A 57,671-nucleotide genomic window follows, 5' to 3' on the forward strand; every position below is an offset into this window, starting at 1 on the left:
TCCAACAGTGATGCGACCTGTTGTGTGCTTATCATCTGGTTTTCTAAATAGGCGCACCGCAAAATAGAGAAGGACTAAAGGAGCTAATAGACCGATTCGCCCAAATGCCCCGTAGAAGAAGGAGTACAAATTTCGTCCGACATAGTTATCTGCCTTAAACCATGTTCCTGCAAAGGCTGAGAGAGAGAAGAGGAGAACAAGAAGGGCTGCGCCATCTCTATGGTGCTCAGGATCGAGATCTCGAGCTCCACGTGCAACAAAGCGGATGGATGAACCTAGAGTTTTAGCTAGAAGGCGCCAGAGAGTTGTGAGGGCAGAACCAATTACCTTAAGAAAAGACTTCTTAGTTGTGCGTTTCTTCTTGGTAGCCACACCTTCAATCTTAGGTGGAGGGTATTTTTCAAGCCCGTAGGCGCGCCGACTTAGACCTCAACGACAACGGGAACGATCATCGGACGGCGGCGGTGTTTTTGACCGACCCAACTACCGATAGTTCTACGAACTACTTGTGAAAGTTGATGAGTTCCATTTACTCCATCTGCAACTGCAGCTGTTAGCGCCTTCTCGATTTGTCCTCGAACCTCATCAAAGAGCGCTTCATCTTCATTAAATCCTCGAGCATGAATATCAGGGCCAGCAACAATCTTTCCAGTCTGCGATTCAATAACAACAATGACTGAGATAAATCCTTCTTCTCCCAGAATGCGACGGTCTTTCAGTGATGACTCTGTAATGTCACCAATACTGTGGCCATCGACATAGACAAATCCGCATGGAACAGAGCCAACAACTTCTGCCTCATGGTTAATAAGATCTACAACAATTCCATTTTCGATGATGAATGCATTCTCACGTGGCACACCTGCCTGTATTGCAATCTCAGCATTGGCCTTGAGGTGGCGCCATTCACCATGGACAGGAAGCACATACTTAGGCTTTACGATGTTGTAGCAATAGAGAAGTTCGCCAGCTGCAGCATGACCTGAAACGTGCACCATGGCATTAGCTTTATGGACCACCTTGGCACCAAAGCGTGTGAGTTCGTTGATCACTCTAAAGACAGAGTTCTCATTCCCAGGAATGAGGGAGGAAGCAAGAATCACAGTGTCACCATCGCCCACACGAATCTGATGATCACCATTTGCCATACGTGAGAGTGCAGCCATAGGTTCACCTTGTGAACCAGTACAGATAAGTACTACGCGATCATCATAATTATCGAGCTCTCGTGCATCAAAGAGAATCCCTGATGGCACATTGAGATAGCCCATATCTTGTGCAATCTTCATATTCCGAATCATGGAGCGGCCAATAAATGCCACCCTGCGATCATGTAGAGCCGCGGTATCAATGACTTGCTGAACGCGGTGCACATGAGAAGAGAACGATGCAACGATGACGCGTCGTTTAGTTGATGCAATCACTCTATTGAGCGCTGGCATGATTTCGCGCTCAGAGGGAGTAAATCCAGGAACATCAGCATTCGTTGAATCAACGAGGAAGAGATCCACGCCTTCTTCACCCAAGCGTGCAAAGGTGCGAAGGTCTGTGATGCGACCATCTAGTGGCAACTGATCCATCTTGAAATCACCGGTGTGTAGAACTGTTCCAGCCTTGGTATGAACTGCCACAGCAAGTGCATCAGGGATGGAGTGATTGACTGCAATGAATTCGAGTTCAAAGGGGCCAACATCTTCGCGATTGCCTTCGCGGACTTCATGGGTAAGAGGCGAGATGCGGTGCTCTTTACATTTTGCTGCAATCAAAGCAATAGTCAGCGCTGATCCATAGACAGGAATATCCCCACGTTCGCGCAAGAGATAAGGAACTGCGCCGATATGGTCTTCGTGGCCATGTGTAAGAAATAGTCCAACAACATCATCAAGGCGATCACGGATATAACTAAAGTCAGGAAGGATCAGATCAATTCCTGGTTGATTATCTTCAGGAAAGAGAACACCGCAATCGATAATAAGTAGCTTGCCATTGGTCTCATAGACAGTCATATTGCGACCGATTTCAGAGATTCCACCGAGTGCAACTATGCGCAGTCCCCCATTAGCAAGCTTGCCTGGAGTACCGAGGTTGGGATGGGGATGTTGTGTCATAAAGAGAGTGCGTTAATTCTTTAGCGTGACGCCACCGGCAGTGAGATCTTTACGTAATTGTTCGATCTGTGCTTCGGTTGCATCAACGAGTGGCAGACGTGTTGTTCCTCCGGGTAGCCCCATGAGAGACATCGCTGCCTTGGTCAAAATTGCACCTTGTGTGCGGAATGTGCCGGTGAATACTGGCAAGAGTTGCTGATGAATCTCAAGTGCTTTAGTTGCATCTCCTGCAAACCAAGCATCGAGCATCGCTTTGAGTTGAAGTCCCACTGTGTGGCCACAGACAGAGACAAAGCCCACTGCGCCTACTGAGAGGAAAGGCAAGTTCAAGATGTCATCACCTGAATACACAGGAATACCGCAGCGCTTAATGACCCATGAGGTTGCAGCGATATTTCCCTTTGCATCTTTGAGGGCAACGATGTTCTTTACTGATTCAAAGAGTTTGACGATGGTGTCAGATTCAATTTCAACGCCTGTGCGGCCTGGAATGTCATACATCATGATCGGCAAGTCAGTTACAGCAGCAACTGCGCGAAAGTGCGCCTCAATTCCCGCTTGCGGTGGTTTGTTGTAATACGGAGTAACGACGAGAAGCCCATCTGCACCAGCATCTTGTGAACGCTTTGCTTGCTCCACTGTGTAAGCAGTTTCATTATCGCCAGCACCTGAGAGAACCTGAATCTTTGACCCAACAACTTTCTTCACAACCTTGATGATCTCAAGCTTCTCAGAAGACTTTGTCGTTGGTGCTTCACCTGTTGTGCCATTGACTGCAATACCGTCATGGCCAGTATCAACGAGATGTTGTGCAAGTTTTTCAACGCCAGCCCAGTCAATTGCCCCATCCTTATCGAAGGGGGTCACCATTGCGGTGAGAAGTCGACCGAAAGGCGCTTGCGTACTCATTTGGTCATCTTATCGCTTAAGGCGCGATACGACCAGATTTTTCAAATGCCCCGTATGTAAGAGGCATTAATTTCGCGAATTCGGCTTCCATTTTTTCAGCCACCATCTCAATTTCACGTTGTGGATAGCTAGGAAAATGTGAACCCTCGCGCGCTGTGCGAAGTGATAGGAAATTCATCAATGCGCGCGCATTCATAGTCACATACATAGAAGAGTAGGTAGCAACAGGAAGCACTGCGCGAGCTACTTCACGAGCAACGCCTGCCTCAAGCATCTTCTGATAAGAATCGTAGGCAACGAGGTATGCCTCTTTCATCGCAGCTACTGTGATATCAAATTGCTCTTTCGTTCCATCAACAAATGTATATGCACCGGTTTTGCCAACTTGAATCAATTTACGTTCCTTGGAGGGAATGTAAAAGACTGGCTTGAGTTCGCGATAGCGACCAGATTCTTCGTTATAGGAAGCGATGCGATGGCGCATAAATTCGCGGAATACAAAGATCGGAGCTGAGATAAAGAATGTCATCGAGGTGTGTTCGAACGGTGAGCCATGGCGTTCGCGTGCGAGGTAATTAATCAACCCAGCAGAACGAGCCGGATCCTCACCAATCTCATCCATCGATTGCTCGCCGGCAGTTGATACGCGAGCGGCCCAAATGACATCAGCATCGCTAGCGCTAGCTTTGATGAGTTCGACGGATACATCGTCTCTAAATATTACGGTCTCAGACATGTGCGCACCTTATCTTTCAACCCCCCTCCACCCTTCGGATATCTAGGGCACAATAACCGCGTGTCCAAAGTGAACCGCGCCACCGCAACGCAAAGTCTGAGCGTCTCCTTCACAGTCGGCCTCTATGGAACCGCTTTTGGAGCAGCTTCTATCGCAGCTGGATTCTCAATTCTTCAAACATGCCTGCTCTCACTCCTCACCTTTTCAGGGGCCTCGCAATTTGCGATCGTTGGCGTCATGGGCGCTGGTGGAAGTGCGATTTCAGGAATTGCGACCGCTTCCTTACTCGGTATTCGAAACGGTCTCTATGGATTGCGCATGGCGCCACTTCTTAAAGTCCGTGGAGTAAAGCGCGTCATCGCAGCACAAGTAACCATCGATGAATCAACAGGTGTTGCCATCGGCCAAGAAGATCTAGGTATCAATGCAATGAAGCAGGGCTTTTGGTTAACGGGCTTTGGAGTCTATATATTCTGGAATTTCTTCACATTGCTGGGAGCTCTCGGTGCGCAAGCGATGGGTAATCCTTCTGCATGGGGCCTTGATGCCGCAGTTCCTGCTGCATTTCTTGGACTCGTTTGGCCTCGACTTACAGGAAGATATGAGCGCACACTCGCGGCATCTGCCGTCACTCTGGCAATTGTCTTAAGCCCCATCATTTCTGCGGGTCTTCCGATTATTGCCACAGCATTACTTGCAGTTGCATTCGGTTGGAAGGTGCGCTCATGAACGCGTTGTGGATAGGAGTTCTGGGAACGAGCGCTATCGCATTTACCCTTAAATATCTCGGGCACTCAATTCCCGAAAAGTATTTGACCAACCCTCGCATGCTGAGAATTAACACGCTGATTCCTATTGCACTCTTAAGCGCACTTGTCGGAGTGCAGACAATTACTGAAAAAGGTAAGTGGGTCATTGATCAACGTCTTGCAGGAGTTGCAGTAGCACTGATTGCACTGAGCCTGAAAGCACCGTACTTCGTAGTGGTTATCTCTGCAGCCATTACATCGGCTGCGCTTTATAGACTTTAGATTATCCCAAGGGATGTGAGCTTTGCCTTCAAGTCATTATCTGAAGGTTCAGTCATATGAGTTCCATCAGAGAAGACGAGTACGGGAATTGATTTCGCTCCCCCATTGATCTCTTGCACTTTGGCAGCAGCTGATGGATCGGCTTCTACATCAATGTGATTGACCTGAACATCAAGCTCTTCAAGAAGACGCTTTGAGCGACGGCAATCTCCGCACCAATCAGCGCCATACATTGTGATATCTGCGTGTGCCATTTCAATCTCCCTACATAAAGTTTTCAAGGCCGAATGTCAGCCCTGGATGTGTAATTACCTGACGAACGCCAAGAAGTACTCCTGGCATAAAACCTACTCTGTCGATGGAGTCATGACGAATTGAAAGTGTTTCACCAATTCCGCCGAGCAATACTTCTTGGTGAGCAACAAGTCCACGCACACGAACTGAGTGCACCGGAATATCTCCCACAGTTGCACCACGTGCACCATCAAGTGATGACGTTGTCGCATCAGGCATGGGTGCTAGCCCTGCCTCTTTACGAGCTTTAGACATGAGATCTGCTGTACGCGCTGCTGTTCCTGATGGTGCATCGACCTTATTAGGGTGGTGCAGCTCAATAATTTCTGCAGATTCGAAGTACTTTGCAGCCTTTGTTGCAAACTCCATCATCAAGACAGCACCGATGGCAAAGTTAGGCGCAATCAGAACGCCTGACTTAGATGAGGCTAAGAGACTCTTAATCTTTGCAATACGCGCATCATCGAATCCAGTAGTTCCGATGACTGCATTTATGTTCTTTGAAATCAAGAATTCAAGGTTAGCCATCACTGAATCTGGAGTGGTGAAATCAACGACTACCTGTGCTCCGTTTGAAACTAGAGCGTCAAGTGAATCACCGAGATCGAGCGCTGCTACGAGTTCAAGGTCAGAGGCTTCATTAACAGCCTTAACAACTTCAGAACCCATGCGGCCACGTGCACCGAGTACTCCTACTTTGATCATTTTTGAAGCACCTTCTCAAATTTAGATTCGTTCTTAAATGGACCGACAAGAGCAAGGGTAGGCGTTTTGACCAAGAACTCGCTGGCAATTTCATGAATGTCTTGGGCGCTCACGCGAGAGATAGCTTTGAGAATGTCATCAAAATCCATAACTTGGCCATAAACGATTTCATTCTTGCCGATGCGGCTCATCCGTGAGCCCGTATCTTCCTGGCTTAAGACCAGAGAGCCACGGACTGCGCCCTTTGCGCGCTCAATCTCTTCATGTGTCATTCCATTATCGGCAACATCAGATAAGACGCTTCGGATAATTTCGACAACTTCAATAGCCTTTGTTGGATTACACCCTGCATAGAAACCAAGAACGCCAGAGCCTGCAAATTGCTGAGCATAGGCATAGACAGAGTAAGCAAGGCCGCGCTTCTCACGGATCTCTTGGAATAGACGCGATGACATTCCGCCACCGAGAGCTGCAGAGAGAACGCCCATTGCAAAGCGACGATCATCTGCTCGAGCAACGCCTTCCATGCCATAGAACATATGAGCTTGTTCGCTCTTCTTATACATCAATCCAACTGATTGCTGCTTCGTATTCTTAATAGGAATATTGGGACGGATCACAGGAGCTGCCATCACATCAAGGAAGTTATCCCTTGAGAGAGCTTGCTCAACCATTGCAACGACACGCTTATGTTTGATATTTCCGGCAACTGCCACGACAAGGTCCTGCGGAAGATACTTCTTCTTATAGTAATTAAAGACAGTATTACGAGACATTCCCTTGATGGAATTAACGGTTCCAAGAATCGGGCGACCGATCTGGGTATCTCCATAATAGGTATCGCTAAAGAGATCATGGACGAGATCGCTCGGATCATCATCACGCATTGCGATCTCTTCTAGAACTACCTTGCGCTCTGCATCGACATCGAGTGCAGTCACAATGGATGAAGTAATGAGATCGCTGACAACCTCAATTGCCATTGGAAGATCTGTGTCGATTACGCGTGCATAGAAGCAGGTGTATTCCTTGGAGGTAAATGCATTCATTTCGCCGCCAACAGATTCGATAGAAGATGAGATATCTAGCGCTGTGCGGCTTGTCGTTCCTTTGAAGAGAAGGTGCTCTAAAAAGTGAGAAGCACCAGCAGTTGCCGGTGCTTCATCACGTGAACCTACATTGACCCAGATTCCCACAGCAGCGCTGCGCACTGACGGAACTTCTTCCGTAACAATGCGCAGGCCACTTGAGTGAACTGAGCGTTTGACTGACATCTACTTATTCAGCAGCTGGAGTCGTTCCATCTTCGAGAACTGGAACCAATGAGAGCTTGCCCTTTGGATCAATCTCGCCGATTTCAACCTGAATCTTGTCGCCAACCTTCATGACTTCTTCAAGGTTTTCAATGCGCTTTCCACCATGCATCTTGCGAATCTGAGATACGTGGAGCAAGCCATCTTTACCTGGCATCAATGAAACAAATGCACCGAATGTTGCAAGCTTTACGACGGTTCCGAGGTAACGCTCTCCCACTTCTGGCATCTGTGGATTAGCAATGGCATTGATCTGTGCGCGAGCAGCTTCTGCTGAAGGCCCATCGGTTGCACCGATATAGATAGTTCCATCATCTTCAATAGAGATATCTGCGCCAGTTTCATCTTGAATCTGGTTGATGATCTTGCCCTTAGGCCCGATTACTGCACCAATCTGATCTACAGGAATCTTTACAGAGATGATGCGAGGAGCGTATTGGCTCATCTCATCCGGTGTATCGATTGCTTCGTTCATGACATCGAGAATCGCAAGACGCGCTTCCTTTGCCTGGTGAAGTGCGCCAGCAAGAACAGATGCAGGGATTCCATCGAGCTTTGTGTCCAGCTGTAGAGCTGTAACGAAGTCCTTTGTTCCTGCGACCTTAAAGTCCATATCTCCAAATGCATCTTCTGCACCGAGGATATCTGTAAGAGCTACGTACTCAATCTTTCCATCGACAGTATCTGAGATCAGACCCATTGCAATACCTGCAACAGGAGCCTTAAGTGGCACGCCTGCTTGAAGCATTGACAGCGTTGATGCACAGACAGATCCCATAGATGTTGATCCATTGGAACCAAGTGCTTCAGAGACCTGACGGATTGCGTAAGGGAACTCCTCACGTGTTGGAAGTACTGGAATCAAAGCACGCTCAGCAAGTGCACCGTGGCCGATTTCGCGGCGCTTAGGTGTACCAACACGACCTGTTTCACCAGTTGAATATGGTGGGAAGTTGTAGTTGTGCATGTAACGCTTTGATTTATCAGGGCTCATAGTGTCGAGCTGCTGCTCCATTTTGAGCATATTCAGAGTTGTTACTCCAAGAATCTGAGTCTCACCGCGTTCGAAGATTGCTGAACCGTGAACGCGAGGAATCACTTCAACTTCAGCTGAGAGCGCACGGATATCGCGAAGACCGCGACCATCAATACGGATCTTGTCGCGAAGTACGCGCTGACGAACAAGCTTCTTTGTCAGTGAGCGAAACGCTGCAGGAACTTCCTTCTCGCGGCCTTCAAATGCTGCTGAGACAGATTCCTTAGTTGCAGCTGAGATCTCATCGATCTTTGTTTCGCGCTCTTGCTTACCTGAGATCGTAAGTGCCTTTGCAAGGTCATCCTTGGCAGCCTTTTCAACTGCAGCAAATACATCATCTTGGTAATCAAGGAACACTGGGAATTCAGCTGTTGGCTTTGCAGCAACTGCTGCAAGCTTTGACTGTGCTTCACAGAGAATACGAATAAATGGCTTTGCTGCGTCCAGTCCCTGCGCAACGATCTCTTCAGTAGGCGCCTTAGCGCCTTCTGCAATAAGACCAATTGTGCGAGTTGTTGCTTCCGCTTCCACCATCATGATTGCTACATCGTCAGCTGTGACGCGACCTGCAACGACCATATCGAAAACAGCGTTCTCGACCTGTGAATGGTTAGGGAATGCAACCCACTGCCCTTCGATAAGTGCAACACGCACTCCACCGATAGGACCTGAGAATGGCAAACCTGCAAGCTGTGTAGACATTGACGCTGCATTGATAGCAATGACGTCATACATGTGGTCTGGATCGAGTGCCATAACTGTCACAACGATCTGAACTTCATTACGAAGTCCCTTAATAAATGATGGACGCAATGGGCGGTCGATCAAACGGCAGGTAAGAATTGCCTCTTCTGATGGACGACCTTCACGACGGAAGAATGAACCAGGAATCTTGCCAATGGCATACATCTTCTCTTCAACATCCACTGTAAGTGGGAAGAAGTCGAATTGATCCTTAGGTGTCTTTGATGCTGTTGTTGCTGAGAAGATCATTGTCTGATCATCGAGATACACAGCTGCAGCTCCTGCTGCTTGCTTTGCGAGACGTCCTGTTTCGAACTTAATCTCGCGCTTTCCGAACTTTCCGTTATCGATAACGGCTACTGCTGTCTTAACGTCTTGACCCTCCATGGGTCCTCCTTTGTTTCAAATTCCAAGGCACGTAGATTGCACCTTAGAGCGGTAACTACACGCGAGGCGAAACAAATGAATCTTCGATCGAAGTTCACAGATGCAAACATCTGGAAACCACTACCGAGGACCATTGTCCCCCGGCGTGTAATTAATTCTTAATTAGCGGCGAATACCGAGCTTCTCGATAATTGCGCGATAACGATTGATATCTGTCTTCGCGAGGTACTGAAGGATGCGACGACGCTGACCTACGAGCAACAAGAGACCACGACGGTTGTGGTGGTCATGCGGGTTGGTCTTGAGGTGAGTTGTAATGTCTTCGATACGACGGGACAAAAGAGCGACCTGAGCTTCAGGGCTTCCTGTATCAGTAGCTGATGATCCGTACTTCGCAATGATTTCTTTCTTTACTTCTGGTGTTAATGACATATCTGTATTTCCTTTTCATGTTAAGTACATCAGTACTGTTCAAGAGGCTTCCCGGTTTGAATCACGGGAAATCACTTTCTCGTTGGACAGAGGGAAGTTTACCTGTGGGCTATGGATAAGTGAAATTGAGGCTGGAATACGCCTATTTCTCCGTTAATTCTCGGGCCTGATCGCAATCTTTCTTCATCTGCTCAAGAAGTGGTTCAAGACCATCGAATTTCAGAGTCGGACGTAAATACCAACCAAATTCAATCGATGCGTTCTTGTCATAGAGCTCAAGACCTTCTTGATCGAGTGCATACGCCTCAACTTGACGACCACGAGCACCTTCAAATGTTGGATTCGTACCAATTGAAATTGCAGCTGGCCAGAAATTAATGCCAACCGTCAACCAACCTGCATACACGCCATCTGCTGGAATTGTCTGCCCATCAATATTTCCTAGGTTTGCAGTGGGATATCCAATTTCACGCCCACGCTTTTCACCATGAACAACTACTCCATCAAGGCGATGGGGGCGAGATAAAAGCTCACGCGCCTTCTCAACATTTCCTTCAATCACCAGTTTGCGAATACGTGAAGATGAGATGACTTCAGTATCTGCCTTAAGTTCCTGCACATCAACTGTGAAGTTGTGTGTGAGTCCAGATTTGATCAAGGTATCAACGCTTCCAGCAGCTTTATGTCCGTAGGTGAAGTTCTTTCCCACAATCACGGTGCTTGCATGAAGCTGATTGACCAACACAGTCTCTACGAAATCCTCCGGTGACATCGCAGCAAACTTCTCATTGAACTTCATGACAGCTACTTGATCTGCGTGATGAATCTTGAGTAACTCAACGCGATCTGCCAAGGTGGTAAGCATTGTGGGCGCTTTATCGGGTGCAAAGACAGTTGTTGGATGAGGATCAAAGGTAAGTGCCACAATCGAACGTCCATCAGCAATCTCTTTGGCGTGATTGAGCAGAAGTTGATGGCCCTTATGGACGCCATCAAAGACGCCTATGACTACGACGCTGCTCTGGCTCATACTCGAATCTTGCCTTACCTAGTTCGCCGCTGCAAAGACAGCAATCGGCTTAGCCTTGCCGCCTTCATCTTTCAGAAGTGCAATCAGATGATTATCCGGAGACATTGCAGCGTTAATGACTGTATTTCCATTTTCAGATAGTGGGCGACCAAATGAGAGTTCTTTGACTTCATCAACTGATAGCTCACGGGGCGTGAAAGTCACACGAGCAACATCGGAAAGGCCCAGCGCCGTGAATTTCTGCGCTTTCAGATCTTCAAAGCTCACAGCATCTTTCTCGCTAAAGCCAGCAACGCGCGTGCGGCGCAGAGCGCTGAGGTGTCCCCCAACGCCAAGACCATCACCTAAGTCGCGAGCAATGGCGCGAATAAATGTGCCGGCAGAACATGTAACTCCGATATCTACTTCAGTAGTTGCAGCAAGGTGGCGAATAGCAAGAATATCGAGTTGAGAAATAGTCACACTGCGAGCTTCGAGTTCAAATGTCTCACCTGCTCGAACGCGATCATATGCACGCTCTCCCCCGACTTTAACGGCAGAGACTGATGAAGGGCGTTGTGCAATCGTTCCAATCATCGCTTTAAGAATCTTTTCAATATCGGCATCTACAACCTTTGAGGCATCGGTACTGGTAAGTACTTCGCCCTCTTTATCATCTGTGACAGTAGATGCGCCAAGAACAATGGTTGCAACATAGGACTTGTCACCATCGGTGATGTATTGCAAAAGACGAGTTCCATTACCGAATCCCAGTACAAGAATGCCTGTGGCCATTGGATCAAGAGTGCCCGCGTGACCTACTTTGCGTGTGCCCAATGCTTTGCGTCCCACCGCAACAACATCGTGGCTCGTCATTCCGCCCGCTTTATCGACAACAAGGAAGCCATCAACCATGAGAAATTACTTACTCTTCGATTTTAATACGTGGGACCTTATAAGCATCTTCAACAACTGGCTTTGCATTCTCGCGCGCCTTTGCAACCTCTGCATCGAGTTGGTGAACTCGCTCAAGGAGAGTGTCTAGTGCTTTGGCAGATTCTGGAAGACCATCAAGGATAAATTCAAGAGAAGGCGTAATGCGAGTTCCCAAATCTTTGCCCACAGCGCTACGAATAACACCTTTAGCTGACTCAAGTGCTGCTGCAGTTGCAGCACGCTCTTCTTCGTTACCGAGAACGGTATAGAAGATAGAGGCGTTCTGGAGATCTCCAGTCACACGCGCATCGGTAACAGTGACAAAGCCAAGACGCGGATCTTTAATCTTTGTCTCAAGCAGCTGTGCCACTACTACCTTGATGCGGTCTGCAACCTTGTGGCTGCGATGTGAATTTCCCATTGTTAAGCGCGCTTCTTCTCACGCATCTCGAAGACCTGAATGATGTCTCCAACCTGAAGGTCTGCACCCTTACCGACGCCGATACCGCACTCAAAGCCTTCTTTGACTTCAGTGGCGTCATCCTTAAATCGCTTGAGAGATTCGATTGTGACCTCTTCTGCAATGACTGCTCCATCACGCATAACGCGTGCCTTTGCATTACGTCGAATGATTCCTTCGGTAACGATGGAACCGGCAATGGTTCCAACCTTAGAAGATTTGAAGAGATCGCGAACTTCTGCGCTACCCAATACAACTTCTTCGTATTCTGGCTTGAGCAGACCCTTAAGGGAGAGCTCAATCTCCTCGATAGCGTTATAGATAACAGAGTAGAAGCGAACTTCAACACCTTCTTGATCAGCGAAGATTGCTGTCTGTGGTTCAGGCTTAACGTTAAAGCCGATCACAACTGCAGTAGATGCTGATGCAAGAGTGATATCGCTCTTGGTAATTGCGCCTACGCCGCGGTGGATAACACGAAGATCAACTTCTGCTCCAACATCGAGTTGCATAAGTGCATCTTCGAGGGCTTCCACAGAACCTGAAACGTCACCCTTGAGGATGAGGTTAAGAGTTGAGACCTTGGACTGCTCCATAAAGTCTTCAAGTGAAACCTTCTTACGAGCCTTAGCAAGCTGAGCATTACGTTCTGCTGCCTGACGCTTCTCAGCGATCTGACGTGCGGTGCGGTCATCTTCTGCAACGAGGAACGTGTCTCCAGCGTTTGGAACAGAGGTGAATCCGAGAACCTGCACAGGACGTGATGGACCTGCAACATCAACATTTTCACCGTGTTCATCGAGCATCGCACGAACGCGACCAAATGAACCACCGGCGACAATTGCATCTCCGACCTTCAAAGTTCCGCGTTGAACAAGAACTGTTGCAACAGGGCCACGACCACGATCGAGGTGAGCTTCAATAGCAACACCACGAGCATCATCGGCAGCGATTGCGCGAAGATCAATTGCAGCATCTGCTGTGAGGAGAATGGATTCGATAAGTGCATCGACTCCTTCGCCCTTCTTTGCAGAGACGTTTACGAAGATTGTGTCTCCGCCGTACTCTTCTGCGATCAAGTTGTATTCGGTCAATTGCTGGCGGACCTTATCTGGGTTCGCCCCTTCCTTATCAATCTTGTTGACTGCAACAACGATTGGAACATCAGCTGCTTGAGCGTGGTTAAGCGCTTCAATTGTCTGAGGCATGATGCCGTCATCTGCTGCAACAACGAGCACAGCAATATCTGTGACCTTTGCACCGCGAGCACGCATCGCCGTAAAGGCTTCGTGGCCCGGTGTATCGATAAAGGTGATTGCGCGGTTAACGCCATCATGATCATGGTGAATTTGGTAAGCACCGATGTGCTGAGTAATTCCACCCGCTTCGCCCTTAATGACTTCAGTCTTACGAATTGCATCAAGAAGAGATGTCTTACCGTGATCAACGTGACCCATGACAGTTACTACTGGTGGGCGCGCAACGAGATCATCAGGGTTCATATCTTCTAGCTCTTGAGCCAGATCGATATCGAAGTCCTGCAAGAGCTCACGATCTTCATCTTCAGGAGAGACAATCTCGATCTGATACTTAAGCTGTGCTCCTAGAATTTCAAATGTATCTGCATCCACAGATTGTGTTGCAGTAACCATTTCACCAAGGTGGAATAGCGCTGAAACTAACGCTGCTGGATCTGCGCCAATCTTCTCGGCGAAGTCTGCAAGCGATGATCCACGACGCATACGAATCTTTGTCTTGCCATCGCCGTGAGGAATAACTGCGCCACCAAGTTGTGGTGCCTGCATATTGTCGAACTCTTCGCGCAGCGCCTTACGAGACTTCTGCTTACGCTTTGAAGATTTACTTGCATTCTTTCCAAACGCTCCTGCAGTACCGCCACGACCTGGACCGCGATTAGGACCGCCGCCGCCTGGACGTTGTGGACCACCTGCTGCACCACCTGGTGCACCACCAGTTGCACCTTGTGAACGATATGGACCTGATGATGTTGGTGCTCCACCTGTTCGTGGTGGGTAATTACCTGTTCCTGTTCCAGCACCTGCAGGACGCGCTGCACCTGGACGCGCTGCAAAACCTGGACGCACAGAACCTGGACGCGCTCCTGCCATTCCTGGACGAGGTGCTCCCGTTCCTTGTGGTCGTTGTGGTGGGCGAGGAACTGCGCCACCTGTTGAGAAAGGATTATTTCCAGGACGTGGTGGGCGCGGAACCGCACTGCCTGTTGAGAAAGGATTATTTCCTGGACGAGGCGCCGCTGGAGTTGTTGGTGTTGTTGGTGCAGGAGTTGCAGCTGCTTCACTTGCTGCAGCCTTCGCCTCTTCATGTGCAACCTTTTCAGCATCGCGTGATGCCTTCAGCGCTGCAAGATCGACACCAAGTTCGGCGGCAAGTTCTGCAGCTAACTCTGGGTTTACTTCGGCAGTCTTCTTTGAGGCAGCGGTCTTCTTTGCAGCTGCCTTCTTAACTGGCTTCGCATCGGAAACTGGCTTTGCATCTGGATAGAGCGCAACTAACTTGCGGACTACAGGTGCTTCAACAGTTGATGAAGCTGATCGGACGAATTCGCCCATTTCTTGGAGCTTTGCAAGGACTTCCTTGCTCTCCATACCGAGTTGTTTTGCCAACTCATGTACGCGGACCTTTGACACATTTCTCCTGTCTTGGCCCGCATAAATACTTGTGGGATGCGAGCCCTAGTTGTTCGACCTCATGATGTAAACGAGCTCATTTGAGTTTCATATCTTTCGCATCCATTTCGTTAATAACGCGGCGCTTGCGTGCCTGCGTAATGTGCCTAGTCTAGCGAATCAGGGTGGAATTCCCTATTTCATGCGGGGGTTATGCCGTTGGTAGCGGGGTATCAGGATGGATATCGATACGCCAGCCTGTAAGGCGAGCTGCAAGACGAGCATTCTGCCCATCTTTACCGATAGCTAATGAGAGTTGGTAATCAGGGACAATTACCTTTGCTGAGCGCGATAGTTCATCAACGATTGTCACGCTACTGACTTTGGCCGGAGCCAGAGCATGTGCAACATATTTGGCTGGATCTTCATCGTAATCGACGATGTCAATCTTCTCTCCATTGAGTTCATCCATCACAGCGCGAGAGCGTGCACCGAGTGGTCCAATGAGAGAACCCTTGGGTGAAACACCAGCACGATGTGATTTCACAGCAATCTTCGTGCGATGGCCAGCCTCTCGTGAGACGCCCATAATTTCAACAATTCCATCTTTAACTTCAGGAACTTCCAGAGCAAAGAGTTGCTTCACAAGGCCCGGGTGGCTGCGAGATAACATAATCTCTGGACCTTTTAACCCTTGCTTTACTTCAACAACGAAACATTTAATGCGTTCACCGTGTGTATAGACCTCACCTGGAACTTGTTCTTGAGGCGGAATCTTTCCTTCAATACGACCAAGGTTGACGTGAATCATCTTTGGATCGCGACCTTGCTGAATAATTCCTGAAATCACATCTCCAACAGATGCCGTGAACTCACCAACGATTTCAGCATCATTAGTAGCACGCATCTGCGTCTTGATGGTTTGGCGCGCAGTCGATGTTGCCATGCGGTCAAAACCTTCAACTTCAAGAACATCTTCACTCACACGCTCGCCTAGTTCATTAAAGGTCGGAACATAGATTGCAATATCGCCTGTCTCACGATCGAGTTGAACGCGCGCATAACGATTAGCTTCAGGAGTCTCTGCATAAGAGGTCAGAATCGCTGCTTCAATCATTTGAATCAACTGTTCAAGGGGCATGCCCTTTGCATCGGTCAGAAGTACCAGTGCTGGAATATCGACGCCCATTACTTGTCGCCTTCTTTGCGATTAAATTCAATTTCAACTTGTGCGCGCTTAATATCGGCCAAAGAGATAACTACTTCTTTCACATCCTTCTTCTCAGTCACAGATAGAGTCAGGTCGCTATCGGTATTGGAAAGAATTCGACCTGTGATGACAACGCCATCGGTCTTGGTCACCTTAAGAAGACGGTCAACATTCTTAGCAAAGTGGCGAGGAATTGTGAGCGGGCGATCGATTCCAGGAGATGTCACTTCCAGGGTAAATGGAGTCTCCCCCATAAAAGTTGCCTCATCGAGAAGTTCTGAGACGAGCTTTGAAGCCACGGTAACTTGATCAAGATTAAGTGCGCTCTCGCCATCGACGATGACTGTGACGATGCGGTGCTGTCCTGGAGAAACAAGATTGACATCTTCAAGAAAATATCCAGCTTTCTGTAGCGCTGGAGTGATGTATTCAGAAATCTGGTCTTTAAGTGCCATCTTCGTGCCGTCCTATTCGATTGTTATTCAATTGTTTTTTTGGTGCCGTGCAGAGACAAATTTACTCTAAATAGAGCGAGTATCCAAGTCGCAGAATGAGAAGGCCTGTAACAATCAGATAGAAGATTCGGATAAAGGATGAGCCCTTCTTAATCGCCATATGCGAACCCATATATCCACCTGCAAGATTTGCCACTGCAAGAACAAGCCCAAGCTTCCACATCACACCAATGGTCAGTCCAACAACGATGATGGAAGCTAGATTCGTTGTTGCATTAACGACCTTTGCAATTGCCGATGCGCCCACGAAGGCAAAGCCCATGAGCGCAACCAGGGCAATCATCAAGATTGTTCCTGTGCCAGGCCCGATAAGTCCGTCATAGAAGCCGATGATGAAAGCAGCAACGGATCCAATAACCATTAACTTCTGTGGCGAATGCTTTTCGACATGCTCTTTCCCAAGTTCAGGCTTCACAAGCGTATAGAAAAAGATTGCAATCATGACGAAAAATATTGAGCTCTTATAACTTCCAGCAGATATTCGAGATGCCAAGTGCGCGCCGATACCTGAGCCGATAAAGGCTGGGATGACCATCGCAATGAGTAACTTGGGATCTGTCTTGATAAATTTACGGTACTGAATGGCCGCAGTAGTTGTTCCAAAGAAGGCGGCAGTCTTGGAGGTTGCAACAACTTCTACAGGGTTACGGTCTGGGAATGAGAGCAACATCGCAGGGGTCTGAATCAGCCCTCCCCCGCCAGCAATGGCATCGATAAAGCCAGATGCAAACATCGCAACGCCAAGCAGTATGAGATTTAGTGCAGTGAGATTTTCAAGCATTAGCTCAATGTAGGAAGCAGGCCAGCGATGAAATCAACTGCTGATGCAACTGCAACTTCAGATTTATCCCCGCTCCTGCGAACACGGATTTCAACATTTCCTTGTTCCAGAGCCTTGCCCACAACGACAATCACAGGGATACCAATCAACTCAGCATCTTTAAACTTAACTCCAGGGCTTGTGCCACGGCGATCATCGATCATCACGCTAATTCCGCGAGCTTCAAGATCTGCCGAAATCTTCTCTGCTGTTTCAAAGACTGCATCTTCTTTTCCAGTTGCAACAACGTGGACCTTGGCAGGTGCAACCTCAACAGGCCATGAAAGACCAATCTCGTCATAGCTCTGTTCAGCAATTGCTGCTACCGCGCGTGAAACACCGATTCCATAAGAGCCCATAGTGACAACCTGTGATTTGCCGTTTTGATCTAGAACTGTGAGGCCAAGTGCATCTGCATACTTGCGCCCTAGTTGGAAGATGTGGCCGATTTCGATAGCGCGATCAATAATTACTGGTGTTTCACACTTAGGGCATGCATCACCTTGTTTAATCTGTGCAGCTTCCACATAGTGATCGACAGTGAAATCGCGACCGCTGACAACATTGCGAGCATGCTTATCTTTAGCATTGGCACCTGTCACCCATGATGTTCCTGGTGCAATACGAGGATCTGCATAGACAGTGATGCCGTTCTTCTTCGCATCTTGTGGTCCGATGTACCCCTTCACAAGTCCTGTGAACTTTGCAAAATCTGCATCCTCAAAAACGCTGATGTCATTAACGCCGGCAAGATTTGCCTGCAAGCGCTTGAGATCTACTTCGCGATCACCTGGAACGAGTACGGAGATAGGAGTTTTATCTGCCATCAACATGACATTCTTAAGCGTCATTGACCCGTCATATCCCCCACCGAACTTTGCATTGAGTAATTCAACAAGGGTGTCGATAGTGGGCGTATTAGGTGAATCAAAGACTTCAAGGGCTGCAACACCTGATGCATCACTTGCTGCAACAACTGTCGTCATCGCCTCAACATTTGCGGCATAGCCACACTTCTCACAGAGAACGTATGTATCTTCACCGGTCTCGCATGGCGCTAAGAATTCCTCCGATGCAGATCCACCCATCGCGCCAGAGACGGCGCTGACGATGTTGTATTTCATACGAAGGCGATCAAATGTCTTGATATATGCCGCGCGGTGGCGCATATAGGACTCAACAAGGCCTTCATCGGTAAGGTCAAATGAGTAAGAATCCTTCATCACAAATTCACGGCCGCGGATAATTCCAGAACGTGGGCGCGCTTCATCGCGATACTTAGTCTGGATTTGATAGAGAGCAAGGGGTAAATCTTTATAGGATGAATACTCACCCTTGACCATCAGGGTAAACATCTCTTCATGTGTCGGGCCTAGTAAGTAATCAGCACCCTTGCGATCTTGAAGGCGAAAGAGATCTGGGCCGTAATCATTCCAGCGACCTGTTACTTCGTATGCATCTTTAGGAAGTAGTGCTGGAAAGTGAACTTCTTGAAACCCAGCCTTATCCATCTCATCGCGAACAATGTTCTCAATGTTTCGAAGTGTGATGACTCCCAGTGGAAGCCATGAATAGACACCTGCGGCAATTCGGCGAATATATCCAGCGCGGACTAGAAGGCGATGGCTTGGAACTTCAGCATCTGCTGGGTCATCGCGCAACGTGCGCAAGAAAAGGGTGGACATTCGCAACATATCGCGAACCCTACCCGACCTTTAGGAGGTTGTGACGGAAGGTACTCCTGATGCAACGCCTGCGGCTTCCATCTCTTCAGCAAGACGCATAGCTTCTTCAATTAAAGTTTCAACAATCTGAGCCTCTGGCACTGTCTTAATGACTTCACCCTTAACAAAGATTTGCCCCTTGCCATTTCCAGATGCAACACCAAGATCTGCCTCGCGTGCTTCACCGGGACCATTCACAACACAACCCATGACAGCAACGCGAAGTGGAACAGTCATTCCCTGAAGTCCCGCCTGTACTTTCTCAGCCAGCGTGTAGACATCTACTTGTGCGCGACCACATGAAGGACATGAAACGATCTCAAGTTTACGTTGACGCAAATTCAACGATTCAAGAATAGAAATACCAACCTTGACCTCTTCAACGGGAGGCGCTGATAGAGAAACACGAATAGTGTCGCCAATTCCTTCTGCTAGAAGGATTCCAAATGCTGTTGCAGATTTAATCGTTCCTTGAAAAATAGGGCCAGCTTCAGTCACACCAAGGTGCAACGGATAATCACACTTTGCCGCCAAGATGCGATAAGCATTAACCATAGTGACAGGATCGTGATGCTTGACAGAAATCTTAATATCGCCAAAACCATGTTCTTCAAAGAGGGATGCTTCCCAGAGCGCAGATTCAGCTAGCGCTTCAGGAGTTGCCTTTCCGTATTTTTTAAGAAGTCTTGGATCAAGTGAACCTGCATTAACGCCAATGCGAATAGGAATTCCAGCATCTCCTGCAGCCTTAGCAACTTCCTTGACCTTGTCATCAAATTGCTTAATGTTGCCTGGGTTCACACGTACTGCGGCGCACCCAGCATCAATAGCTGCAAAGATGTATTTAGGTTGAAAGTGAATATCTGCAATGACAGGAATCTGTGACTTCTTAGCAATCTGTGCGAGTGCATCTGCATCATCTTGTGATGGAACTGCAACGCGCACGATCTGGCAACCAGAGGCGGTAAGTTCTGCAATCTGCTGCAGCGTTGCATTGACATCAGATGTCAGCGTTGTACACATCGACTGAACGCTGACCGGTGAATCAGAACCTACGCCAATAGATCCAACCTTGAGCTGTCGCGTCTTGCGACGCGGATGCAAGGTAGGAGGTGGTGCGCTAGGAATTCCAAGATCAACCATGACCCGTATTCTGCCTTATCTCTAGAGATTGAGCGAGACGGGGTTGAGAATGTCTGCGATAAGCAGGATTGCCGTCAGTACTACAAGCACCGCAAAGACTGTCATCGTAATTGGTGTTAGCACATTCACATCGATTCCAGCAGGTCGAGGCCTTCCACGAAGACGAGCAAAGAAGGCACGAATCTCATCTGCGATAGCAACTGCCATATGTCCACCATCGAGTGGAAGAAGTGGAAGCAAATTAAAGAGGCCAACAAAGATATTTAGACTTGCAATGAGAAGCAGGAATGTTCCAAGGCGTTCGGTGTTATTGAGCTTATTGCTGCTGACCGCATCTCCTGAAACACGTGCGGCGCCAACGATGCCAACTAGTCCATTGGGATCGCGCTTCTCATCTCCAAAGGTCTGGCGAATGAGTTGAGGAATTTTTGTGGGAAGGGAAATCAGCGCCTTAACGGATTCGCGAGTAAGAACTGCAGTGGCCCGACCTGACTCTTTCACTGATGTAAGAAGTCCCTCGCGCTTAATCCCGATCTTGGTGACAACACCCAGCATGTAACGCTTTTCAGAGGTCAGATATGTAGGAGCTGCAGTAATCGAAATCTCTTGCCCATCGCGCAGGACGGTAAATGTCAGTTCATTTCCTTCTGAGGCAGCAATCGCCTGCGAATCCTGATACCAATCAGTGACTTCTTCTCCATCAATTGCAATGATCTTATCTCCTGGCTGGAATCCAGCGGCAGCTGCTGCAGAATTTGGCGCAACCTTTGTCACATCAGAGAGAAGTGCATTAACGCCAACTCCAAAGAAGATAGAGAAGATAAGCAGGAAGCCGATTACGAAGTGGGCTGTAGAGCCTGCACCGAGAACGATTAACTTGCGCGTTGTTGTTGCGCCATAGAAAGCGCGAGATTCTTCACCTAAAGGCATCTCATCTCGTGGCGTCATTCCCTCAATACGGCAGTATCCGCCTGCAGGAATGGCTTTAATTCCGAACTCTGTTTCACCTCTAGTAAATGACCAGATGCGCTTACCGAAGCCAAGGAAGAATTCAGTAACCTTCATATCAAAGCGTTTTGCTGTGATGTAGTGGCCGAATTCGTGCACCATGACAGATAAGAGCAGGGCTACTACAAATGCCAAAATTCCAAGAAGTTGCATTATCCGACCTTCTTCAATAGTTCGTGAGCTGTCCGACGAGCATCATCTTCGATGGCACTGACATCAGCTAGATCTCGAAGAACACCGCTGACGCTACCGCGCAACTTTTCCACAACTGCTGAAACCGTCTTAACAATCTCTGTGAACTTTATATCTCCATCAACAAAAGCTTGAACGGCAACTTCATTGGCAGCATTGAGTACTGCCGGTAACCCTGCCCCAATGGCGCCCACTTCACGAGCAAGTGCGATTGCTGGAAAACGCTTTGCATCAATCGGATCAAAGTTCCAGGTGTGGGATTGAGTCCAATCAATTGACTTCGTTGCACCAGGAACACGATGCGGATAGGAAAGTGCCAGCGAGATTGGCCCCTTCATATTGGGAGGCGATCCCTGTGCAATTGTTGAACCATCCACAAATTCGACCATGGAGTGCACGACAGATTGTGGATGAATGACAGCCTCAATCTGAGAGTAGGCAACTCCAAAGAGGTAATGAGCTTCAATAATTTCAAGGCCCTTATTCATCAGCGTTGCAGAGTTAATAGAAACAACGGGACCCATAACCCAGGTTGGGTGAGCCAGTGCTTCTTGCACGGTGACGCCTGATAAATCCGCACGGTCCCTAAATGGACCACCGCTTGCAGTAAGAATTAACTTAGAAATATCTGATTTCTTCTCACCCATCAACGCCTGCCAGATTGCAGAGTGCTCAGAGTCAACAGGAAGAAGTTGGTTCTCCTTGGCGCGAGCAAGAACCAAATCTCCACCTGCAACAAGGGATTCCTTATTGGCAAGTGCCACACGATTATCGGCATCGAGGGCTGCAAGAGTTGGTCCAAGACCAATCGAGCCCGTAATACCGTTGAGAACAACATCGCACGAGATAGCGGCAACTTCACTAGATGCATTTGGGCCATCGACTACTTCCACTCCTGGAAGTGCCCCGCGGATAACATCGCCGTTCTTAGCAACACCAACTACCTTGACCTTAAATTTCTTAGCCTGAGCAATCAGAAGATCAGTGTTAGAACCTGCTGCGGTAAGTGCCACCACAGTAAAAAGTGTTGGGTTAGCTTCTACGATTTCAAGAGCTTGAACACCAATGGAGCCGGTGGAACCCAGAATGATGATTTCGCGCGTCATGAAACTTTGCGCTTGCGACCCACAAATTGTCCGATGATGACAATAGCAAGTGCGAGGAAGAACATCGCAGAACCAATGACATTTGCTTGCGCCGGAATACCGCGGGCTGCAGATGTATAGACAAACTTAGGAAAAGTCGTCATGGTGCCTGAGTTGAAGTTGGTAATGATGAAATCATCGAAGGACAAGCTAAAGGCCAGAAGTGCAGCAGCTGCGATACCAGGAGCCACCAATGGCAAGGTCACTCGGCGGAAAGTCTCGCGCTCATTGGCATAGAGATCCATGGCAGCTTGCTCTAGTCGAGGATCAAGGCTTGCAATACGCGCCTTCACTGTAACCACAACGAATGAAACACAGAAAAGAACATGTGCAATCACAGTAGGCCAGAAACCTGGATTGATCTTAAAGACAAGAAAGAGTGAGAGAAGAGATGCACCGAGAACGATTTCAGGTGTTGCCATCGGTAGGAAGATCAGCAGGTTAGTAGTTGAGCGTCCCTTAAATTTATGTCGACCGAGTGCAAATGCAATCATCGTGCCAAGAATTGTTGAGAATACGGTTGCAAGAAAGCCAATCTTGATCGAGTTACCGAGTGCGCTACAAATCTCTGGTGCTCCACAAGGGTTCTTCCAATTATCGAAGGTAAATCCCTTCCACACCAAGTTGCTCTTGCCTGAATCGTTAAAGGAGAAGGCAAATGTGTATGCAACAGGGATAAAGAGGTAGGTGAAGGCAACGACTGCATAGATACGGATGAGGTTGCGCCCAAACCAGCGAGATAACTTCTTCATACAAGCTCCTCAGTTCCGGCCTTGCGGACATAGACCGTCACAAGTATCAAGATGGCAGCCATCAAGGTAAATGAGAGCGCTGCAGCTGTTGGGTAATCAACGATCTTGAAGTAGCGAGACTCAATAACATTTCCCAGCATCTTCGTCTGCGGACTACCAAGAATTGCAGCGTTGACATAGTCACCAGCTGCTGGAATAAAGGTAAGTAGCGTTCCTGCAACAACACCTGGCATGGATAGTGGCAGAGTCACTTTGCGAAAAGTTGTAAACCCATTTGCATAGAGATCCCCAGATGCCTCAAGTGTGCGAGGGTCGATGCGATCGATGGATGCATAGAGCGGCAAAGTCATAAATGGAAGGAAGTTATAGGTCATACCCGCAACGACTGCAAAGGCGCTGGATGTGAGGGTTGTGCTCTCGGAGATGATTCCAAAGGTTCGAAGCGTTGGAACGACAAAGCCCTCTTCACCAAGAATCTGCTTCCATGCAATGGTACGGAGCAAGAAGGATGTAAAGAACGGGGCGACTACCAAGACGAGCATGAAGTTCTTGTACTTGCCACCCTTAAATGCAATTGCGTAAGCCAGTGGATAGGCAATCGCTAAAGCTACAACTGTTGCAATCGTTGCATAGAGAAAGGAGCGACCAAACTGTTCTCTATTTTCCACAAATGCATCGATGTAATTCTGAAAACGGAAAGTCTGTTCGTATTGGCCTGTATCTCCCCCACCGACTGGTGTCTGTGTAGAAGTTTGCGCAAGGTTAAAGAGGGGAAGGAGAAAGAAGGTAAAGAGGAACCCCATCCCCGGTATGAGCAGGAGATAAGGAGTACTTATTTTCTTCACTCGTCGTCCAGATCCTCATCAGGGTTCACTTCTGTCCCAGCCTCAGCATCTTCATCACCGCGAAGACCAAATGTGAAGATTGGCTCCCATGAGATATTGACTGGCTCTCCCACGCTAAATGGTGCAACGCCATCATCATTTTGCTCAAAGACCATCAGCTCTTGTCCCCATGGCATCAACACTTGGTACTGAGTTGAAACACCAATGTATGAAACATCTTCAACTTTGCCACCTGTAAGAATATTTCCATGGGTTTGAGTCTCAAGGCGAGAGATACGAAACTTCTCAGGGCGAATACCTGCATAGATTGAGTTATCCACGCCATGTGAGCGATCTTTCTGCAGCGAAATCTTCTGTCCGAAGAGATCGACAATCTGATTGGCTCCATCATTGCCAGAGACAGTTCCCTTAATCAGGTTTGACTGACCAAGGAAGTTAGCAACAAATGCAGTCTCTGGATTGTCATACAAATCTGCAGGAGAGCCCATCTGTTCGATCTTGCCCTCATTCATCACAGCGATGGTGTCAGCCATTGTCATGGCCTCTTCCTGATCGTGAGTAACGTGAACGAATGTGATTCCCACTTCTTTCTGGATCCACTTCAACTCAATCTGCATCTGACGACGCAGTTTGAGATCGAGCGCTCCGAGTGGTTCATCAAGGAGGAGAAGTGCGGGGCGGTTCACGATGGCGCGAGCAAGTGCGATGCGCTGCTGTTGTCCGCCGGATAACTGCGTTGGCTTACGTTGTGCCAAATGTGGAAGTTCAACAAGATCTAGTGCTTTATTGACCGCATCATCCACATCTTTGATTCCGCGACGGCGAAGACCGAATGCGATATTTTCAAAGATTGTTAGATGTGGAAAGAGGGCGTAGTTTTGAAAGACAGTATTGATAGGACGCTGATAAGGCTTAGTATCCGTAATATCTGTTTCACCCAATGCAATGGTGCCCTGGGTTGGTTCTTCAAGACCTGCAATCATTCGAAGAGTTGTTGTCTTGCCACACCCAGAAGGTCCAAGTAAAGCGAAGAATGAACCTTTGGGTATGACAAGTGACAAATCATCTACAGCAGTGAAATCACCATATGACTTGGTGAGATTCGAAAGCTTGAGATCTCCTCGTGCACCTCTTGCAGTATCTGACACTTAGTTGCCGGCGGCCTTCTGGAAAGCCTCGGTCCATGTTGTCTCTTCAGTTGGTGTGAGAGAACGGAAAACGCTCAAGTTCGCCATTGTCTTCGCACTTGGGAAGATGAATTCACTCTTTGCTAGATCTGGATCAATCTTCTCCATCTCAGCTTGTGCACCCTTAACAGGACATACGTAGTTCACATATGCAGCAACTTCAGCTGCAACAGATGGCTCGTAGTAGTAGTTAATGAGCTTTTCAGTATTTGCCTTAGCTTCGGCAGTCACAGTTGATGGAATCATCATGTTATCGCCTGAGATTGTTCCGCCTGATTCTGGGATAGCGAAGTCAAACTTGCCTTCATTTTCAGATTTGAGAATAAACATATCGCCCGACCAACCGATAACAGCTGTGGCATCTCCTGATGTGAGATCTTCAGCGTATTCGTTGCCCTTAACTCCACGAATCCAGCCATCTGCAATCTTCTTAGCAAGGAAGTCGACAGCGTTCATGAATTGATCTTCTGTCACAGTTGCAAGGCTGACGCCCTGTGAGCGAAGAATAATTCCGACGGTGTCGCGCATTTCAGAGAGAACAACGATCTTTCCCTTATTTCCTGGTGAGAAGAGATCATCGAGTGTGCGAATACCCTTTGGGTTCTTGGCTGTATTCCAACCGAAACCACCCATGATGCCCTGCCATGTCAATGAACTTTCACGCTTTGGATCAAATGATGGGCTTGCAAGTGTGTCGAGAATATTTGAGGCGTTAGGAATATTTGCTGCATCAAACTTCTGTGTGTATCCAAGACGGATCCAACGAGCTGACATCCAGTCTGTTGGGCAGACAAGGTCATAGCCAATATCTTTTCCAAGCTTGAGCTGTGCTTGTACTTTTCCGAAGAACTCATCGTTATCGTTGTAATCTTCAAAGTACTTAACATCAATGCCAGTCTCTTTAGTAAATGCTTCAAGAGTTGGGTACTTCTTACCTGAGTCATCAACATCAAGGTAGAGAGGCCAGTTGCCCCAGCGGACAGCGTTCGATGAATCTGAACCTCCGCCAAATCCACAGGATGCGAGCGCACCTGCTCCAGCTACTGCACCTGCACCTGCAAGTACTGTGCGACGTGAAACTTTTGATTGAAGAATTGAACGTGCTTCTTGTGAGAGTGGTTGCTTAGCCATGTGGCGGGCTCCTTTTTATGCCGGTGTAAGGGACGGTGTTGCAGGGCTCATTATGTAACCATTTTGAGGGTGAGCCAAACCTAAATCGAGGAAATCTTCCTGTGATTTAGGGCTGGGGTTAGGCGTTGAGGTTGGTCATCACATGCTTGATGCGGGTGTAATCCTCAAAGCCGTAGTTGGAGAGATCCTTGCCGTAGCCGCTTCGCTTAAAGCCTCCATGTGGCATTTCAGCAACGATAGGGATGTGGGTATTAATCCAGACGCAGCCGAAGTCAAAGGCCTTGGACATGCGCATCGCACGGGCATGGTCCTTGGTCCAGACAGATGAGGCCAGGCCGTAGTCGACGCCATTAGACATCGCAACTGCTTGCTCTTCATCTTTAAACTTCTGGATGGTGATGACTGGTCCGAAGATTTCAGATTGAATCAACTCATCGCTCTGGGTCAGATCTGCAATCACTGTAGGGGCAACAAAGTAGCCGGGAAGGTTGGTTGGTTGGCCACCAGCGACAATGCGAGCATGTGATGGTGTGCGAGAGATAAATCCTGAGACACGTTCAAATTGGGATGCATTATTGACCGGCCCCACAATCACATCTTCATCAGGCATACCCATGCCGATGTGGTTAGTTGCCTGATCTGCAAGTAACTTCACCATCTCCTCATAGACACCTTCTTGCACAAGGACGCGAGTAGCTGCTGTGCAATCTTGACCTGAGTTGAAGAATCCTGCGATAGCAATTCCTTCAGCTGCTGCCTGAAGATCTGCATCGTTAAAGACAACAACCGGTGCCTTGCCACCTAGTTCTAGGTGAACGCGCTTGAGTGATTTCGATGCAGCAGATGCCACTTCCATACCTGCGCGCACAGAACCTGTTACTGAAACCATCGCAGGTGTTGCGTGGTCAACCAGTGCAGCACCTGTTGCACGCTCTCCAGCAATAACGTTGATAACGCCATCAGGAAGAAATTCACCCATGATCTGTGCCATAAAGAGAGTTGTAACAGGTGTTGTATCCGAAGGCTTAAGAACCACAGTATTTCCTGCAGCAATGGCAGGTGCCCACTTCCAGACAGCCATCATCATTGGGTAGTTCCATGGTGTTACCTGTGCGCAGACACCGATTGGTTCGCGGCGAATAAATGAAGTCATGCCGTGCATATATTCACCAGCAGAGCGGCCTTCAAGATTTCGAGCAGCACCTGCAAAGAAGCGAATCTGATCCACCATGGGTGGCATTTCCTCCGATGCAGTCAGGCTCTTTGGCTTTCCACAATTTTCTGACTCTAAGTTAACGAATTCATCTGCTCGAGCCTCAATGGCATCTGCAATCTTGAGTAGTGCGCGCTGGCGCTCTGAAGGAGTGGAATCGCGCCATCCAGGAAAGGCCTCACTTGCTGCCTTCATCGCCTTATCAATATCTGCAGCGTTCGACTTGGGAGCGGTGGCAAAGGCAACACCTGTTGAAGGGTTGATCAGTGTTGTGGTCTCACCTGATGCTCCATCAACTGATTTTCCATTGATGAAATTCTGTAACTTCTTCACCTTTTATGCCTGACCCTTCGTTGCGCGAACCATCTGATCACCATGATCGTATGGGTGTTTTGTATAAGTCTCGAGCCAGCGAGCAACAGAGTACTTACCCGCTTCTGTGTGTTCACCAAATTTTTCCAGATCACTCTCTTCTAAGCGCTTGACCACATCAAGGGAGGCAGCACGAACCGCTGCATAGACAGCGATGGAATTTGCAACATCGCCATCTGCATATGCAAGCTTTGCCTCATTTGCCCAAGCAGCTTCGTCATAACCTTGAATAATCGAACCTTCAGGTTCAGCAATAAGTCGACGAAGGCGCGCATAGGACTGAGCTTCAGAATCTGCCATGTGGTGAATACATTGACGAGCAGACCATTCATTCTCGGCGTGAACATCCATGAGTTCTGGTGTTACTGCGCGAGCGAGATTGAGAAAATACTGTGATGCTGCTTCATATGCTGCAGCTGCTTCCTTTAAATCCACGGATGTCATGGAAGTGATACTAGTTAAATCTTTTCCTTTTCACTAGCGGCAAGTTGGCCGCAGGCCCCATCAATTTCACGGCCTCGCGTATCGCGCACAGTCACCGGAACTCCATAGCCTTCAAGGATTCTTACAAACTCTGCTTCATCTTCGCGGCGAGATGCCGTCCACTTCGACCCAGGTGTTGGGTTCAGTGGAATCAAGTTCACATGCGCATTGCGGTTTTTGAGCAATCGACCCAATAAATCTGAGCGCCATGATTGATCATTGATATCACGAATCAGTGCATATTCAATGGAGTATCGACGACCCGTCTTCTTCTCATAGGCATCAGCTGCTGCCAATACCTCACGGACATTAAAGCGATTATTGATTGGAACAAGGCTGTCGCGCAGTTCATCATCTGGCGTGTGAAGGGAAACTGCCAGGGTGCAGTTAATGCCTTCATCCATCAGCTTTTCAATTCCAGGAACGAGTCCCACAGTTGAGACAACGACTGAGCGAGCTGAGATTCCAAGGCCATCCGGGTTGGGATCTGTGATGTTACGAAGTGTGCGAACGACTGCGTTGTAGTTAGCAAGCGGTTCGCCCATTCCCATAAAGACAATGTTGGAAAGTCGAGTCGGTCCCCCAGGCATTTCACCATTGGCGCATGCACGAGCTGCAGCAACGATCTGATCGGTGATTTCACCTGCTGAGAGATTACGAGTGAGCCCTGCTTGCCCTGTTGCACAGAATGGACAGTTCATGCCACATCCAGCTTGAGATGAAATACAAACAGTTGTGCGATCTGTGTAACGCATGAGGACAGATTCAACGAGAACTCCATCATGGAGCTTCCATAAATCCTTACGAGTCATTCCGCCATCTGTGGTGCGCGTAGTAACGAGTTCAATAAGTTTTGGAGTCAGAGCCTGCGCAATAGATTGACGCTCTGCAGCGGGAATATCTGTCCACTCATCTGGCTCATTGGACAGATGAGTGAAGTAATGCGTTGCTACCTGTGCGGCGCGAAATGGTTGGAAACCAAGTTCCTTCGCAAATGCTTTACGCTCTGCCGGAGCAAAATCAGCTAAATGCTTCGGTGCTTTCTTGCGCTGTACTGGTTCATCAAAGACTAATTTAAGTTCTGTCGGACGTTCAGTTGTCATAGAAGACCTGAGTCCTGTGCGCGACGCACCACTTCAAGTGCGAGCCACAGTGCAGGGGCGGCAAAGAGAACAGAATCTAGGCGATCCATAATTCCGCCATGTCCTGGCAGTAAATTGCCCATATCCTTAATAGCCATATCGCGCTTGAGCGCTGACTCGATGAGATCACCTGAGGTTGCTGTAAATACTGTGATGACTCCGGCAAGTGCTCCAAGCCACCAATGTGAGTCCATGATGAAATGAAATGCCAGTGATCCACCAATGACTGTAAAGATCAGTGAACCGATAAGACCTTCAATGGTCTTCTTTGGGCTGATCTTCGGAGCAAGTGGGTGCTTACCTAAGAGAACACCTGTGAGATATCCAAAGGTGTCATTGCAACCAACCAAAACAACAAGAGTCATCACGCGCTCAAGTCCGTTATAGGGGCGAGCTAAGAGAATAAGAAAGCCTGCTAAAAATGGAAGATAGACGAGTGCTAGAGCAGAAGCTGAAGCAGTACTGACAAATCCTTCAATTCCTCGTGGAAGAAGTAGGACGAGCAGACAAGGAAATGCAATTGCTGTTGCAACGGCAAGTCCTGATACTCCACCAAACCAGGCTGCTGCAGAGAGTGCAATGGCAGATGTTGTCAGTGACCACAACGGGATTTCAATCTTTGTTGTAGTCAGCGCATGGTGTAGTTCACGTATTCCAAGAACAACAGCGAGAGTGACGAGGCCTGCAAAGATAACTCTGTAACTTACGAGTGAGAACCAGACGAGTGCGACAAGAAATAAACTGACACCGATTGAGGGCAGCAGCTTGCGACCTGCGCGCTTATTAATCGCCTCGTTAATCGAATGTAAGTCAGACACAATGGGTGGAACTTCAATGAAGTCTTTAGACTTCGAGAAGTTCAGCCTCCTTGTGCTTTAAGAGCTCATCAATCTTTGCCACATGATCTGATGTGATTTTCTCTAACTCTTTCTCACCACGGCTCAAATCATCTTTACCAATATCGCCATCTTTTTCTAACTTCTCCATCAACTCTTTCGCTGTGCGGCGAATATTGCGCATAGAAATCTTTGAATCTTCAGCCTTGGTCTTTGCCACCTTGATGTAATCCTTGCGGCGCTCCTCCGTCAGCTGTGGGAAGTTCACACGGATGATGGCGCCATCTGTTGCAGGATTAACGCCCAGATCTGATTCACGGATCGCCTTTTCAATAGATGACATCGCACCCTTATCAAAGGGAGAGACGACTGCCATGCGTGATTCAGGAATCTGAATAGAGGCAAGCTGTGAGAGAGCAGTCCATGTGCCGTAGTAATCGACCATGATCTTGTTAAACATCGCAGGGTGAGCTCGTCCTGTGCGGATCGCACCGAAATCATCTTTTGCTACTTCGACAGCCTTATTCATTTTATCGGTTGCATCTGCGAGTGCGCTTGTTACATCTGCCATGGTCTGTGCCCCTTAATCCTTAAATTACCTAGCGTTACTCTCGTTTAAGAAACGAGAGTTCCAATCTTTTCACCGCGAACGGCGCGGCCGATATTTCCATTGGTCATAAGATCAAAGACCACGATAGGTAGGTGGTTCTCGCGGCAGAGGCTAAATGCTGCAGCATCTGCAACTGCCAGTGACTTCTGAAGAACTTCATCGTAAGAAATAGTGTCGAACTTAGTCGCGCTCTTATCTTTGCGAGGATCTGCGTTATAGACGCCATCGACTCCGGACTTTGCAAGCAGAAGTGCACCTGCACCAATTTCCAGTGCGCGTTGCGCTGCAACGGTATCTGTTGTGAAAAATGGCATTCCAGCGCCCGCACCAAAGATCACAACGCGACCCTTTTCAAGGTGGCGGATGGCACGGCGTGGAACATAAGGCTCAGCAACCTGACCCATAGTGATTGCTGTCTGGACGCGAGTATCAACGCCCTCTTTTTCTAGAAAATCTTGGAGCGCTAAACAGTTCATTACTGTTCCAAGCATTCCCATGTAGTCAGCGCGTGAGCGCTCCATCCCGCGCTCAGAGAGTTCTGCGCCACGGAAGAAGTTACCTCCGCCGACAACGATTGCGATTTGAACGCCGCTTCGAACGACATCTGCAATCTGCTTTGCCACATCTGCTAAAACATCGGGATCAACACCGATGCCCTTCTTGCCACCAAAAACTTCTCCAGAAAGCTTAAGGAGCACTCGACCATAGTTACCTCTGGTACCTGGCATGAGTGCTCCCTTCGCTTCTTAGAGAAATTCTAACTTTTCTTGAGTCTATTACCCTCGATAGAAAAGCTTATTGACCCACGCGGAAGCGGTGGAATGCCTTCACGGCTGTTCCTGCTTCATCGAGAATCTGCTTGACGGTCTTCTTCGCATCCTTAGCGAAAGCCTGCTCGATTAGTGAAACTTCCTTCACAAAACCGGTGACGCGACCTTCGATGATCTTAGAAAGTGATGCTTCTGGCTTTCCTTCTGAGCGAGCTGTCTCTTCTGCAAGACGACGCTCTGTCTCAATCAGGTCTGCTGGAACATCTTCACGATTAACGTAGCGAGGAGCGAATGCTGCGATGTGCTGTGCAACATCCTTACCAACTTCAGCTGCTTCCTTTGCAAGAGAGACCAAGACGCCAACTTGTGGTGGCAAATCTGGGCTTGTCTTGTGAAGGTAGAGACCAACTGGTCCTTCGATCACTGCAACATTGCGGATTTCAATCTTTTCACCAAGTGTTGCATTACCTTCATCAATCACAGACTGAACGGTCTTGCCGTTAGCCATTGTTGATGAGAGAAATGCTGCAACATCTGCTGACTTTGATGAGAGAAGGTGTTCAACAAGCTCATCGCCAAGTGCGATAAAACGCTCGCCCTTTGCAACGAAGTCTGTCTCGCAATTGAGTTCAAGCATGACACCAAGGTCACTTGAAACCTTTGCAACAACTAAACCATTTGAAGTAAGGCGACCTTCGCGCTTTGTAACGCCCTTTTGTCCCTTAACTCGAATGATTTCAACAGCCTTGTCGTAATCACCATCTGCTTCATCAAGTGCCTTCTTGCAATCGAGCATTCCTGCTGCGGTCGCTTCGCGAAGGCGCTTTACATCTTCTGCTGAATAGTTAGCCAATTTACTTATGCCTCCACTGCTGCTTCAGTTGCAGCTGGTTCTGCATTTGCAAGAATTTCCTTCTCAAGCGCTTCAGCTGCTGCAGCTTCTGCTGTTGCAACTGGTGCTGGAGCTGCTGCAGAGCGTGCCTTAAGGCCTTCTGCAATTGCATCGGTGATGACGCGTGTAAGAAGCTCGATTGAGCGAATTGCATCGTCGTTACCAGGAATCTTGAAATCAACTTCATCTGGATCGCAGTTTGTGTCAAGGATTGCAATCACAGGAATACCAAGCTTCTTAGCTTCGGCAACTGCAAGGTGCTCCTTCTTAGTGTCAACAACCCAAATTGCTGAAGGCAACTTAGTCATGTGACGAATACCGTCGAGGTTCTTAAAGAGCTTTTCGCGCTCACGGCGAAGGACAAGAAGTTCCTTCTTTGTAAGCAAAAGGTCATTTGCTGTCTCAAGAGCTTCAAGCTCCTTGAGGCGCTGAATACGCTTATAGACAGTTGGGAAGTTTGTAAGCATTCCACCTAACCAGCGCTCTGTAACTGTTGGCATGCCAACGCGAGCTGCTTGATCGATGATTGGCTTGTGAGCCTGCTTCTTTGTTCCTACGAATAGGACGTGGCCACCCTTAGCTACTGTCTCCTTAACGAATGCATATGCAGAGTCGATAAGTGCAAGTGATTGCTGGATGTCGATGATGTAGATGCCATTGCGTTCTGTGAAAATAAAACGCTTCATCTTTGGATTCCAACGACGAGTCTGGTGTCCGAAGTGGACTCCGCTGTCGAGGAGTTCGCGCATTGTTACTACTGCCATGACGGCACGCTCCTTCTTAGGTTTATTGTGCGCAGCACTAAAAAACCTGCTCGGTTTATGTCTTAGCAATTTACTAAGACCGTCGCACCTACAACGCCGACCGCTAATTTCTATGCGGACCGAAGTGGCTTGTATTCCCTGCAAAGCAGTTCATACATAGATGCTGAGATGTCATCAATCTCGCGATTGATGCAGGGCAAATCTTACCTGCCGCTGGGGGGTGCAAAATCCACCCGTATTCCCAGAATTACGCCCTTGGGTGAGCCTGTTTAAAAGCTTTCTGAAGTCTCTCCGTCGACACATGGGTATAGATCTGGGTTGTGGCAAGGGATGCATGGCCCAGAATTTCTTGGACGGTTCGAAGGTCTGCGCCGCCTTCAAGAAGATGTGTTGCAGCTGAATGTCGCAGAGCATGTGGTCCCATTCGCTCAACTCCCTCTAACGCAGAGAGTGCTTCATAGACAACGGTGCGCACTGTGCGCTGATTAATGCGACCACCACGTGAACCTAAGAAAACTGCGCGAGCAGACTTATCTGTTGCAACAGATGGACGAGCATTCTTAAGCCAATCATTGAGAGCTTTGATTGCAGGGCCTCCCAAAGGAATTGTGCGCTCCTTATTTCCCTTACCCAATACCCGAATTGTGTTGCGGTTGTAATCAACATCATCAAGGTCTAGGCCACAGAGTTCTGAGACGCGGGCACCGGATGCATAGAGCACTTCAACGATTGCGCAATCACGCTTTGACAGTGGTGTCTCCTCCTCAGCAACACGAGTAGCAAGTGAATCCATTGCAGTGGATGCATCTACAACAGATAAGACTTCAGGCAGGGTTCTATGTCCTTTCGGTGTTGCAAGGGTTGCCCCTACATCCTTATTTAGATATCCCTTTTTCGTTGCCCACTTGGTAAAGAGGCGAATAGATACCGCCCTACGTGAGAGCGTTGTGCGCGCTCCCCCTTTAACCTGCTGATTAGCTAGCCAAGAACGTATATGTGCAATGGTGATCGATGCGACATCATCAACTTTCTGCTTTTCTAGATGCTGAAGGAAACTTTCAAGATCTCCAAGGTATGCCCTGATGGTGTGCTCAGAGAGGTTGCGTTCCTTCTCGAGGTAGCGGGTGTACTCCACCTGCACGCTCTCGAAGGATGACATGTATAAAGAATATATCCACACCCGCCTGATTCCCCGTGTGAGCTTGATGCGTATACGCATCAAAGGCGATACGGTGAAGGCATGCGCATTCGAGTCTCGGATTCCATCGCGATTCCCTCACTGAGCCGAGAACTCGATGGCTCAGTGATTCTCTCCATCAATACAGAACTCTCCTTTGAAGACATCGAAGGTTTTGTTGGTGATCAGTTCGAACCAGGTGAGCGCGATATCGCCTTTGCACTCTGGGCAGATGATGAGAGTAAGAGAGTCTTTACGCCCATCCCAGGAACTACAGATTTCTATATCGATCTGCGCCCACAGGATTAGTAGCTACTTACTTTTTATCGAGAGCACCCAGCGCTATCAATAGCGTCTCGGGTGAAACTTCTAATACTTCACACAGTGGTGCAATGGCGCCAGTAGTTGGACGTCGCTCTTGTCTGAAATAACGCGAAATAGTTCCGCGATCAATTCCCACCAATTCAGCTAGCTCTTCATAGGTTGAAATGTCGAGCTTAAGCATTCTCTGAGCAAGCCACTCTGAAGATTCGGCTGGGGTATTTCGTCTACCCGCGGAATTCGCGCGCATAGAAAAAATTTATAACAGCAGGTGGGGAAAATGCAAGAACTTATTCGGGCTTGCGGCCCTGTCGCAAAAGTCCGAATGTGAGGGCATCTTCAAGAGCCATGGCCGATGCCGCAATAACGTTCTCGTGAACGCCAACGGTATTCCACTCGCCCTTGCCATCAGAAGTCTCAACAAGAACGCGGGTGATCGCGCCTGTGCCAAGGCGTCCTTCAAGGATACGAACCTTGTAATCGGTGAGTTCAAGTGCAGCCAGTTCTGGGTAGAGCTGGTTGAGTCCATCACGCAGCGCATTATCAAATGCGTTAACCGGACCATTTCCTTCACCAGAGCATGTGATCTCTTTACCTTGCGCAGTAACAGTTACCTCTGCCTTGGTAATGATTGAATTCTTAGCACCGCGCTCAGTTGTGGTGAGCCAATGATTGATGGTGAAAAATGATGGACGCTTACCTGTTGCTTCCTCCCGCAGAAGAAGTTCAAATGATGCATCGGCTGCTTCAAAGGTAAAGCCACGAGATTCCATCTCTTTCACGCGATCGACAACGCGACCAATAAGTTCGCGGTCTCCCATAAGGTCAACGCCAAGTTCCATTGACTTAAGTTCGATTGATGCACGCCCTGCCATGTCAGATACAAGCATGCGCATATCGTTTCCAACAGATTCTGGATCTTCATGCTGATAGAGCGATGGATCAACCTTGATTGCAGAAGCATGAAGGCCCGCCTTATGGGCAAAGGCAGATACGCCTGCATACGGCTGACGAGGTGAAGGAGAAATATTGGTCACTTCAGCCACTGCATGTGAGATGCGAAATGCTTCGCGCAGCGCATTCTGTGGAAGAACTTCCTTCTTCTTCTTCAATTCTAAGTTGGCAATAATGGTGACAAGGTCAGCATTTCCTGTGCGCTCACCGTACCCATTGAGAGTTCCTTGAACGTGGGTAGCACCTGCTGCAACTGCTGCCATTGAGTTAGCAACGGCGCATCCTGTGTCGTTGTGGCAATGAATACCTAGACGAGCAGATGTAGCACCCAGAACATCATGCACAACATCGGCAATTTCATCAGGGAGCATGCCGCCGTTGGTATCGCACAACGCTGCAACATCAGCACCAGCCTCCATCGCAACACGGATAACTTCAAGTGCATATGCGCGATTGGCGCGGTATCCATCAAAGAAGTGCTCAGCATCAAGAAATACGCGCTGGCCTTCTTGGCGAAGGTGAGTAACAGAGTCGCGAATCATTGCAAGGTTCTCATCGAGATTTGTCTTCAGGGCAAGATCAACATGGCGGTCATATGCCTTGGCAACCAGCGTTACCGCTGGAGCCCCTGAGTCACGGAGTGCGCCTAGGAGCACATCATCTGCAGCCTTCACATTAGGACGTCTTGTTGCACCGAATGCCACAAAAGTTGCATTCTTTAATTTCAATTCCTTCTTAGCCAGTGCAAAGAACTCTGTGTCCTTTGGGTTAGCACCAGGCCAACCACCTTCAATAAAGCCAACACCTAAATCATCAAGGTGGCGAGCAATCGTGAGCTTGTCATGGACAGAGAGATTAAGGCCCTCTTGCTGCGCACCATCACGCAAAGTGGTGTCATAGATATGCAGTGCCTCTTTATCAAATGACATTAGAGCGCAACCTTCTTGACCCAGCCATGCTTATCAGCAGTTGTTCCATGTTGAATTGCAAGAAGATGATTGCGAATCTGCATTGTGATCGGACCTGGTTGTCCATCGCCTGTGACCCATGTGCCCAGCGCTGACTTTGCTTGCCCCACTGGGGAAACAACAGCTGCTGTGCCACATGCAAAGATTTCGGAGATCTCACCTGATGTAACGCCTTCGCGCCAATCATCGACAGAGAGCATGACTTCTTCAGTCTTATAACCAAGATCTTTTGCAACAGAGAGAATGGAATCTCGAGTAATGCCGGGAAGAAGTGTTCCCGTCAGCTTTGGGGTGACGACAGTTGCATCAGCGCCCTTACCCTTAACGAAGTAGAGGTTCATGCCACCCATCTCTTCAATCCATTTACGCTCTACTGCATCGATCCAGACAACTTGATCGCATCCTTCTTTCGCTGCAGCTTTCTGTGCAACGAGGGATGCTGCGTAGTTTCCGCCGCACTTTGCCTCCCCTGTTCCGCCAAGGGCAGCGCGAACATACTCAGTTGAGATCCAGACAGAGACTGCCTTCGATGGATCAAAGTAAGCACCTGCAGGAGTTGCAATCAGTAAGTAGGTCGCTTTATTTGTTGGGCGAACACCAAGTCCAACTTCTGTAGCAATCATGAATGGGCGGATATAGAGCGCTTCGCCCACTTTTCCTGGCGTCCAACCGGCATCTTGTTTAACGAGTGCGTGAATAGTTTCAAGGAATAACTCCTCCGGCATTTCAGGAAGAGCAAGACGTGCTGCAGATCGCGCAAAGCGACGAGCATTTGCTTCAGGACGGAACAATGAAATTCCGCCATCAGGCTGGCGATATGCCTTCATGCCTTCAAAGATTTCTTGGCCGTAATGAAAAACCGCAGTAGCAGGGTCAAGTGAGATTGGGCCGTATGGCTTTAACTCTGGCTCTTGCCAACCGCCAGCCTCTGTCCACTCACACACAACCATATGGTCGGTGTAATACTTTCCAAAACCACAGTTAGCGACCTTTTCTTCGCGCTCGGCTGTTGGAACTGCATGTGGATTGAGAGTGATCTTCATTTACTTCACCAATGCCGCAAGCGCTGAACCGATTTCGATTGTGCCACGCTTTGAATCACCACGAGTTAACAAGTCAGCTGCAACAGCTTTTTCGACATCGCGAGCAGCATCCTTAAGCCCCAAGTGATCAAGCATCATCGCAACAGACATCACTGTCGCAGTTGGGTCTGCCAGGTTCTTTCCTGCGATATCAGGGGCTGAGCCGTGTACTGGTTCAAACATCGATGGGAATTTACCAGTTGGGTTGATATTGCCAGAAGCTGCAAGTCCGATGCCACCACAGATTGCTGCTGCAATATCAGTCAAGATATCTCCGAAGAGGTTATCTGTCACAACAACATCAAAGCGCTCTGGGTTGGTCACAAAGAACATTGAAGCTGCATCAACATGCAAGTAATCAGTTGTGACATTTGGGAATTCCTTTGCTACTTCATTAAAGGTGCGTGTCCACAATCCACCTGCACGTGTAAGAACATTGTTCTTATGTACGAGTGTGAGCTTCTTACGATCACGAGCTGCAGCGCGAGCAAATGCATCGCGGATAACTCGCTCAGCACCACGACGGGTGTTTAGTGATTCCTCCGTTGCAATCTCTGCATCAGTGCCTTCAGCTAAAACGCCACCTGCTCCAACATACGGTCCTTCAGTTCCTTCGCGCACAACGATGAAATCGATAGGCGCTTTGGTAGCAAGTGGACCTGTCACGCCAGGCATCAACTTCGCAGGGCGAAGGTTGATGTAGTGATCAAAGGCAAAACGAAGCTTAAGAAGTAATCCGCGCTCGAGAACGCCGCTAGGAACTGTTGGGTCCCCCACTGCGCCAAGCAAGATGACATCTGATTTCGCAAGCTCAGCCAGAACTGAATCTGGAAGAACTTCACCTGTGCGATGCCAGTAACCAGCACCCAAGTCATAGTGGGTCTTCTTAAATGTCACGCCGTATTTCGCAGCAATGACATCAAGGACCTTAAGACCTTCACCGACAACTTCGTTACCGATGCCATCGCCAGGAATGACTGCAAGATTGATTGTGCGTGACATTAGTTCACCAAGGTCACTGAACGAACGAGATCTGCACCAGTTTCCTTCTTTACTGCCTCGGCTACTGCATCTGAGACAGGAGAATCAACAGTGATAGCCATTAGTGCGCTTCCGCCTGCTGATTCACGAGCAACCTGCATTCCTGCAATGTTGATCTTTGAGCTACCGAGTGCGTTTCCGACTGCGCCAACAACTCCTGGCTTATCTGCATAACGCAAGAAAAGAAGGTTATCTGTTGGAGGAAGATCGAGATCAAAGTTATCAATAGCAATGATCTTCTCAACCTTGCGAATACCCATCAACGTTCCATCAACCTTGATTGACTTACCGTTTGAAAGAGCTGCGTGAAGAGAGATCATGCTGCGGTATTCAGGGCTATCAGGAGTTGTTGAAACATTGGATGTCACACCACGCTCTACCGCAAGTGCTGGTGCATTGACGTAGGTAACGTCTTCACAGCCTGATGCAACAAGAACGCCCTTCAGCGCACTGATAGCAAGAATTGAAGAGTCATGTCCTGAGATATCGCCCTTAACGGTGATCTCCATAGAGACAGGAGTCTCTCCTGCAATTGCAGTTGCGATCTGTGCCATCTTCTCCACAAGTGGAAGTGATGGACGAATCTCATCGTGGATAGCTCCACCCTTGACGTTAACTGCATCCGGTACCAATTCGCCAGCAAGTGCTTTACGCACTGAGACAGCAACAGCAATACCTGCGCGCTCCTGAGCTTCATCCGTTGATGCGCCAAGGTGAGGCGTTGCAACAACTTGATCAAGCTGGAATAGAGGTGAATCTGTGCAAGGCTCGGTCACATAAACATCAAGACCAGCACCTGCAACGCGACCTTCAACGATTGCATCATAAAGAGCTGCTTCATCAAGTACTCCACCGCGTGCGGCGTTGATGATGCGAACTTCCTTCTTAACCTTCTTCAGCGCTTCAACGCCGATGAGGTTTGCAGTCTCTTTAGTCTTAGGTAAGTGAATAGTGATGAAGTCTGAGCGCTTCAAGAGTTCATCGAGCTCAACGAGCTCAACCCCAAGCTGCGCAGCCTTTGCTGGCTGTAGGTATGGATCGTATGCAACAACGTTCATTCCAAATGCCTGCATGCGATGGGCAACCAACTGACCAATACGACCAAAGCCAACAACACCAAGAGTCTTTTCAAAGAGTTCAGCGCCTGTGTATTTAGAACGTGCCCACTTTCCTGCCTTAAGAGCAGCGTGAGCGGGTGAGATAAAACGAGCTGAAGCAAGAAGTAAAGAGATTGCTAGCTCTGCAGCGGAGACGATATTTGATGTTGGCGCATTAACAACCATGACACCTGCAGCTGTTGCAGCAGGAATATCAACGTTATCAAGACCCACACCCGCACGAGCAATGACCTTTAGGCCCTTTGCTGCGGCAATCGCTTCGCCATCCATCTTTGTTGCAGAACGAATAAGAACAGCATCAACGCCTGCACCAAGTGCTGCTAGAAGTTCTGCGCGGTTTGCACCATCGCAATTACGAACTTCAAAGTCAGGACCTAGAGCATCAAGCGTTGCAGCACTGAGCTCTTCAGCAATCAGTACGACGGGTTTAGCCACGCGCAGCACTTCCCTCTTTGTAATCATCTTTGTTGGTGTTCTTCATCCAGCTAAACATCTTGCGGAGTTCGCGACCAACGGTCTCGATTGGGTGAGCTTCACCCTTTGCGCGAAGTGCTGTGAATTCCTTAGCACCGCTCTCGAGATCATCGACGAAGCGCTTTGCAAATGCACCAGATTGAATATCAGCAAGAACTGCCTTCATATTCTCCTTCACGTGTGGATCGATAACACGTGGGCCTGATACGTAGTCACCGAATTCAGCGGTGTCAGAAACTGACCAGCGCTGCTTTGCGATTCCACCTTCATACATAAGGTCAACGATGAGCTTAAGTTCGTGCAAGCACTCGAAGTAAGCAACTTCCGGCTGGTAACCAGCTTCAACCAAAGTTTCAAAGCCGTACATAACCAACTGTGATGCTCCACCACAGAGAACTGACTGCTCACCGAACAAGTCAGTCTCTGTCTCTTCTGTAAATGTTGTAAGGATTCCGCCTGCGCGAAGTCCGCCAATTGCTTTTGCGTAAGAAAGTGTCAATGGCCATGCGTTACCAGTTGCATCTTGTTCTACTGCAACGATTACTGGAACTCCACGACCTGCTGCGTATTCACGACGAACCAAGTGTCCTGGACCCTTTGGCGCAACCATGCACACATCAACATCAGCAGATGGCTTGATGTAACCGAAGCGAATATTAAAACCGTGGCCGAAGAAGAGAGCATCGCCCTTTTCTAGGTTAGGCAAGATTGATTCTGCATAGATGTGGCGCTGCAAGTGATCGGGAGCCAAGATCATGATGACATTAGCTTCCTTGACTGCTTCAGCCACAGAAGTGACGCGAAGTCCTTCTGCCTCAGCCTTAGCTCGGGATGGTGAGCCTTCCTTAAGACCAACGCGAACATCAACACCTGAGTCGCGAAGGTTCAGTGCATGCGCATGGCCCTGTGAGCCGTAACCGATGATCGCGACTTTGCGACCCTGGATGATTGATAGATCTGCATCCTCTTCGTGATACATCGTTGCCACAGTATTTCTCCTTTAGTAGTTTCTTACTTAGTTTTGATAATCGGGTTGGGTGTCGTGCACTTCTTTTGCCTTAGGCGTCACATCTTTGATGGAGATAACGCTGACTAGCTTGTCGAGCTGAGCAATGACTTGCTCGAGAGAGTGGCCTTCGACAGCTACTCCAATAATCATCTTGGAAATTGATGAATTTTCGGTTGGCCCAACGTTCAGGGTTTCAATGTTGAATGCGCGGCGTGAAAAAAGGCCAGAAACGCGGGCTAGAACGCCTGGTTCGTTCTCAACGAGAACTTCAAGTGTGTGCTGACGGCGACTAGTAGTCATTAGAGCTCCTGTGAATCCCAGTCGGGCGCAGTAGCGCGGGCGATCATGATTTCATCATTAGATGTTCCAGCTGCAACCATCGGCCACACCATCGCATCACGATGAACGCGGAAATCCACGACAACAGGTTGATCGTTGATTGACATCGCTTTTTCGATTGTCTTATCAAGATCTTCTGGGCGTTCGCAGGAAAGACCAACACATCCCATGGATTCTGCAAGCATAGGAAAGTTTGGAACGCGCTTTGATTCAAGCGATGTATTGGAGTAACGGCTGTCATAGAACAAGGTCTGCCACTGGCGAACCATGCCGAGAGATTCGTTATTGATGATGGCAACCTTGATCGGAATGTTATTGAGTGCGCATGTAACAAGTTCTTGATTTGTCATCTGGAAGCAACCATCGCCATCGATAGCCCACACAGTTGTATCCGGTGCACCAACTTTTGCACCCATTGCAGCAGGAACTCCATAACCCATAGTTCCGGCTCCACCTGAGTTAAGCCATGTGCGCGGATGTTCGTAAGAAATAAATTGTGATGCCCACATCTGATGCTGGCCAACACCTGCAGTAAAGATGGTGTCAGTGCCAGAGATCTGTCCAAGACGTTGGATAACTAGTTGTGGTGATAGTGAGCCATCATCAGGAGTATCAAAGCCCAATGGGTAGGTAGATTTCAGTGAGTTCATCTGGCGTAGCCAAGCAGTCAAATCTGGCTTGTTCTTAGCAAGGGCAGCTTTGAGTGCAGGGATAAGTGCTGCAATCGTCTCTCTCACATCGCCAACAACTGCAACATCTGCATGGCGATTCTTACCGATTTCAGCAGGATCGATATCTGCGTGCAAGATCTTTGCATTCGGTGCAAATGTTGAAAGCTTTCCTGTTACGCGGTCATCAAAACGAGCGCCTAAAGTAATAAGTAAATCAGCCTTTTGTAGCGCTGTTACTGCAGCAACGGTTCCATGCATTCCTGGCATACCCATATGAAGTGGATGAGAATCAGGAAATGCTCCACGCGCCATCAGCGTTGTGACAACCGGTCCACCAAGAAGCTCAACGAGCTGGCGAAGTTCGGCATGTGCATTGGCTTTGATTACGCCACCGCCCACATAGAAGACAGGCTTAGAAGATTGTGCGATGAGCGCTGCAGCATCGGTGATTGCCTGCGCATCAGGTGTCGTCTTTGGGTTGTAACCAGCAAGTTTGATAGATGTTGGCCAGTTGTATTTTGTCATCTTCTGCAAAGCATCTTTAGCAATATCAACGAGAACCGGACCTGGACGACCTGTGGTTGCAATATGGAATGCCTCGGCGATTACACCTGGGATCTCATCTGGGTTTGTGACTAGGTAATTGTGTTTGGTAAATGGCATTGTGATGCCACGGATATCTGCCTCTTGGAAAGCATCAGTACCGATGGCCGCAGATGGAACTTGACCAGTGATTGCAACAAGTGGAACAGAATCCATCGCAGCATCCATCAGTGGTGTCACAAGATTTGTGGCTCCCGGACCAGAAGTTGCAATACAAACTCCTGCGCGACCTGTTACTTGGGCATAACCCGTTGCAGCATGTCCTGCACCTTGTTCATGGCGAACCAAGATGTGGCGAATTGTTGAGTCATAGATCGGATCGTAGGCAGGAAGAATTGCGCCACCGGGAAGTCCAAACATCACATCGACGCCAGCTGCTTCAAGGCTTTTGACAAGCGCCGTAGCTCCTGTCATTTCTGTGCCGTTCGCTGTTGGAACGTGTTTCGCCATCTTCTTGCTCCTTTCTCTCTCGATCTCTGTACAAGCGTTGTTAAATGAAAAAACCCTCAGATATCTGAGGGCGCGCGTGACGTTCAGGCACGCGCTATCGAATCACCACCACTGAAAGTTCTGAAGCGCGTGTTGAAGTCATGACCGTATTCTCCATCGGGGCAGGGCTATGAGTCAAGAGATGAGATGCACATCTCAATAAGTGAAACGATTAGTCGCAGACAGCGCCCTTGGAGGCAGAGCCCACAAGCTTTGAATACTTATGGAGAACGCCGCGGGTGTATTTGTGGGGCAGTGGCTTCCAGCCAACTTTGCGGGCTGCAAGTTCTGCAGGATCTACCAAGAGATCGAGTGTGCGATTTGGGATATCGATTCGGACTCGGTCGCCATCTTTAATAAATGCAATCGGCCCCCCATCAACTGCTTCCGGTGCAACGTGTCCCACACACAGACCTGTTGAGCCTCCAGAGAAACGACCATCGGTAAGAAGAAGAGTTGTCTTGCCAAGTCCCGCGCCTTTTATGGCGCCGGTAATCATTAACATCTCGCGCATTCCAGGTCCACCCTTTGGACCTTCATAACGAATGACGACAACATCGCCTGCTTGAATTGTTCCATTCTCTAGAGCATCCATCGCAGCTTGTTCGCGTTCGAATACACGAGCAGGTCCCTCAAAACTTTCAATACCAATTCCAGCTGTCTTACAGACGGCGCCTTCTGTGGCAAGTGACCCGCCCAAAATTGTGATTCCAATATCGGTAGAGATTGGTTTATCAATAGCACGTAAAACACTTCCGTCGGCAAGTGGTGGATTAATATCTGCAAGGTTTTCAGCCATCGTCTTGCCTGTCACGGTCAGAGTATCTCCGTGTAAGAAACCAGCATCGAGCAAGATGCGCAGAACAACGGGAATGCCGCCAACTCGGTCAACATCTGTCATCACATATTTTCCAAATGGCTTGAGGTCTCCTAGTAGCGGAACCTTGGAACCAATACGATGGAAATCATCAAGGGTAAGGTCAACGTCTGCTTCGTGAGCGATGGCAAGTAAGTGCAGAACTGCGTTGGTAGAGCCACCGAGAGCCATCAAGATTGTGATGGCATTTTCAAATGCCTTCTTCGTCAAGATATCGCGAGTAGTAATTCCCTTTGCGATTAAGTTAACAACTGCAGCTCCTGCTTGTTCAGCATAAGCATCGCGGCGGCGATCGACTGCAGGAGGGGCAGCAGATCCTGGAAGTGAAAGTCCGATTGCTTCAGCGATACTTGCCATGGTGTTAGCCGTATACATACCGCCACATGCACCTTCTCCTGGGCAGATAGCACGTTCAATTTGGTCAACGCGATCTTGTGTTATCAATCCACGAGCACATGCGCCCACTGCTTCAAAGGCATCAATGATGGTGACATCTTTGCCATCGACTTGGCCAGGCAAGGTAGAGCCTGCATAGACAAATACTGATGCAACATCGATACGAGCTGCAGCCATCATCATTCCTGGCAAGGATTTATCGCATCCTGCAAAAGTGACCATTCCATCAAGACGTTCTGCCTGCATCACTGTTTCAACAGAGTCGGCAATTACTTCACGAGAAACGAGTGAGAAGTGCATTCCTTCATGGCCCATAGAAATTCCATCAGAGACGGAGATAGTTCCAAACTGCATCGGGAAACCACCAGCATCGATAACACCTTTCTTCGATGCTTTAGCTAAACGATCCAGAGAAAGATTGCACGGAGTAATTTCATTCCAGGAAGATGCAATACCGATCTGCGGCTTGACCCAATCCTCATCGCCCATACCAACTGCGCGAAGCATTCCGCGTGCTGGAGCACGCTCTAATCCATCAGTGACTAATCCAGAGCGAGGTTTCATCTTCGACATGAGAGAATTCTATCCTTACATAAGCAATTTATGAGAAGCCCAAAAACTACCTTTTAGGAGATTTACCTGTGTCAAAGCAAGCCCAAGACCAGACTCTGGACCCAACTCGTTGGCGGACATTATTCGTTGTAGCTATTTCACAGTTGATGATTGTGCTCGATAGCTCAATCATGAATATCGCTATTCCCAGCGCGAAGATTGACCTCGGAATCTCTGATGCAAATCAGCAGTGGGTCATCACTGCCTACACCTTGGCATTTGGGTCACTTCTTTTACTGGGTGGTCGCATCGGTGACTACATGGGCCGCAAGAAGATTTTTATTATCGGACTTCTCGGATTTGCTGCAGCATCCGCACTCGGTGGCATCGCATCTACACAAGGCCTTCTCTTCGCATCCCGTGCTTTGCAGGGAGTCTTCGCCGCTCTTCTTGCTCCTGCAGCACTTGCAATTATCTCTGTCACATTTAGCGTTCCTTCAGAACGCGCAAAAGCATTCGGTGTATTCGGTGCAATCTCAGGTGGCGGTGCTGCAATTGGCCTGATCCTCGGTGGAACTTTGACTCAATACGCTTCTTGGCGTTGGTGCCTCGGCGTAAATACTCCCATCGCAATTCTTGCTGCAATCCTCGCGTTTAAATTTGTCCATGAATCAAAAGCATCAGGAGATAACACCTATGACATTCCTGGCGTAATCACGGCAACAGCCGGACTCTTCTCACTAACCTACGGATTCAATGAGGCAGCGACTAAAGGTTGGTCATCAACGACAACTATTTCATTCCTCGCAATTGCTGTCATTCTTCTCATGGTCTTTGTGGCCATTGAGAAGAAGGTCGCAAATCCACTCATGCCACTTCGCGTGATAACAGAGCGCAACCGTGGCGGTTCATATCTTGGTTCACTCGTTGTCGGTGCAGGACTCTTCTCAATGTTCCTCTTTCTCGGTCTCTACCTTCAGGTAATTCTTGGGTTTAGTCCATTGAAATCTGGCTTTGCGTTCTTGCCATTCACCGCAGGAATCATCGTCTTCGCTGGAATCGCATCACAGTTACTACCGAAGGTTGGACCAAAACCGCTGATGGTTCCTGGTCTTCTCTTCGCAGGTATCGGCTTATTGCTCCTTGCCCGCATTACTCCAGATACTGCATATCTGACTCATGTTGTTCCATCACTTCTCATCATGTCGAGTGGAATGGCGCTTGTCTTCATTCCATTGACTTCTACCTCACTTCACGGCGTCTCTAATCACGACACTGGGGTTGCAAGTGCGATGCTCAATACATCACAGCAGATTGGTGGATCACTTGGAACTGCACTTCTCAATACTGTGGCAGCAACTGCAACTACAACATATGCGGCGGCAAATACCGAGCTTGGAAAAGCAGTAATGCCATTTGCTATGACACATGGCTTCACTGTGGCCTTTAAATTCAGTGCTGGACTATTAATTGCTGGCGCAGTTGTGCTCTTCTTCTTTATTAATATTGGTAAAGAGTCACTCGTTGAAACAGAAGGCGTAATCGCCCACTAATTACTGAACGCCAAGGTGGCCAAGTAGGAGCTCGCGAACTCGCGCAGCATCTGCTTGGCCCTTTGTCTCTTTCATGACTGCCCCGATTAACGCACCAGCTGCAGGCAGGTGTCCCCCGCGAACTTTCTCAGCTGTCTCTGCTTGCTCGGCACATACCTTTTCAATAGCAGCCATCAGCGCACCATCATCATTAACGACTTTGATTCCGCGCTTAGCCACAACATCAGATGGCTTTCCTTCTCCGGCAATAACACCTTCAACAACTTGGCGAGCAAGTTTGTCTGTGAGTTCACCCTTAGCAACAAGTGCCACAAGTTCTGCAACATCAGCTGGCGTGATTGCAAGTTCTGCAATAGCGACGTTCTGATCATTTGCAATACGTGAGATTTCACCAAGCCACCATGTGCGAGCCTTGGTGGGATCTGCGCCCAATAGAACTGTTGCTTCAACGATATCTAAGACATCAGCGTTGATCATCGCTTCCATCTCTTTATCTGGAACGTTCCACTCTTCTTTGATGCGCTTGCGTCGAAGTGATGGACGCTCAGGAAGTGTTGCGCGTAGCTCTTCAATCCAGCTAGCCGCGGGTGTGACGGGAACTAAATCTGGATCTGGGAAGTAGCGGTAATCCTCTGCTTGCTCCTTTGAGCGACCAGAGCGAGTAAGGCCAGTATCTTCTTGGAAGTGACGAGTTTCTTGCTTGACCTTCTTGCCCTCATTGAGCAGCTCTGCGTGACGAATCATCTCTCCACGAATTGCGCGTTCAACAGAGCGCAGTGAGTTCACATTCTTTGTCTCAGAACGTGTGCCTAATACATCTGAACCAATTGGCTTAAGAGATACGTTGGCATCGCAGCGAAGTGAGCCTTGCTCCATCTTCACATCAGAGACCTTCAGGCCACGCAAGATATCGCGCAGCTCTGCAACATATGCCTTAGCAACTTCTGGTGCGTATTTACCTGTGCCGGGAACAATCTTGGTAACGATTTCAACAAGTGGAATACCGGCACGGTTGTAATCAAGGAGTGAGTAGTCAGCGCCATGAATACGGCCAGTTGCACCACCTACGTGAAGTGACTTTCCGGTGTCTTCTTCCATATGAACACGTTCGACTTCAATACGGAACTGCTTAGGACCTTCTTCAGTATCAATCTCAACATCGACATAACCATCAAAACAGATGGGCTCGTCATACTGTGAAATCTGGAAGTTCTTTGGCATATCTGGATAGAAGTAATTCTTACGTGCAAAGCGGCTATAAGGAGCAATTTTGCAGTTCAGCGCAAGGCCAATGAGAATCGTTGATTCAATCGCCTTTTCATTGACAACAGGAAGTGCGCCAGGAAGAGCTAAGCAGACAGGACATGTTTGAGTATTCGGTGCGCCACCGAACTCTGTGGCACAAGAGCAGAACATCTTGCTTGCAGTATTGAGTTCAACGTGAACTTCAAGACCTAATACAGGATCCCACTTAGCGATGACTACGTCATATGTTGGAAGAGCCATTACTTCGCTCCCTTCAACTCAGGAGCTTTGGAAAGAATAGGAGCGCCCCACTTTGTAAGAAGTGCGGCCTCTAGTGCTGCGCCTACTTGGTAGAGACGCTGATCCTGCATGGCAGGAGCCATGATCTGGAAACCAACAGGCAAGTTATCTTCATCGGCCAAACCTGCAGGAAGTGACATTCCGCAGATGCCAGCAAGGTTTACAGGAATAGTTGCCACATCGCCCAAATACATAGCCATCGGGTCATCGACCTTCTCGCCAATCTTGTATGCAGTAGTTGGCGCAGTTGGAGATACCAAGACATCAGCCTTGGTAAATGCCTTTGCATAATCTTGAATAATGAGTGTGCGAATCTTCTGCGCGCTGCCGTAATAAGCATCGTAATAACCTGATGAGAGTGCGTAAGTACCGAGGATGATGCGGCGTTTAACTTCGCGGCCAAAGCCTGCATCACGGGTTGCGCTCATGACAGCTTCTGCAGATGCGCCATCAACATCACCCGTACGAAGTCCATAACGCATTGCATCAAAGCGTGCCAGGTTTGAAGAACATTCAGATGGAGCGATTAAGTAGTAGGCAGCAAGTGCGTATTCAAAGCTTGGGCAATCGACTTCAACAATTTCTGCGCCAAGGGATGCAAGAACCTGAAGTGATTCATCAAAGCGTGTCTGCACACCCTTTTGATATCCCTCGCCCTGTAACTGCTTGATAACGCCAATCTTCATTCCCTTAACATTGCCACTCTTTGCTGCAGCTACTACTGCAGGAACAGGTGCGTTAATACTTGTTGCATCCTTTACATCATGGCCTGCCATCACTTCGTGAAGCAGCGCAGTATCAAGAACAGTGCGACCAAAAGGTCCTGCTTGATCAAGACTTGATGAGTATGCAATCAAACCAAAGCGTGAGACTGCGCCATATGTGGGGCGAACTCCAACGATTCCAGTGAGCGCAGCAGGTTGGCGAATAGATCCACCAGTATCTGATCCGATTGCAAGAGGTGCTTCAAAGGCTGAGACGGCAGCAGCAGATCCACCTGATGAACCACCTGGTGTGCGAGTGAGATCCCATGGATTAAATGTGGGGCCGTAACCAGAATTCTCCGTCGATGAACCCATCGCAAATTCATCCATATTTGTCTTACCCATAATGACAACACCGGCAGCTTTTAGTTTGCTGACAACAGTTGAGTCATAGGGAGGAAGCCATCCCTGCAAAATCTTTGACCCTGCAGTAGTTGGAACACCTTTTTGCGCAAGAACATCTTTGAGGGCAAGTGGAATACCTGCGATTGGAGAAAGCTTTTCACCCTTGGCGCGACGTGCATCAACATTTTTTGCTTGTGCGAGTGCGCCCTGTGAATCAACATGCAAGAAAGCCTTTACTTGGCCATCAACTGCGGCAATGCGATCAAGATGTGCTTGTGTGAGTTCAACTGATGTTGTCTCCCCCTTTGCAAGGGCATCGGCCATCTGGGCTGCAGTACTACGAATCATTCTGCTTCACCCAAGATTTGTGGAACACGAAAACGTGACTCTTCTTGTGCAGGAGCTCCTGAGAGCGCATCTTCTGGTGAAAGGCTTGGAAGAACAACATCAGGACGAGCAATGTTTTCAAGAGGCTGTGGGTGGGATGTTGCCTTCACACCAGATAGATCCATCTCTTGAACGCGAGCAACAGCATCGAGGATTAATCCAAATTGTGATGAGAGTTCAACGAGCTCTGCCTCAGTCATCTCGATGCGGGCTAGGCCTGCAAGCTTTGCGACATCATCGCGGGAGAGGCTGCTCATATGGGGAGTCTATAAAAAGATGAGATTAAGAGCGAATCTGGCCGGTGCCAGTAACTATCCACGTGGTTGTGGTCATCGCTTCAAGGCCCATAGGTCCTCGTGCATGCAACTTCTGATTTGAGATTCCGATCTCTGCGCCAAAGCCCATCTGCTCACCATCAGTAAATCGAGTTGAAGTATTGACCATGACAGCAGCGCAATCAGAGAGTGCGATAAAGCGAGCTGCATTGGCCTTATTTTCAGTAACTATCGCCTCTGTGTGATTGGTGCCGTATTGAGCAATGTGATCGGCTGCAGCATCGACTGAATCAACGACTGCCACATTCATCTCAAGAACACCGTATTCAGTAGACCAATTCGCATCCGTTGCAAGAGTCGATGCAATCTTGAAAGTATCTGCCACTTTCTGAGCAGTTGCATCTGAGTGCAAGATAACGCCAGCATCACTCAGGGCCTTGAGCGCCATCGGCAAGAATGTTGGCGCAATCGCCTTATGCACTAGAAGAGTCTCAGCTGCATTACAGACACTGGGACGATGAGTCTTTGAGTTAATCAGAATTGGTAGAGCCTTCTCAATATCTGCAAATTCATCAACATAGACATGGCAGACACCTGCGCCAGTTTCGATAGTTGGAACCGTTGCCTCATCAACAACCATGCGGATAAGGGCGGCGCTTCCTCGAGGAATAACAAGATCGACTTTCCCACGGGCTGTAAGCAGTGCCTTTGTAGTTGCGCGATCCTCCGACGGAATCAACTGCAGAACATCAGGTGAAATCTTCGTTGTTGCTAGCGCATCCTTCATAACGTTTACGAGAATCTCATTGCTATGGTGGGCAGACGAAGAGCCGCGAAGTAGCGCAGCATTACCTGACATCAACAAAATCACGGCAGCATCTACTGTGACATTAGGTCGCGCTTCATAGACCATTCCGATTACTCCGAATGGAACTGAAATCTGTTCCAACTCAAGCCCATTGGCAAGAGTTGATTTACGTAGAGTCTGACCCAGTGGATCAGCAAGTGCTGCTACCTGGCGCGCTCCCCCAGCAATTCCTGCAATGCGCTCTGCTGTAAGAAGTAAGCGATCTTGCATCTGTGGATGCATATCTTCAGCACGCGCACTAGCCATATCGAGAACATTGGCCGCAAGAATTTCAGCGCTGCGAGATTCAATTGCTTTAGCAATCGCTTCAAGTGCCGCCTTACGCTCAGCACCTGTTGCAGTAGAAAGTGAGCGCGAAGCCTTACGGGCTTTTTGCGCTAGCTCAGCAACTACTGCTTCGGCGTTCATAGGAGAACTAAATCATCTCTATGCACGAGCTCGCGCTCATATTCAGCGCCTAATGCTGCAGCAAGTTCTTTCGTAGAACGCCCAAGCATTTGTGGGATTTCTTCAGAATCAAATGCAACTAGGCCGCGCGCAATTACTTTGCCTGATCCAGATGCAAGTTCAACGGTATCGCCTGAGATGAAGTCACCTTCGACTGCAGTAACTCCTGCAGGAAGTAACGAGACGCCACGTTCAAGAATTGCAGTGACTGCGCCATCATCAAGGATCAGACGACCACGAGGAGTGGATGCATGAGCAAGCCAGAGCAATCGTGAATTTGCCTTTGATGTATGCGCTTCAAAGAAAGTTCCGAACTCTTCACCAGCAACAGCATGTCCTGAATCCTGCAGAGATGTCAGAAGCATGGGAATCCCGGCACTCGTTGCAATGCGCGCAGCTTCAACTTTGGTAACCATTCCCCCACTGCCAACACCTGAAGATCCCGCACCACCTAAAGTGATGGATTCAATATCTGAAATATTGGCAACATAACGAATCGCTTTAGCTCCAGCTTGTGTTGGCGGTGCGTCATAGAGAGCATCAATATCAGAGACCAGAACTAGAAGATCTGCCTGAATAAGAAGCGCCACTAACGCCGCAAGGCGATCGTTATCTCCAAAGCGAATCTCTTGCGTTCCAACAGTGTCGTTCTCGTTAATGACAGGAACTACCCCGAGTGAGAGAAGCTTGGTAAGTGTCTGCTGGGCATTGGCGTAGTGTGAGCGACGAACAACATCTTCAGTTGTGAGAAGCACTTGTGATGAAATAACACCATGCGCTTTGAACTTCTCGCTATATTGAGCAATCAGTAAGCCTTGGCCGACAGAGGCAGCTGCTTGCTGTGTTGCTAGATCCTTAGGACGAACTTTCAAGCCAAGTGGTGACAGTCCTGCAGCAATCGCACCGGATGAGACAACAACGACTTCTGCTCCACGCTCTTTGAGTGAATAGGCAAGGTCGACAACCTTTTGCACTGCATGTGGATCAAGTTCAGATCCAGCAGATCCTGTAAGGGATGATGAACCAATCTTGATGACAACGCGCTTAGCGCTTGTTATAGCCCCGCGGTTCACTTGTCATTGCTTTCTGTATCACTCTCTTGGATTTCACTCAGAGTGAGCTTCATTTCAGGATTAGTTGGTTCTGCAACGTTGTACTCCCACTGACGAGCGACTTCATCATCAGAGAGACGATCGCGTTCTGTCTCCACCGTATTCCATGCGCCTTCGAGACGTGAATCTTCACCGCGGCGATGTAAGAAGCCAGCGAGTTGTTCTGCACCCGCCTCAATTGTTGGTTCCCACTCAAAGACAACTTCATTATCGCCAGAACCGATACGAACTTCAGAGCCAGCAACTGCACCCTTCTTGAACAATTCTTTCTCAACGCCGAGCTGTGCCAGGCGATCTGCAAGGTAGCCAATTGCTTCAGCATTCTTAAAGTTTGTCTGGCGAACCCAGCGAACAACTTTCTGTCCGCGCACGCTAAATGATCCATCACCATTCTTCTGAACAGTAAAACCTGAATCATCGACTGCAACAGGGCGCAAGATAATGCGAGTGCGCTCTTCCTTTGCAGCTTCCGCGCGTTCGCGCTGAACAAGGCGAGCCATGGAGTAAAGAAGTTCTTGCAAACCTTCACGACTTGCAGCAGAGACTTTATAAACCTCATAGCCCTTCTCTTTGAGCTGCTGCTCCACCATATCTGCCATAGCTTTTCCATCAGGCAGATCAACTTTATTCAAGGCAACAATACGAACACGGTCTTCAAGACCACCATAGAGTGCAAGTTCATTTTCAATAGCTTCGAGGTCATCAATCGGGTTGCGATCTATTTCAAGAGTTCCGCAATCCAGAACATGTACTAGTGCAACGCAACGCTCGACGTGGCGTAGGAATTGAAGTCCAAGGCCTTTACCTTGTGAAGCACCTGGAATAAGCCCTGGAACATCTGCCACGGTAAAGCGTGTGTCTCCTGCTTGAACAACACCGAGGTTTGGAACCAGAGTAGTAAATGGATAGTCAGCAATCTTTGGGCGTGCAGCTGAAATTGCTGCAATGAGGGATGACTTTCCAGCGCTCGGAAATCCAACGAGTGCAATATCTGCAACAGATTTGAGTTGAAGAGTAAGTCTGCGCTCTTCACCTGGTTCACCAAGGAGAGCGAATCCTGGTGCGCGACGCTTTGATGAAGAGAGAGCAAGGTTTCCAAGGCCACCATGACCACCGCGTGCTGCAAGGAATGTTGTTCCAATGCCGATGAGATCTGCGATTTGTTCGCCATCTTCATCATAAATAACCGTTCCATTAGGAACAGGCAGAATGAGATCTTCACCAGAAACACCATCTTTGCGATCGCCATAACCTTGATGGCCTGATGTTGCTTTGCGATGTGGTGAGTGGTGAAAATCAAGAAGAGTAGTTACTGATGAATCAACAACAAGGATGATGTCACCACCGCGACCACCGTTGCCACCATCAGGACCACCCAGTGGCTTAAATTTTTCGCGCTTGACCGAGACGCAACCATCTCCACCTTTTCCGGCAGAGGCATAGAGAGTGACGCTATCAATGAACGTTGTCATTGCTACTCCCTTTCCGTTAAGACAGTTGTAAAACTATTGAAAATAAAAAAGCGGACCGCGATAAATGCGGCCCGCTCTTTGTAGAGAAACCTAAATTAAGCTGCAGGGACTACATTCACTACGCGACGATCGCGAGCGCGACCGAATTCAACTACTCCTGCTGCAAGAGCGAAGAGTGTGTCATCTTTACCGCGTCCAACGTTCTTGCCTGGGTGGAAGTGTGTTCCACGCTGACGAACGAGAATCTCTCCTGCATTTACTTCTTGGCCACCAAAACGCTTAATACCGAGGTACTGTGGATTTGAATCGCGACCGTTACGTGTTGAGGAAACACCCTTTTTACTTGCCATTTGTTTGCTCCCTTAACCCTTACTTAGCACCGCTGATTGCGGTGATCTTTACTCGTGTGTGCTGTGCACGGAAACCTTGACGACGGCGATGGCCTGTCTTGTTCTTGTAACGAAGGATGTCGATCTTTGGACCCTTTACTTCGTCGATAACTTCTCCAGTTACCTTGATGCTTGAGAGAACCTTGAGGTCAGTTGTGACGTTTGCGCCATCAACGACGAGCAGAGCTGGGAATGAAACTGATGCGCCAACTGCAGCGTCGATGCGATCGACGGTGATGGTCTCGCCAACAGTTACCTTCTCCTGGCGGCCGCCAGCTTTAACGATTGCGTACATTCTTTATTGCCTCAGTTCTTCTTCATTAGTCATCAAGCTCGATTCACGCATAAGGCGTGCTCGGGCAGAGGCTAAGGGTACGGATTTCGCACCCTCGGGGTCAAATTGGCCGATTTGGCCTAATTATTTAGGCGGTAATAACCCCAGAGCTTGCTGCCCTGCGGCGGCGCTTTCCCTTGGGGGCGGCAACCTTCTCTTCGGTGACTTCCACCTCAAGACGATCTTCATTGAGAGTCTCGTGGAATTCATGGTCGGTAGCGCTGTCTTCATCAACATCTGGGTGATGTGCGCTCTGTGAATTTACCTGAGGCATTGGAGCTTTCATCTTCACAGGATCCATATGAATATGAATTCCGCGTCCATTACATGAATCACATGTTGTAGAGAATGCTTCGATTAGTCCCTGTCCAACGCGCTTACGTGTCATCTGAACAAGTCCAAGGGAGGTTACTTCTGCAACCTGGTGCTTGGTGCGATCGCGACCAAGGCTTTCAACCAAACGGCGCAATACAGCATCACGATTAGATTCAAGAACCATATCGATAAAGTCGATAACAACGATTCCGCCTAAGTCGCGAAGACGTAGTTGGCGGGCAATTTCTTCGGCTGCTTCCAGGTTGTTCTTGGTAACAGTCTCTTCCAGGTTTCCACCCTTACCGATGAACTTACCGGTGTTCACATCGATAACAACCATCGCTTCAGTGCGATCGATTACAAGGGAGCCACCAGATGGTAGATAGACCTTGCGATCAAATGCCTTAGCAAGCTGTTCTTCAACGCGGTAGTCAGCGAACAAGTCACCGCTACCTGAATACTTTTCAATCTTAGTGACGAGCTCAGGTGCGATAGAGCCAAGGTATGAACTGATTTCATCCCATGCTTCATTGCCTTGAATGATGAGCTTGCGGAAATCTTCATTGAAGATATCGCGGATGACGCGCACAGCAAGATCTGGCTCTGAGAGCAGAAGCGCTGGTGCATGGAAGTTTGGATTTGTTGACTTCTGATAGATATCTTCCCATTGCGCTTTCAGGCGCTCGACATCTGCTGTCAGCTCTGCCTCTGAAACTCCTTCAGCTGCTGTGCGCACGATGACGCCAGCATCTTCTGGAATAAGAGTCTTGAGAATTGCTTTCAGGCGCGTGCGCTCTGATTCAGGAAGTCGCTTGGAGATACCGCTCATTCCGCCGCCAGGAACATAGACAACATAACGTCCTGGAAGTGAGATTTGGCTAGTGAGGCGTGCGCCCTTTTGCCCAATCGGATCTTTCGTAACCTGAACAAGAACAGGCTGACCTGTCTTTAATACCATTTCAATTTTGCGTGGCTGTGATTCAGAGATACCTGCTGCATCCCAATTGACTTCACCAGCATAAAGAACCGCATTACGGCCCTTACCAATATCAACGAATGCAGCTTCCATCGAAGGAAGAACGTTCTGAACGCGACCTAGATAGACGTTACCGACATATGAAACGTTGGCATTACGGTTGACGTAGTGCTCAACCATCACATTATCTTCAATCACAGCAATCTGAATACGGTCTCCGACTTGGCGGACAACCATCTCGCGATCAACATTCTCGCGACGAGCTAAGAACTCACCATCTGTAATAATTGTTCCACGGCGGCGATATGGCTCACGGTATTCGCGTGAATCACTTCGACCACGATCGCGATCACGACGATTACGTGTTCCACGCTCTGTCTTATCGCGTGCTGGGCGCTCTGTCTTTTCACGGACTTCGCGGACCTTAACAACTGTTACTACGCCATCTTCATCAATGACTTCACCTGGTGTGACGCCATCTCCTGTTGCACGACGGCGACGACGGCGACGATGTGTTGTGCCATCAGCACTTTCTGCTGACTCATCAGATGAATCATCTGACTCATTCTCTGAATTCTCTTGTCCTTCTGCACCTTCACCATTGGGCTTACGGCGACCGCGTCCACCACGACGGCGACGGCGATTACGCCCACCGCGACCTTCAGAATCATCTGATTCACTAGCCGGCGCAGAAGATTCTTCTACCTCTTCAGACTTTGCTGACTTTGCAGCTTTCTTTGCGCGCTTAGGCGCAACTGCATCAGTCGGAGCTGCTTGAAAGATCGGAACGGGAATTGCTGCAGTCTTCTTTGCGCGCTTGGGCGCATCAGTTACTTCTGCAGCACTCTCTGCTGGCTCAGTAACCTTCTCTGAGCTCAGTGATTTCTTACTTGACTTCTTAACCGCGCGCTTACGCGGTGATTTTGGCTCAATAGCCATGGCACCAAATCCTTTAGCGCGTATCTCCAGATTGCTGGTGATACGCATTCTCGTGGCCCGAAATGAGTTTTCACTTCGAACAAAACCTTTGTGTAGTCCGCCGCAGGCGCGATAAGGATCGCTGGCCGCGCTGAACTGTTGACCTAATTATGGCAGAGAGTTGAGCCAAAAACCTATTTTGAGCGTGGTTTAGCTGCGATGACTTGCGTGAACATTCTGCAAGAGGCCAAAGCCGATGAGGTTGGCAAACATGCTCGATCCACCGTATGACATAAATGGCAGAGGAACCCCTGTCATCGGCATCAACCCCAAGGTCATTCCGATATTTTCAAATATTTGAAAAGCGAACCATGCAATAACACCGGTGCAGACAAGCA

General features: G+C 48.6%; 55 protein-coding genes and 1 pseudogene (2 of these 56 only partly in view). 4 read left to right on the top strand and 52 right to left on the bottom strand.

Annotation, left to right across the window (positions count from 1 at the left end):
• The 4 genes in view from A1sIIA65_RS04375 to thyX are tightly spaced (at most 50 nt apart) and all read right to left on the bottom strand, a layout consistent with a single transcriptional unit that may run on beyond the window.
• On the bottom strand, positions 1-372 hold the 5' end (the start) of the coding sequence (locus tag A1sIIA65_RS04375; RefSeq protein ID WP_190277098.1) for an FtsK/SpoIIIE family DNA translocase. Its footprint begins 1,950 nt before the window's first position; only the first 372 of its 2,322 coding nucleotides appear in the window; its start codon is at positions 370-372; its stop codon lies off the left edge, out of view.
• Positions 373-422: 50 nt separating this feature from the next.
• A complete protein-coding gene (locus A1sIIA65_RS04380; protein ID WP_095676357.1) occupies positions 423-2,108 on the bottom strand; it encodes a ribonuclease J in 1,686 nt (561 codons plus the stop codon).
• 12 nt (positions 2,109-2,120) lie between these two features.
• A complete protein-coding gene (gene dapA / locus A1sIIA65_RS04385) occupies positions 2,121-3,017 on the bottom strand; it encodes a 4-hydroxy-tetrahydrodipicolinate synthase (RefSeq protein ID WP_095676358.1) in 897 nt (298 codons plus the stop codon).
• Positions 3,018-3,033: 16 nt separating this feature from the next.
• The gene (gene thyX / locus A1sIIA65_RS04390) at positions 3,034-3,753 is read right to left on the bottom strand and encodes an FAD-dependent thymidylate synthase (RefSeq protein WP_095676359.1); all 720 of its coding nucleotides are present in this window, start codon (positions 3,751-3,753) and stop codon (positions 3,034-3,036) included.
• 60 nt (positions 3,754-3,813) lie between these two features.
• Between thyX and A1sIIA65_RS04395 the strand changes: the two genes are divergently transcribed.
• On the top strand, positions 3,814-4,482 hold the full coding sequence (locus tag A1sIIA65_RS04395; RefSeq protein ID WP_223298508.1) for an AzlC family ABC transporter permease: 669 nt from the start codon (positions 3,814-3,816) through the stop codon (positions 4,480-4,482).
• Entirely contained in the window at positions 4,479-4,784 is a 306-nt protein-coding gene (locus A1sIIA65_RS04400) for an AzlD domain-containing protein (protein WP_095676360.1), read from the top strand. The genes A1sIIA65_RS04395 and A1sIIA65_RS04400 overlap by 4 nt, the downstream gene beginning before the upstream one ends.
• Here the strand turns inward: A1sIIA65_RS04400 and A1sIIA65_RS04405 are convergent.
• The 29 genes from A1sIIA65_RS04405 to A1sIIA65_RS04545 all read right to left on the bottom strand — a co-directional run bounded on the left by A1sIIA65_RS04405 (position 4,781) and on the right by A1sIIA65_RS04545 (position 34,661).
• Positions 4,781-5,038, bottom strand: a complete 258-nt coding sequence (locus tag A1sIIA65_RS04405) for a glutaredoxin family protein (RefSeq protein WP_095676361.1) — start codon at positions 5,036-5,038, stop codon at positions 4,781-4,783. The genes A1sIIA65_RS04400 and A1sIIA65_RS04405 overlap by 4 nt on opposite strands.
• 10 nt (positions 5,039-5,048) lie before the next feature.
• On the bottom strand, positions 5,049-5,783 hold the full coding sequence (gene dapB / locus A1sIIA65_RS04410) for a 4-hydroxy-tetrahydrodipicolinate reductase (RefSeq protein WP_095676362.1): 735 nt from the start codon (positions 5,781-5,783) through the stop codon (positions 5,049-5,051).
• Positions 5,780-7,057, bottom strand: coding sequence for a M16 family metallopeptidase (locus A1sIIA65_RS04415; protein WP_095676363.1), 1,278 nt, complete (start codon positions 7,055-7,057; stop codon positions 5,780-5,782). The genes dapB and A1sIIA65_RS04415 overlap by 4 nt, the downstream gene beginning before the upstream one ends.
• Before the next feature lie 4 nt (positions 7,058-7,061).
• The gene (locus tag A1sIIA65_RS04420; RefSeq protein WP_095676364.1) at positions 7,062-9,263 is read right to left on the bottom strand and encodes a polyribonucleotide nucleotidyltransferase; all 2,202 of its coding nucleotides are present in this window, start codon (positions 9,261-9,263) and stop codon (positions 7,062-7,064) included.
• Between the two features lie 162 nt (positions 9,264-9,425).
• On the bottom strand, positions 9,426-9,695 hold the full coding sequence (gene rpsO / locus A1sIIA65_RS04425) for a 30S ribosomal protein S15 (RefSeq protein WP_095676365.1): 270 nt from the start codon (positions 9,693-9,695) through the stop codon (positions 9,426-9,428).
• A 142-nt stretch (positions 9,696-9,837) separates the two neighbouring features.
• Entirely contained in the window at positions 9,838-10,725 is an 888-nt protein-coding gene (locus tag A1sIIA65_RS04430) for a bifunctional riboflavin kinase/FAD synthetase (RefSeq protein WP_095676366.1), read from the bottom strand.
• Positions 10,726-10,743: 18 nt separating this feature from the next.
• Complete coding sequence (truB, locus tag A1sIIA65_RS04435) at positions 10,744-11,619, bottom strand: tRNA pseudouridine(55) synthase TruB (RefSeq protein WP_095676367.1); 876 nt, start codon at positions 11,617-11,619, stop codon at positions 10,744-10,746.
• Positions 11,620-11,629: 10 nt separating this feature from the next.
• Positions 11,630-12,061, bottom strand: a complete 432-nt coding sequence (gene rbfA, locus A1sIIA65_RS04440; RefSeq protein ID WP_095676368.1) for a 30S ribosome-binding factor RbfA — start codon at positions 12,059-12,061, stop codon at positions 11,630-11,632.
• Between the two features lie 2 nt (positions 12,062-12,063).
• The gene (gene infB, locus A1sIIA65_RS04445) at positions 12,064-14,769 is read right to left on the bottom strand and encodes a translation initiation factor IF-2 (protein WP_095676369.1); all 2,706 of its coding nucleotides are present in this window, start codon (positions 14,767-14,769) and stop codon (positions 12,064-12,066) included.
• Between the two features lie 190 nt (positions 14,770-14,959).
• Positions 14,960-15,937 carry a transcription termination factor NusA gene (gene nusA / locus A1sIIA65_RS04450; protein ID WP_095676370.1) on the bottom strand — a complete coding sequence of 326 codons (978 nt, stop codon included), beginning with the start codon at positions 15,935-15,937 and terminating at the stop codon, positions 14,960-14,962.
• The gene (gene rimP / locus A1sIIA65_RS04455; protein WP_095676371.1) at positions 15,937-16,413 is read right to left on the bottom strand and encodes a ribosome maturation factor RimP; all 477 of its coding nucleotides are present in this window, start codon (positions 16,411-16,413) and stop codon (positions 15,937-15,939) included. The genes nusA and rimP overlap by 1 nt, the downstream gene beginning before the upstream one ends.
• A gap of 61 nt (positions 16,414-16,474) precedes the next feature.
• On the bottom strand, positions 16,475-17,254 hold the full coding sequence (locus A1sIIA65_RS04460) for a sulfite exporter TauE/SafE family protein (protein ID WP_095676372.1): 780 nt from the start codon (positions 17,252-17,254) through the stop codon (positions 16,475-16,477).
• Positions 17,254-18,987: a proline--tRNA ligase gene (locus A1sIIA65_RS04465; RefSeq protein WP_095676373.1), complete on the bottom strand. Its 1,734-nt coding sequence runs from the start codon at positions 18,985-18,987 to the stop codon at positions 17,254-17,256. Before A1sIIA65_RS04465 ends, A1sIIA65_RS04460 begins: the two co-directional genes overlap by 1 nt.
• Before the next feature lie 21 nt (positions 18,988-19,008).
• On the bottom strand, positions 19,009-20,160 hold the full coding sequence (gene ispG / locus A1sIIA65_RS04470) for a flavodoxin-dependent (E)-4-hydroxy-3-methylbut-2-enyl-diphosphate synthase (RefSeq protein ID WP_095676374.1): 1,152 nt from the start codon (positions 20,158-20,160) through the stop codon (positions 19,009-19,011).
• Between the two features lie 21 nt (positions 20,161-20,181).
• Positions 20,182-21,321, bottom strand: coding sequence for a M50 family metallopeptidase (locus A1sIIA65_RS04475; protein ID WP_095676375.1), 1,140 nt, complete (start codon positions 21,319-21,321; stop codon positions 20,182-20,184).
• Positions 21,321-22,466, bottom strand: a complete 1,146-nt coding sequence (dxr, locus tag A1sIIA65_RS04480) for a 1-deoxy-D-xylulose-5-phosphate reductoisomerase (protein WP_095676376.1) — start codon at positions 22,464-22,466, stop codon at positions 21,321-21,323. The genes A1sIIA65_RS04475 and dxr overlap by 1 nt, the downstream gene beginning before the upstream one ends.
• Entirely contained in the window at positions 22,463-23,257 is a 795-nt protein-coding gene (locus A1sIIA65_RS04485; protein WP_095676377.1) for an ABC transporter permease, read from the bottom strand. The genes dxr and A1sIIA65_RS04485 overlap by 4 nt, the downstream gene beginning before the upstream one ends.
• A complete protein-coding gene (locus A1sIIA65_RS04490) occupies positions 23,254-24,060 on the bottom strand; it encodes an ABC transporter permease (RefSeq protein ID WP_095676378.1) in 807 nt (268 codons plus the stop codon). Before A1sIIA65_RS04490 ends, A1sIIA65_RS04485 begins: the two co-directional genes overlap by 4 nt.
• Positions 24,061-24,098: 38 nt before the next feature.
• Positions 24,099-25,250 carry an ABC transporter ATP-binding protein gene (locus tag A1sIIA65_RS04495; RefSeq protein ID WP_095676379.1) on the bottom strand — a complete coding sequence of 384 codons (1,152 nt, stop codon included), beginning with the start codon at positions 25,248-25,250 and terminating at the stop codon, positions 24,099-24,101.
• Positions 25,251-26,420, bottom strand: coding sequence for an ABC transporter substrate-binding protein (locus A1sIIA65_RS04500; RefSeq protein WP_095676380.1), 1,170 nt, complete (start codon positions 26,418-26,420; stop codon positions 25,251-25,253).
• A gap of 118 nt (positions 26,421-26,538) precedes the next feature.
• The gene (locus A1sIIA65_RS04505; protein ID WP_095676381.1) at positions 26,539-27,966 is read right to left on the bottom strand and encodes a gamma-aminobutyraldehyde dehydrogenase; all 1,428 of its coding nucleotides are present in this window, start codon (positions 27,964-27,966) and stop codon (positions 26,539-26,541) included.
• A 3-nt stretch (positions 27,967-27,969) separates the two neighbouring features.
• On the bottom strand, positions 27,970-28,449 hold the full coding sequence (locus A1sIIA65_RS04510; protein WP_223298022.1) for a DinB family protein: 480 nt from the start codon (positions 28,447-28,449) through the stop codon (positions 27,970-27,972).
• A gap of 14 nt (positions 28,450-28,463) precedes the next feature.
• The gene (rlmN, locus tag A1sIIA65_RS04515) at positions 28,464-29,591 is read right to left on the bottom strand and encodes a dual-specificity RNA methyltransferase RlmN (RefSeq protein ID WP_095676383.1); all 1,128 of its coding nucleotides are present in this window, start codon (positions 29,589-29,591) and stop codon (positions 28,464-28,466) included.
• On the bottom strand, positions 29,588-30,448 hold the full coding sequence (locus tag A1sIIA65_RS04520) for a phosphatidate cytidylyltransferase (protein ID WP_095676384.1): 861 nt from the start codon (positions 30,446-30,448) through the stop codon (positions 29,588-29,590). The genes rlmN and A1sIIA65_RS04520 overlap by 4 nt, the downstream gene beginning before the upstream one ends.
• 25 nt (positions 30,449-30,473) lie before the next feature.
• Positions 30,474-31,037: a ribosome recycling factor gene (gene frr, locus A1sIIA65_RS04525; RefSeq protein ID WP_095676385.1), complete on the bottom strand. Its 564-nt coding sequence runs from the start codon at positions 31,035-31,037 to the stop codon at positions 30,474-30,476.
• A gap of 44 nt (positions 31,038-31,081) precedes the next feature.
• Positions 31,082-31,804 (bottom strand): UMP kinase, encoded by a 723-nt coding sequence (pyrH, locus tag A1sIIA65_RS04530; protein ID WP_095676386.1) that lies wholly within the window; start codon positions 31,802-31,804, stop codon positions 31,082-31,084.
• Between the two features lie 67 nt (positions 31,805-31,871).
• A complete protein-coding gene (gene tsf, locus A1sIIA65_RS04535; protein WP_095676387.1) occupies positions 31,872-32,699 on the bottom strand; it encodes a translation elongation factor Ts in 828 nt (275 codons plus the stop codon).
• Between the two features lie 5 nt (positions 32,700-32,704).
• A complete protein-coding gene (rpsB, locus tag A1sIIA65_RS04540; RefSeq protein ID WP_095676388.1) occupies positions 32,705-33,502 on the bottom strand; it encodes a 30S ribosomal protein S2 in 798 nt (265 codons plus the stop codon).
• Positions 33,503-33,749: 247 nt separating this feature from the next.
• The gene (locus A1sIIA65_RS04545) at positions 33,750-34,661 is read right to left on the bottom strand and encodes a tyrosine recombinase XerC (protein ID WP_095676389.1); all 912 of its coding nucleotides are present in this window, start codon (positions 34,659-34,661) and stop codon (positions 33,750-33,752) included.
• 81 nt (positions 34,662-34,742) lie between these two features.
• Between A1sIIA65_RS04545 and A1sIIA65_RS04550 the strand changes: the two genes are divergently transcribed.
• On the top strand, positions 34,743-34,988 hold the full coding sequence (locus A1sIIA65_RS04550) for a hypothetical protein (protein ID WP_095676390.1): 246 nt from the start codon (positions 34,743-34,745) through the stop codon (positions 34,986-34,988).
• 7 nt (positions 34,989-34,995) lie between these two features.
• Here the strand turns inward: A1sIIA65_RS04550 and A1sIIA65_RS04555 are convergent, their stop codons facing one another.
• The 9 genes and pseudogenes from A1sIIA65_RS04555 to ilvD all read right to left on the bottom strand — a co-directional run bounded on the left by A1sIIA65_RS04555 (position 34,996) and on the right by ilvD (position 45,594).
• Positions 34,996-35,250, bottom strand: coding sequence for a helix-turn-helix domain-containing protein (locus A1sIIA65_RS04555; RefSeq protein ID WP_095676391.1), 255 nt, complete (start codon positions 35,248-35,250; stop codon positions 34,996-34,998).
• A 40-nt stretch (positions 35,251-35,290) separates the two neighbouring features.
• Positions 35,291-36,883, bottom strand: coding sequence for a citramalate synthase (gene cimA / locus A1sIIA65_RS04560; protein ID WP_095676392.1), 1,593 nt, complete (start codon positions 36,881-36,883; stop codon positions 35,291-35,293).
• Positions 36,883-37,965, bottom strand: coding sequence for a branched-chain amino acid aminotransferase (locus A1sIIA65_RS07010; RefSeq protein ID WP_190277099.1), 1,083 nt, complete (start codon positions 37,963-37,965; stop codon positions 36,883-36,885). Before A1sIIA65_RS07010 ends, cimA begins: the two co-directional genes overlap by 1 nt.
• A complete protein-coding gene (locus A1sIIA65_RS07015; RefSeq protein WP_190277100.1) occupies positions 37,966-39,006 on the bottom strand; it encodes a 3-isopropylmalate dehydrogenase in 1,041 nt (346 codons plus the stop codon). It abuts the gene before it with no gap.
• Positions 39,006-40,625, bottom strand: a complete 1,620-nt coding sequence (gene serA, locus A1sIIA65_RS04570) for a phosphoglycerate dehydrogenase (protein WP_190277101.1) — start codon at positions 40,623-40,625, stop codon at positions 39,006-39,008. Before serA ends, A1sIIA65_RS07015 begins: the two co-directional genes overlap by 1 nt.
• On the bottom strand, positions 40,591-41,616 hold the full coding sequence (gene ilvC, locus A1sIIA65_RS04575) for a ketol-acid reductoisomerase (RefSeq protein ID WP_223298567.1): 1,026 nt from the start codon (positions 41,614-41,616) through the stop codon (positions 40,591-40,593). Before ilvC ends, serA begins: the two co-directional genes overlap by 35 nt.
• 81 nt (positions 41,617-41,697) lie before the next feature.
• Positions 41,698-41,946 (bottom strand): annotated as a pseudogene (gene ilvN, locus A1sIIA65_RS04580) (acetolactate synthase small subunit); the annotation flags it as partial.
• Positions 41,946-43,709, bottom strand: a complete 1,764-nt coding sequence (locus A1sIIA65_RS04585) for an acetolactate synthase large subunit (RefSeq protein ID WP_095676395.1) — start codon at positions 43,707-43,709, stop codon at positions 41,946-41,948. The gene A1sIIA65_RS04585 and the pseudogene ilvN, both read right to left, overlap by 1 nt.
• Positions 43,710-43,920: 211 nt before the next feature.
• Positions 43,921-45,594 carry a dihydroxy-acid dehydratase gene (gene ilvD / locus A1sIIA65_RS04590; protein WP_095676396.1) on the bottom strand — a complete coding sequence of 558 codons (1,674 nt, stop codon included), beginning with the start codon at positions 45,592-45,594 and terminating at the stop codon, positions 43,921-43,923.
• Between the two features lie 68 nt (positions 45,595-45,662).
• Between ilvD and A1sIIA65_RS04595 the strand changes: the two genes are divergently transcribed.
• Positions 45,663-47,126 (top strand): MFS transporter, encoded by a 1,464-nt coding sequence (locus A1sIIA65_RS04595; protein ID WP_095676397.1) that lies wholly within the window; start codon positions 45,663-45,665, stop codon positions 47,124-47,126.
• On the opposite strand, the gene gatB is transcribed toward A1sIIA65_RS04595, so the two are convergent.
• The 10 genes from gatB to rodA all read right to left on the bottom strand — a co-directional run.
• On the bottom strand, positions 47,127-48,632 hold the full coding sequence (gene gatB, locus A1sIIA65_RS04600) for an Asp-tRNA(Asn)/Glu-tRNA(Gln) amidotransferase subunit GatB (protein WP_095676398.1): 1,506 nt from the start codon (positions 48,630-48,632) through the stop codon (positions 47,127-47,129).
• Entirely contained in the window at positions 48,632-50,128 is a 1,497-nt protein-coding gene (gene gatA / locus A1sIIA65_RS04605; RefSeq protein WP_095676399.1) for an Asp-tRNA(Asn)/Glu-tRNA(Gln) amidotransferase subunit GatA, read from the bottom strand. Before gatA ends, gatB begins: the two co-directional genes overlap by 1 nt.
• Positions 50,125-50,424 carry an Asp-tRNA(Asn)/Glu-tRNA(Gln) amidotransferase subunit GatC gene (gene gatC, locus A1sIIA65_RS04610; RefSeq protein ID WP_095676400.1) on the bottom strand — a complete coding sequence of 100 codons (300 nt, stop codon included), beginning with the start codon at positions 50,422-50,424 and terminating at the stop codon, positions 50,125-50,127. Before gatC ends, gatA begins: the two co-directional genes overlap by 4 nt.
• A gap of 25 nt (positions 50,425-50,449) precedes the next feature.
• Positions 50,450-51,718 (bottom strand): glutamate-5-semialdehyde dehydrogenase, encoded by a 1,269-nt coding sequence (locus A1sIIA65_RS04615; protein WP_095676401.1) that lies wholly within the window; start codon positions 51,716-51,718, stop codon positions 50,450-50,452.
• Positions 51,715-52,830: a glutamate 5-kinase gene (proB, locus tag A1sIIA65_RS04620; protein ID WP_095676402.1), complete on the bottom strand. Its 1,116-nt coding sequence runs from the start codon at positions 52,828-52,830 to the stop codon at positions 51,715-51,717. Before proB ends, A1sIIA65_RS04615 begins: the two co-directional genes overlap by 4 nt.
• Positions 52,827-54,341, bottom strand: a complete 1,515-nt coding sequence (obgE, locus tag A1sIIA65_RS04625; RefSeq protein WP_095676403.1) for a GTPase ObgE — start codon at positions 54,339-54,341, stop codon at positions 52,827-52,829. Before obgE ends, proB begins: the two co-directional genes overlap by 4 nt.
• Positions 54,342-54,436: 95 nt before the next feature.
• Complete coding sequence (gene rpmA / locus A1sIIA65_RS04630; RefSeq protein ID WP_095676404.1) at positions 54,437-54,691, bottom strand: 50S ribosomal protein L27; 255 nt, start codon at positions 54,689-54,691, stop codon at positions 54,437-54,439.
• Between the two features lie 19 nt (positions 54,692-54,710).
• The gene (gene rplU / locus A1sIIA65_RS04635) at positions 54,711-55,025 is read right to left on the bottom strand and encodes a 50S ribosomal protein L21 (protein WP_095676405.1); all 315 of its coding nucleotides are present in this window, start codon (positions 55,023-55,025) and stop codon (positions 54,711-54,713) included.
• A 127-nt stretch (positions 55,026-55,152) separates the two neighbouring features.
• A complete protein-coding gene (locus A1sIIA65_RS04640; RefSeq protein ID WP_095676406.1) occupies positions 55,153-57,294 on the bottom strand; it encodes an Rne/Rng family ribonuclease in 2,142 nt (713 codons plus the stop codon).
• Positions 57,295-57,483: 189 nt separating this feature from the next.
• Positions 57,484-57,671, bottom strand: partial view of a rod shape-determining protein RodA gene (gene rodA / locus A1sIIA65_RS04645; protein ID WP_095676407.1) — the final stretch only. It continues 973 nt past the right edge of the window; 188 of the gene's 1,161 nt are visible here — the last part of the coding sequence; the start codon falls outside the window, past its right edge — the gene reads right to left on this strand; it ends in the stop codon at positions 57,484-57,486.

The organism is Candidatus Planktophila dulcis, from assembly GCF_002288225.1.
GTDB lineage: Bacteria > Actinomycetota > Actinomycetes > Nanopelagicales > Nanopelagicaceae > Planktophila > Planktophila dulcis.

Excerpts from the sequence above, each read along its gene's own strand:
- A1sIIA65_RS04380 (WP_095676357.1), bottom strand. The coding sequence starts at position 2,108 with ATGACACAACATCCCCATCCCAACCTCGGTACTCCAGGCAAGCTTGCT.
- dapA (WP_095676358.1), bottom strand. The coding sequence starts at position 3,017 with ATGAGTACGCAAGCGCCTTTCGGTCGACTTCTCACCGCAATGGTGACC.
- thyX (WP_095676359.1), bottom strand. The coding sequence starts at position 3,753 with ATGTCTGAGACCGTAATATTTAGAGACGATGTATCCGTCGAACTCATC.
- A1sIIA65_RS04400 (WP_095676360.1), top strand. The coding sequence starts at position 4,479 with ATGAACGCGTTGTGGATAGGAGTTCTGGGAACGAGCGCTATCGCATTT.
- A1sIIA65_RS04405 (WP_095676361.1), bottom strand. The coding sequence starts at position 5,038 with ATGGCACACGCAGATATCACAATGTATGGCGCTGATTGGTGCGGAGAT.
- dapB (WP_095676362.1), bottom strand. The coding sequence starts at position 5,783 with ATGATCAAAGTAGGAGTACTCGGTGCACGTGGCCGCATGGGTTCTGAA.
- A1sIIA65_RS04415 (WP_095676363.1), bottom strand. The coding sequence starts at position 7,057 with ATGTCAGTCAAACGCTCAGTTCACTCAAGTGGCCTGCGCATTGTTACG.
- A1sIIA65_RS04420 (WP_095676364.1), bottom strand. The coding sequence starts at position 9,263 with ATGGAGGGTCAAGACGTTAAGACAGCAGTAGCCGTTATCGATAACGGA.
- rpsO (WP_095676365.1), bottom strand. The coding sequence starts at position 9,695 with ATGTCATTAACACCAGAAGTAAAGAAAGAAATCATTGCGAAGTACGGA.
- A1sIIA65_RS04430 (WP_095676366.1), bottom strand. The coding sequence starts at position 10,725 with ATGAGCCAGAGCAGCGTCGTAGTCATAGGCGTCTTTGATGGCGTCCAT.
- truB (WP_095676367.1), bottom strand. The coding sequence starts at position 11,619 with ATGGTTGATGGCTTCCTTGTTGTCGATAAAGCGGGCGGAATGACGAGC.
- rbfA (WP_095676368.1), bottom strand. The coding sequence starts at position 12,061 with ATGGGAAATTCACATCGCAGCCACAAGGTTGCAGACCGCATCAAGGTA.
- nusA (WP_095676370.1), bottom strand. The coding sequence starts at position 15,937 with ATGGGCGTCGATATTCCAGCACTGGTACTTCTGACCGATGCAAAGGGC.
- rimP (WP_095676371.1), bottom strand. The coding sequence starts at position 16,413 with ATGGCACTTAAAGACCAGATTTCTGAATACATCACTCCAGCGCTACAG.
- A1sIIA65_RS04460 (WP_095676372.1), bottom strand. The coding sequence starts at position 17,254 with ATGCTTGAAAATCTCACTGCACTAAATCTCATACTGCTTGGCGTTGCG.
- A1sIIA65_RS04465 (WP_095676373.1), bottom strand. The coding sequence starts at position 18,987 with ATGTTGCGAATGTCCACCCTTTTCTTGCGCACGTTGCGCGATGACCCA.
- ispG (WP_095676374.1), bottom strand. The coding sequence starts at position 20,160 with ATGGTTGATCTTGGAATTCCTAGCGCACCACCTCCTACCTTGCATCCG.
- A1sIIA65_RS04475 (WP_095676375.1), bottom strand. The coding sequence starts at position 21,321 with ATGCAACTTCTTGGAATTTTGGCATTTGTAGTAGCCCTGCTCTTATCT.
- dxr (WP_095676376.1), bottom strand. The coding sequence starts at position 22,466 with ATGACGCGCGAAATCATCATTCTGGGTTCCACCGGCTCCATTGGTGTT.
- A1sIIA65_RS04485 (WP_095676377.1), bottom strand. The coding sequence starts at position 23,257 with ATGAAGAAGTTATCTCGCTGGTTTGGGCGCAACCTCATCCGTATCTAT.
- A1sIIA65_RS04490 (WP_095676378.1), bottom strand. The coding sequence starts at position 24,060 with ATGGGGTTCCTCTTTACCTTCTTTCTCCTTCCCCTCTTTAACCTTGCG.
- A1sIIA65_RS04500 (WP_095676380.1), bottom strand. The coding sequence starts at position 26,420 with ATGGCTAAGCAACCACTCTCACAAGAAGCACGTTCAATTCTTCAATCA.
- A1sIIA65_RS04510 (WP_223298022.1), bottom strand. The coding sequence starts at position 28,449 with ATGACATCCGTGGATTTAAAGGAAGCAGCTGCAGCATATGAAGCAGCA.
- rlmN (WP_095676383.1), bottom strand. The coding sequence starts at position 29,591 with ATGACAACTGAACGTCCGACAGAACTTAAATTAGTCTTTGATGAACCA.
- frr (WP_095676385.1), bottom strand. The coding sequence starts at position 31,037 with ATGGCAGATGTAACAAGCGCACTCGCAGATGCAACCGATAAAATGAAT.
- pyrH (WP_095676386.1), bottom strand. The coding sequence starts at position 31,804 with ATGCCAGGTACCAGAGGTAACTATGGTCGAGTGCTCCTTAAGCTTTCT.
- rpsB (WP_095676388.1), bottom strand. The coding sequence starts at position 33,502 with ATGGCAGTAGTAACAATGCGCGAACTCCTCGACAGCGGAGTCCACTTC.
- A1sIIA65_RS04545 (WP_095676389.1), bottom strand. The coding sequence starts at position 34,661 with ATGTCATCCTTCGAGAGCGTGCAGGTGGAGTACACCCGCTACCTCGAG.
- A1sIIA65_RS04550 (WP_095676390.1), top strand. The coding sequence starts at position 34,743 with ATGCGCATTCGAGTCTCGGATTCCATCGCGATTCCCTCACTGAGCCGA.
- A1sIIA65_RS04555 (WP_095676391.1), bottom strand. The coding sequence starts at position 35,250 with ATGCGCGCGAATTCCGCGGGTAGACGAAATACCCCAGCCGAATCTTCA.
- cimA (WP_095676392.1), bottom strand. The coding sequence starts at position 36,883 with ATGTCATTTGATAAAGAGGCACTGCATATCTATGACACCACTTTGCGT.
- A1sIIA65_RS07010 (WP_190277099.1), bottom strand. The coding sequence starts at position 37,965 with ATGAAGATCACTCTCAATCCACATGCAGTTCCAACAGCCGAGCGCGAA.
- A1sIIA65_RS07015 (WP_190277100.1), bottom strand. The coding sequence starts at position 39,006 with ATGTCACGCACAATCAATCTTGCAGTCATTCCTGGCGATGGCATCGGT.
- serA (WP_190277101.1), bottom strand. The coding sequence starts at position 40,625 with ATGATTACAAAGAGGGAAGTGCTGCGCGTGGCTAAACCCGTCGTACTG.
- ilvC (WP_223298567.1), bottom strand. The coding sequence starts at position 41,616 with ATGTATCACGAAGAGGATGCAGATCTATCAATCATCCAGGGTCGCAAA.
- A1sIIA65_RS04585 (WP_095676395.1), bottom strand. The coding sequence starts at position 43,709 with ATGGCGAAACACGTTCCAACAGCGAACGGCACAGAAATGACAGGAGCT.
- ilvD (WP_095676396.1), bottom strand. The coding sequence starts at position 45,594 with ATGTCGAAGATGAAACCTCGCTCTGGATTAGTCACTGATGGATTAGAG.
- gatB (WP_095676398.1), bottom strand. The coding sequence starts at position 48,632 with ATGGCTCTTCCAACATATGACGTAGTCATCGCTAAGTGGGATCCTGTA.
- gatA (WP_095676399.1), bottom strand. The coding sequence starts at position 50,128 with ATGATTCGTAGTACTGCAGCCCAGATGGCCGATGCCCTTGCAAAGGGG.
- gatC (WP_095676400.1), bottom strand. The coding sequence starts at position 50,424 with ATGAGCAGCCTCTCCCGCGATGATGTCGCAAAGCTTGCAGGCCTAGCC.
- A1sIIA65_RS04615 (WP_095676401.1), bottom strand. The coding sequence starts at position 51,718 with ATGAACGCCGAAGCAGTAGTTGCTGAGCTAGCGCAAAAAGCCCGTAAG.
- obgE (WP_095676403.1), bottom strand. The coding sequence starts at position 54,341 with ATGACAACGTTCATTGATAGCGTCACTCTCTATGCCTCTGCCGGAAAA.
- rpmA (WP_095676404.1), bottom strand. The coding sequence starts at position 54,691 with ATGGCAAGTAAAAAGGGTGTTTCCTCAACACGTAACGGTCGCGATTCA.
- rplU (WP_095676405.1), bottom strand. The coding sequence starts at position 55,025 with ATGTACGCAATCGTTAAAGCTGGCGGCCGCCAGGAGAAGGTAACTGTT.
- A1sIIA65_RS04640 (WP_095676406.1), bottom strand. The coding sequence starts at position 57,294 with ATGGCTATTGAGCCAAAATCACCGCGTAAGCGCGCGGTTAAGAAGTCA.